The organism is Arthrobacter sp. TJ-266, from assembly GCF_058269115.1.
Genome location: NZ_JBZCNC010000001.1, coordinates 835,246 through 892,916, shown reverse-complemented (window position 1 = coordinate 892,916; position 57,671 = coordinate 835,246). Strand labels below are relative to the sequence as shown.

Below are 57,671 nucleotides of genomic sequence, written 5' to 3'. Positions count from 1 at the left end.
GAACTCCTCCCCGCCCGGTCCCGACCGGTCCGGCGATCAGCCGCCGGCGGCCGCGGAGGAGCGTTCCTCCGCGTCGAGTGCCCTCTGCAGGGCGTCCTGCAGGCGGGTCTGGGCTTCGCCATATGCTGCGAAGTCACCGTCCGCGAGCGCCGCGTTACCTTCCTGGATGGCCGTGTTGGCGTCCTCGAGCGCAGTCCGGAGATCGGCGGCCGGATCGTCCGTCGCGCCACCCGGGGTTTCACCCGCGCCGGGCGCGGGAGTGGGCGCCGGGGTGGGAGTTGCTCCACCCTCGGCCGGCGGTGTCGCAGGATCCTCCGGCGTCTCGCCGACGTTGTCCTCGTCGCCCGTCGTCGCTCCCGAGCTACCGCCGAACACCTGGTCCAGCGCCTCGGCGAGCGTGGGCGCGAAGCCGACCGTCTCCCCGAAACTCACGAGTACACGTCGCAGGACGGGGAAGGACGAACTTCCCGACGACTGCACGTACACCGGCTGCACGTACGCGATACCTCCACCGATCGGCAGGGTCAGCAGATTGCCGTTGATGACCTCGGACGCACCCTGACGCAGGAGGTTCAGCTCCTGCGACACCGTGGTGTCCGAGTTGAAGAGGTTCTGGGCCTGCCCGGGACCGACGACCGAATCGATACCCGAGCTGTCCAGCAGCGTCAGCTGGCCGTACGTCTCGCTCTTGACGCCGTCCTCCCCTGTTCCTGCGTCGCCATTGGCGGCGAGGAAGCCGTACAGGACGTTACGGGGAGTCTGTCCCGGTGGGACGAACGGGATGTAGGGGGTGGTCAAGGAGAACGCCGTCTCCTCCTGACCCTCCTCCTGGCCCGGCATCTGCAGGGTCAGGTAGAAGGGTGGCTGACGGTTCGCCGTGGTCGCAGCGGCCGCGTCCGTGCCCTCGCCCGGATCCGACGGGACGCTCCACGCCTCGCTGTTGTCGAAGAACTCGTTGGTCGCCGTGACGTGGTAGCGCGACAGGAGCTCGCGCTGCACCTTAAAGAGATCCTCGGGGTAGCGCACGTGCGCCATGAGGTCCGCGGACATCTCGCTGTAGGGCTGCAGGGACGAGGGGTACACGTTCTGCCAGGACTTCAGGACCGGGTCCTGGTCGTCCCAGGCGTAGAGGTCCACCGAACCGTCGTACGCGTCGACCGTCGCCTTGACCGCGTTGCGGATGTAGTTGATCCGCTCTGCCGGCAGAGCCGTCGCGAGACCGCCGGCCGTCTGTGAATCCTGCGTCGCGGTGTCCAGCGCCTGCTGCTGCGAGTACGGGAAGTTCGCGCTGGTCGTGTACCCGTCGATGATCCACTTCACGCGACCGTCGACGATCGCCGGGTAGCTGTTGCCGTCGAGGGTGAGGTAGGGCGCGACCTTACGCACGCGCTCCACCGGATCGCGGTCGTACAGGATCTGGGACTCGGCGTTGACCTGGTCGGAGAGCAGCAGGTCGGTCGACTGGAACTTCAGGGCGTAGACCAGGCGGTTGAAGGCGTTCCCGACGTCGGGGCCGCCCTCACCACGGAAGGTCGTCCTCGAGTCGGTGTCCGAGTTCTCGTCCTGGGGACGGTCGATCTCCGCCGGCGCAGTGCCCTCCGGTGCGCCCACCACGGAGTACTCGGGCGAGGTCTCACCGAAGTAGATCCGCGGCTCGTACGTGGACTCGTCGCCGAGCACGCCGGTCGACGGGATGCCCGACTGCAGGAATTCGGGGCGACCATCGGGCTGCACCGTGGAACCGGCCGCCGCGACGACCCCGTAGCCGTGGGTGTAGAACGCGCGCTCGTTGACCCAGCCCTCCGGGACACCGTTGGTATCGAGCTCGCGCACCGCGATCACGGTGTCCTGGATCTCGCCGTCGATCTCGTACCGGTCGACGTTGAGCGTCTCCGGGAACTGGTAGTACTGCCTGAACTGCTGCAGCTGGCTGAAGGCGTCGGACACCAGGTTCGGATCGAGCAGACGGATGTTCGCCGTCGTCTCCCCGTCCTCGTTGAGTGCACCTGCTGCCGGAGTCGCGACCGGCTCGTAATCGCGCACCTGGACGTCGTCGAGCCCGTAGGCCTCCCGTGTCAGGTCGATGTTGCGGTCGATGAAGTCCCGCTCCGCGTTGAGCTGGGAGGGATCCACTTGGAAGCGCTGCACGATCGAGGGGTACACGCCACCCGCGAGCAGAGCGGTGATGATGAGCATCGCGGATCCGATGAGCGGCAGCCGCCACCGGCCGATGAACGCCGATGCGACGAACAGGGCGGCGACGATCACGGCGGCGACGGCCAGGATGGCCTTCGTGGGGATCACGGCGTTGACATCGGTGTAGAGCGCCCCGGCCCACGTGCCCTGGTTGAGCAGGGTGTCGTAGCGATCGAGCCAGTAGTTCACACCCTGCAGCACCAGGAACACCGCGGCCACGACCGCGATCTGGATCCGCGCCGCCTTCGTCGTGAAGAGTCCCTTCTCCTCGAGGCGGATGCCGCCGTAGAGGTAGTGCGTCAGGATCGTCGCGATGGCGCTGATGATGACCACGCTGATGAGGAAACTGGTCACGAAGCTCAGGAACGGCAGCGTGAACATGTAGAACGAGAAGTCCATGCCGAACTCGGGGTCTTCGCGACCGAACGGCTCCTGGTTGAGGAAGAGCAGCACATCCTGCCACTGCGAGGACGCCGCGGTGCCCGCGAAGGCGCCGAGGACCACGGGGATACCGAGCATCAGCAGGCGGCGAATGGGCTCCAGCTGCGCCTGGTACCGGTTCAGGTTGTCCTGGATGGCGCTGTCCGGCGCATAGATGGGGCGGCTGCGGAACGCGATGCGCAGACTCAGGAACACGGCTCCGGCCATGACCAGGAACGCCACGAGGAACAAGGCGATCCTGGCGAGGTTCTGCGTGACGAACACTTCGAGGAAGCCGAGCTGGTTGTACCAGAGCACATCGGCGTACACCTGCGAGAGGTAGACGAAAGCGATCACGATCACCGCCACCACGATGATGGTGGGGATCAGCGGACTACGGCGGCGACGTGCTGCTGCACTCGCCGGGCTCGGGCTGCTGCCGAACGGACGGTCTGGTCCGGATGTCACATCTACCTCATCGTTAGCTGCTGCGGGTCACGACGACGGCTGCTTCCCCTGCTGACCCGAGCCGAACACGACGGAGGCCGACGGGGAGAAGGGCCCATCGTTAGTCATTCTGCCCTGTTCACGTTCGGCCGGACCACTTAGGTTCCCCGCCGGCTGCCGTCGTCGTCCGATCGTCACCCAAACGTGTCCTGCCGGGTCTTGCCTGCGACGCAGGTCACTCGTGCGCACCTCCTCGTCAGCAGGAGGGGAGGGAGTCAGCGCCCTCGCCGGAGCCGAGGGTCCCGACGGCGTCGACCGCCTGGTCGAGCGTCTCGATCCTCACGACGGTGAGGCCATCGGGGATGTTGCCGACCACCTCCTCGCAGTTCTGCGCCGGAGCGAGGAAGAACTCCGCGCCGTTCGCACGCGCGCCGACGAGCTTCTGCGCTATCCCGCCGATGGGGCCGACGATCCCGGCGGAGTCGATGGTGCCCGTGCCGGCGAAGTGCCGGCCGCCGGTGAGGTCGCCCTCCGTCAGCGTGTCGACGATGCCGAGCGCGAACATCATGCCGGCGGAGGGGCCCCCGACGTTGTCGAGCTGGATCGACACGTCGAAGGGGAACTCGAAGGAGGAGGCGAGGAGGATGCCGAGCTGGTAGTCGCCCTCGTCAGACCGACGCGGCGTGACGGAGACCTCCGTCGGTGCGCCGTCGCGGATGAGGGACAGCCGTGCCGGTGCACCGGCGTCGTCGGCCAACGCGGCCCGCAGTGTCTCGACCGTGTCGATCGTGCGCCCGTTGATGCTCCTCAGGACGTCGCCCTCCTCGAGCACTCCCTCGGCGGGGGCGTCGGAGCCGAAACCGGCCACCGTGAGGTCCTCGGTGTAGTCGATGTCCTCGTGCGTCAGCGCGGCTGCGATCGCCGACTCCTGCGAGGAGGTCATCGCGACGCTGTTCTGCTCCTCGAGCTGCGAGGACGTGATGCCCTCGGGGTAGACGAGCTGCTCCGGGAGCACGTTCTCGGTCGGGTTCGCCCAGGCGCGGAAGGTGTCGAAGACGTTGACCTGACCGTTCGGCCCACCGCTCACGAAGACCGTCGTGAGATCCAGCTCGCCCGACGGCGGGAAACTCTCCCTGCCCTCGACCCGGATCAAGGGCTGCCCGTTGACCTCCCCGATCGTATTGAAGGCCGGCCCCGGGGATTCGATCACATAGGGCGAGGGCAGGAGAACCGCAGTGGCGCAGAGGACGACGGCGAGCCCACCCGAGACCGCCATGGCACGGAGGCGTGGATCCCTCGGTCGCGCCTCGGGCCGGGGGGTGGGCGTCTGGGTGTCGACGGGGTGCGTCACGGTGCTTCTTCCTGTTGAGCGCTCACTACGAGGGCGCGCAGACCCTGCGGCGCCCGGAACCTCAGAGTAAACGTTCGGACCGACCGCGATTCGCCCGGTCTTTGCCCTCAGCGAACGATGGACGCGGAAGTCGGACAGCGGTCGGGATGGCCCGGTAGCGTGGTGGACACATTCGGGAGCGGTGGGAACGCCGTCGCACCCGGCCCGCCATGCGACTCCAGGACCGGTGGTACCGATGACCAACCCTCCCACTCCATCGAACGGCGACGACGACACGCCTCAGGACCCGCTGTCCGAGATGCTGTCCAAGATGTTCGGCGGTGGAGCCGGTGGCTTCGACCCGCAGGAGATCGCGAAGGCTGCGGGTCTACCCTCCGACCCGGCCGCCATGGCGATGATGATGCAGCAGGTCCAGGCCATGTTCTCCACCCAGAGCGAGGGGCCGGTGAACTGGCAGATGGCACACGACCAGGCGCGTCGGGTCGCTGCGTCCGACGGTGATCCGTCCGTCACGCCCCTGCAGCGCAGGAGCGTCGACGAGTCCCTGAAGCTGGCCGAGATGTGGCTCGATCCGGTCACCGACTTCCCGAGCACCGGCCAGCTGGGCCGCGCGTGGTCGCGCGCCGAATGGGTCGAGGCGACGATGGTGACGTGGCGGCGCCTGACCGAGCCCGTGGCCACGAGCATCGCCAAGGCGCTCTCCGACGTCATCACCCAGCAACTGCCCGAGGAGATGGCCTCGATGATGGGCATGATGGGTGGCCCCGCGTCGATGCTGCAGAACGTGGGTGGCGCGATGTTCGGCATGCAGCTGGGGCAGGCGGTCGGTGCGCTGTCCAAGGACGTCGTCGGGTCGACCGACATCGGCGTGCCGCTGGCCGACGGTCGGATGGCCCTGCTCCCGGTCAACGTGGCCGCCTTCGGGGAGGGCCTCGACATCCCCGAGCAGGAGGTGCAGCTCTTCCTGGCGGTGCGGGAGGCTGCACACGCCCGTCTCTTCACGCACATCCCCTGGCTCACCGGTCACCTGCTCGGCAGCATCGAGCGTTACGCGCGGGGCATCCACATCGACATGGGGAAGATCGAGGAGGCCGCCCGCGACATCGATCCGACGAACCCCGAAAGCATCCAGGGTGCACTCTCCCAGGGCGTGTTCATGCCCGAGCGGACCCCGGAGCAGGACGCCGCACTGGTGCGGCTCGAGACGACGCTCGCGCTGGTCGAGGGCTGGGTCGACGAGGTCTCCGCGAAGGCGGCCGCGAACCTGCCGTCCGCCGGTGCCCTGCGGGAGATGGTGCGTCGACGGCGTGCCACCGGTGGTCCTGCCGAACATGCGTTCGCGTCGCTCGTGGGCCTCGAACTGCGGCCACGGCGGCTTCGCGACGCGGCGACCCTGTGGGCCCTGCTCGCCGAGGAGCGCGGGATCGACGGACGCGACGCCATCTGGCAGCACCCGGACCTGCTGCCGACGGCGGAGGATCTCGACGATCCTGCGGGCTTCTCGAGCCGTCGTGCGCTGATCGAATCCTCCGGGGCGGACGTCGACGCGGCTCTCGAACGGCTGCTGGCCGGGGACTTCGACCAGCCCGCGAGCGACACCGCTGCTGCCGCTGATGCCGGCGGGTCCCCCGGTACGACCCATGCCGCCGATGCCGCCGACGGCACTGGTTCCGGATCCTCCGGAACGTCGGACTCGCCAGATGCCGCAGATGGCGCGCACACCGCAGACCTGGCCGAGGGCGGGAAGCCTGCGTCCGGGGAGGACGACGCCGACGCGAAGGACGCGTTGAACGACGGCGCAGCAGGTGACTCCGGGGAGGGCACCAGCGAGGAACCGGGGTCCGACGACCGTCGCTGACGGTCGGGGACGTCGCCGGTCGGACATCGGTGACGTCCCTGGTCAGGTATCGGCGTGGTTCCTCAACAGATCGTCGACGACGTCCCGGTCGCCGTAGGAACCTCAGGGTGCGGCTCGTCCGTCGGCGTCAGCCGGTGCGAGGCGAAGGCTGCACCGTCGAGGAACGCCTTCGACGTCGCCGTGTGCGGGTACGCCTCGAGCAAAGCCCAGAAGACCGCATTGTGCGAGGGCTCGATGAGATGACTCATCTCGTGCAGGATCACGTAATCGATCACGTAGTCGGGCATGCCCTGGAGACGATGGGACAGGCGGATGGACCGGTGCGCGGGGGTCGCTGATGCCCATCGGGAGTTCTGATTGGTGACCCAGCCGATCGACGACGGCACACCCCTTCCGCCGAGATAGGTACGGGCAAGGGTTTCGGCACGACGCATGAGGTCCTGCTGAGCGCTGTCCTGGGAGGGCCGCTCGAGATACTTCGCCGACACCCGCTCGACCATGCGGTCCACCCAGTCCCGTTCCTGGCGCGCCGAGAAGTGGCCCGGGATGGAGACGCGGATGACGCCGTCCCGCAGATCCGCGCTGACGGTCCGTTTCCTCCGCGCTGATCTCCTGACCTCGACCGGCAGACGGCGGGGCGCCTCAGGCGGTGTCGACTCCTCAGACACTGTCGGCGATCAACTCGAGCACCGCGTCGCCGTACCGCTCGAGCTTCGCTGATCCCACTCCCGAGACGTCGCCTAGTTCCTCGAGCGTCTCCGGTTTCGCCTCCGCGATGGCGATCAGGGTGGCATCGGTGAAGACGACGAACGCCGGCACGTCCTTCTCCCGGGCTTCGGCCCGCCTCCACTCACGCAGCGCCTCGAACGTGGCTTCCTCGTAGGAGGCGGGACAGTCGGCGCACCGCCCCATCTTCCGCTCGGAGCCGGTGAGGAGCGGGCGCTTGCACACCCTGCACGTGACCGGTCCGGTCGCCTTCCGGCTCGCCTTCGCCCGAGGCTGACGGAAGGTCGCCTGACCCGCGACGGTCGGTCGCAGCGCGTCAAGGAAGCGGGACGGTTTGCGGCTCGCCCGTCCGCCCGGGGAACGGGAGGTGGACCAGGACATGGAGAGGTGGATCCGCGCCCGGGTGATACCCACGTAGAGCAGGCGGCGCTCCTCGTCCACGGCTTCCTGCGTGTCCGCGAACGAGATCGGCATGAGCCCCTCGCTCAGTCCCACCAGGAAGACGGCATCCCACTCGAGCCCCTTCGCGGAGTGCAGCGAGGCGAGCGTGACACCCTGCACCGTCGGTGCGTGCTGCGACGCGGCACGTTCCTCGAGTTCGGCGACGAACATCTGGAGGGTGAAGGCGTCCGCTCCCCTGGTGCGGTTGAGATCGTCGGCGAGGGACACCAGTGCCGCGAGCGACTCCCACTTCTCGCGGGTGGCGCCCGAGTTCTGCGGTGCCACCGAGGTGTACCCGAGTGACGCCAGGACGTCCCGCACCTGCTGCGGCACGTCGTCGTCCCCCGGCGTACGCGCTGCAGCCCTCAACTGGAGGAGCGCGTCGCGAACCTCCCGGCGCTGGAAGAACCGCTCGCCACCGCGCAGCTGGTAACCGATCCCGGCACTGGCCAACGCCTGCTCGTAGGCCTCCGACTGTCCGTTGGTCCTGTAGAGGATGGCGATCTCACTCGCCCTGACCCCCTGATCGAGCAGCACCCCGATCCGGCGCGCGGTATCGGCGGCCTCGGCCTCGTCGTCGGAACACTCCGTGAAGACCGGCTCCGGACCCGGATCCCGCTGCGCGACGAGTTCGAGCGGCGTCGACCAGGTGGTGCCCGGGGAACGGCGGTCCACCTCGGAACTCCGCGCCGCGAGCAGCGAGTTCGCGGCGCGGACGACCTGCGGGGTGGAGCGGTAGTCACGAACCAGCTTCACCACCTGCGCGCCCTTGTAGCGTCGCGTGAAGTCCAGGAGGTGCCGGGAGGTCGCGCCCGTGAAGGAATAGATGGTCTGACTCGCGTCACCCACGACGCACAACTCCGAGCGCTCGCCCAGCCAGAGATCGAGCAGCCGCTGCTGCAGTGGCGAGACGTCCTGGTACTCGTCGACCACGAAGTGGCGGTACTGCGCCCTGACGGTGGCTGCCACCTTCTCGTCCTCCTCCAGGATGGCCACCGTCGTGAGCAGCACGTCCTCGAAATCGATGAGGTTGCGGTCGATCTTCAGGTCCTCGTAGGCGGAGAAGATGCGCGACACCGTGATGAGGTCCATCCCGGCCGGCGCTTCCCGCCCCGCTGCTGCAGCCATGTAGGCGTCGGGTGTCAGCATCGACACCTTGGCCCACTCGAGCTCGGCCGCCACGTCGCGGATCGCGGCACGATCGGTCGTGATGCGAAGGCGACGGGCTGCTTCCGCGATGAGCTGTGCCTTGTGGTCCACCAGAGCGGGCAGCGGACCTCCGACCGCCTGGGGCCAGAAGTACTGGAGCTGCCGGAGCGCCGCGGCGTGGAAGGTGCGAGCCTGCACACCGCCCGCGCCGAGATCACGGAGCCTCGTCCGCATCTCGGCGGCCGCACGTGCGGTGAACGTCACCGCCAGGACCTGCTGCGGCTTGTAGACGCCGGTCTGGACGCCGTAGGCGATCCGGTGGGTGATGGCGCGGGTCTTGCCGGTGCCCGCGCCGGCGAGCACGCACAGGGGCCCGGAGAGGGAGCTCGCGACCATTCGCTGTTCGTCGTCGAGCCCCTCGAGAATGCTGTCCTCGAGCAGTACGCCGGTCACTAGGGGCGAGCCTCCGACGGCTCCTCGTCCAGCGGACCGCCGTACCAGCGCTCGATCAGCGCACGGGCGATGGACACGCCACCGGCCACGGCGATCTTCTCGTCGCGCACCTCCTCGAACAGCTGCGCGCGCGTGAACCACCGCAGGGACCGCATCTCCTCGAGGTCCGGCACGGCGTCCGTGGTGACGGCACGCGCCGTGAACCCGAGCATGAGGGAGGCGGGGAACGGCCAGGGCTGCGAGCCGAGGTACCGGGGTTCGTCGATCTCGATGCCGGACTCCTCACCGACCTCGCGGAGGACGGCGGCCTCGAGCGACTCCCCCGGCTCGACGAAACCGGCGAGCGTCGAGTACCTGTTCTCCGCCCACGCCATCGCCGAGCCGAGGAGGATGCGGTCGTCGTCGTCGATCACGGAGACGATGATCGCGGCGTCGGTACGGGGGTAGTGCTGCGACTCGTCCTGCGGGCACTGGCGTACCCACCCGCCATCACGGACCAGCGTCGGCGTACCGCAGCGCGGGCAGTGCGTGTGCGTCGCGTGCCAGTTCGCGATGGCCGCAGCCTCGACGAAGAGTCCGGCGTCGCGCGCGTCCAGCGACGCGGCGATCTCGCGCAACCCGAGCCACTGGCCGGCGGGCGCAATCGATGCGTCGGCCTCCTGCAGGACTGCGAGGACGACCGAGCGTCCGGCATCGGCTGCGCCCTGGTTGATGCGTCCGAGGTAGACGACGAGTTCCGGGCGCTCGAGGGCCGTGGGAGCGACGAGGGAGAGTCGTGTCCCCGCGACGGGCGCCTTGCCCCCGCTGAGGGCCAGCATGAGCGTCTCCGGCGAGGACCACAGCTCGTCGAGGATGTTCTCGGACGTCCTCCGGTCGCCGTCGCGGTCGGAATCGGCACGGGAGAGCGGGAGCGATCCGAGGGGTGGGAGCACGAGGGTTCGGAGCGCGGAAGTCATGCTCCTACGGTACGTGGCGGGTCTCCCAAAACCCACTCGGGGGCGAGTGGGTGGAGGAGTAGTCCGCCCGGCGGAACGAGTAGTGCATCTGACGACTCGCCGCCTCGGTGTAAGGAGGTGCCCCGCTGGTCGCCCTACGGTGGACCTTGTGAAACGGACACCCATGGAACTTGCTGCCATCGCCAGCGCCGCAGTGCCTGGCCTGGCTCCGACGGGCGTCGCAGGTGCCCCCGACGACGCCGCCGATTTCGACTCCGCCCTGCTGGTGGACGACGCCGGGAAACAGTGGCGCGTCCGGTCCCCCAGGCACCCTGAGGCGAGCATGCGGCTCGAGACCGAGCTGCAGGCCCTGCGTGCCTTCACCCCGGCGGTCAAGGCGGAGCTCCCCTTCCTGATCCCGCACATCGCGGGCAGCGTGCGCCAGGGGGAGCTCAGCACCTTCGTCTACTCCCATCTGACCGGGACCACCAGGACCCTCGAGGCCCTCGCCGCCGGCGGGCGGACCATGGCGCAGGAGATCGGCCGCGTCATCGCCGGGATCCACGACCTGCCGCAGGAGATGGTGCAGCGCGCCGACCTACCCAGTTACGACGCCAACGAGTACCGCCAGCGGAAGCTCAACGAGCTGGACCAGGCCGCCACCACAGGACGTATTCCACCCGTGCTGCTGCGCCGGTGGGAACACGCCCTCGAGGACGTCGCGCTGTGGCGTTTCACCCCGACGGTCGTCCACGGGGATCTGCACGAGGACCATCTGCTCATCGCGGCCGGTCGCGTCTCCGCTGTGACCGGGTGGACCGATCTGAGCATCGGCGACCCAGCGGCGGACTTCGCCTGGCTGGCCGCGGCGGAGCAGCCGTCCTTCGTGGATGCGGTGTACGCGGGCTATGCCGAGGCCAGGGGCGCGGCCGTGGACCCCCACCTCGCCCGGCGCGCGGCCCTCGCGGCCGAGTTCGCTCTCGCGCAGTGGATGGTGCGCGGACTCGCGCTCGACGACGCACGGATGGTCGCGGAGGCGGACGGCATGCTGGCGACCCTGCGCCATGACGTCGAGGTGATCGAGCGCGAACAGCACGAGGCCGCAGAACGGGCCCGGCTCGCCCACGAGGAGCGCCTCGAGTGGGGCGACCACGAAGGCTTCGATCCCGACGACGATCCCTCCTTGAAGCACGACGCCGAGGACGGCGCCGAGGACTCGTGGACGGACGACGTCGGGACGGAGGATGCCGGGACCGACGACGAGGACCAGCGACCCTCCGGTGAGCGCTCGGCGCACGATCGGACGGGGAACGGCAGCCACGTCGTCGACCGAGGATCGAAGTACGGGCACGACGCGCGACGCTCGGCTGTGCTCGCCGCCCGGAAGGACCACGAGCACGGACCGGAAGACGCCGCCGGTCATGCGCAACTCCAGGGTGACGAGCACCGGGACGACGCCACCGACGGACGCTCCGGCTCATCGCTCGCCCATGCGCGCCTCATCGCCGGCCGTCGCGGCGCGTCCGTGATTCCCGACGTCGACGGGGCGTCCTCCCGGACCGCGAATGTGACGATCCTCAGGACCTCCGACCGGACCGCCGACGGACCGGCCGACGACGTGGCGACCTCGGCGCTCCCGATCATCTCCTACGGAAGCTGATCAGCGAGGCCCTCCTGCAGGCTCGCGCCCGCCCTGTGCGCCGTGCCGATGATGCGTTCGAGTTCGTCGGCGTCCGCCAGGTCGTGGGGCCGCACCACGAGGTCGTCGGCGACGTAGAAGAAGGCTGCCCGCACCTTCTCCAGCGGCTCGTTCTTGAGTCGTGACCACGCGAGACGGTAGACGGCCAGCTGGATCGACTTCGCCGCCCTCCGGTCGGGTGCGGGCGGGCGTCCCGTCTTCCAGTCGATCAGGTCCCAACCGCCGTCGGCATCCCGGAACACGGCGTCGATCCGACCCCTGACGACGGTGTCCGCGATCCTGGTCTCGATGGGCACCTCGATCACCGCCGGCTCCCGGAGTGCCCACTGGGACCTCTCGAAGATCTCGGCCATCTCCGTCAGGCCGAGCGTCTCGTCGACGTGCGCGTCGGCACCCCCGGGGTACTCGCCGAGGTCGAGCATGCCTCCCGCCCCGTAGAACTCCTCGATCCACGCGTGGAATGCCGTGCCCTTGCGCGCGGCGGATCCCGGTCGTCGCGGCAGCGGGCGACGCAGCTGCTGCATCACCGCCGCGGAGTCCTCCCGCAACTCGACGAGGGTGGACGCGGAGATGTGTGCCGGCAGGGACAGCGGACGGCGACGACGGTCGCGCTGCTGACGCGCGAGCGCGAGGCGGACCTCCTCGTCCCAGCGTCCGCCGCCGGGCTGCACGTCGAGGCGGGGGGTCTGCAGCTGGTCGACGACGGCGTTCGCGGCGCGTTCCATCGCACCGCGACGCGTCCCGAGCGGGTCCACCGGCCATACGGCGCGTTCCGGAGCGGACACGGCAGGATTGGTCTCGCCCGCGTGCTCGGTCGCGATCCAGTGCGGAGCGTCGTACCCCTCCCGTCCGGCCGCCGCGAGGGTGAGCAGATCCACGAGGTAGGCGGACGGCTCCGACGGTTTCGTCCGGCCGCCGCCCCACGCCGACGAGGTGCAGACCAGGGCATGTTTGGCGCGCGTGAAGGCGACGTAGGCGAGGCGCCGCTCCTCACGTTCGGCGTGGGCGCGCGCCTCATCGGTGAAGACCTCCTCGCTCCCCAGCCACTCACGCTGGTCACGGTGCTCCCAGTCCCACTGGGGCAGCTCCGGTGCGTCCCCCCTGAGGGGCCAGGGAATAGAGGCGTCGCCGCTGCTCCACCGCGAGTCCTTGCCGCTGGGGAACGATCCGTCGTTCATGCCGGGCACGAAGACGACGTCCCATTCCAGACCCTTCGACGCGTGCACGGTGAGGAGCTGCACTGCATCCCTGCTCGCTTCGAGCTGGGTCACCGGCAGTCCGTCCTCCTCCTGGTCGGCCGCTTCGAGCCAGCCGAGGAAAGCCGGCAGATCCACCCGTTCCGCACTCGCCACGAATCCTGCGACCGCCTCGGTGAAGGCGTCGAGGTTGCGTCGGGCCTCGTGGATGCTCTGCCCGGGCCTGGAGGCGACCTCGATGTCCAGCAGCATGGTGCGTTCGACCTCACCGATGAGGGTCCCGAGATCGTCACCGACGAACCCGCGCAGCATGCGGAGCTCGGCACGGAGCGCCAGCAGACGCTGGCGCGCAGCGTCGCTGAGCTCCCGCCCCGAGGCCGACGTCCACCCGGCGGGCGGGAGATGGTCCACGGCCTCGACGAGGCTTCCCGCCTCGGCGCGGTCGGGAACGACGGCGGCCACGGTCGCCTGCCCGTCGACGGTGCCGTCGGAGAGCCGGTGAGCATCGCCCCCGCGGCGGTAGAGCGCTTCCCGAGCATGCGCGAGGTGGCGCGACCACTCGCCGAGCGCCATCAGATCGGCCGGCCCGATACGCCACCTCGCTCCGGCAAGCAGCCGCAGCATCGAATCAGACCTGTCGGGATCGCCGAGGACGCGAAGGGTGGCGAGGAGGTCGACGATCTCCGGGGTACGGAGAAGCCCGCCGAGCCCGACGACCTGCACCGGGATCCCCGCGCGCTCGAGTTCCCTGCGCAGCGGATCGAACTGCTTCCGGCCCCGGCAGAGCACGGCGATGGTCGGCATCAGCGGCGTCCCGTCCGGTTCCGTCTCGAAGCTGCGGCGACGCTGACGGACGACCTCCAGCGCCACGGCCTCGGCCTCGCTGAGGGCACGACGGTCCTCCGGATCCGGCGCGGAGGACCCGGGGGTCCGGACGCGTGCATCGGTGGCGAAGCGCCCGAGGAGGACTTCCCCCAGCGGGGCACCGGGTCGTGCGACGAGTTCCGGTACCTGCTGCACCCCGGCTGTACGCAGCCATGGGGCAGGAGTGTTGAGCGGCGCCGACACCGTATTCGCCGCCTCGAGGATGGAGGTGGAGTTGCGCCAGGCGATGGACAGGTGACTCACCGATGACGGCGTCCGCCCGTCCGCGGTGTACCGCGGGAACGCCGTGCGGAAGGTCGCCAGCTGTCCTGCCGAGGCACCGCGGAATCCGTAGATGGACTGGTGCGGATCACCCACTGCGGTCACCGACCGGCCATCGGCGAACAGGCGCGAGAACAACACCATCTGCGCGTGGGACGTGTCCTGGAACTCGTCGAGCAGCACTACGCGGTACTTCGCACGTTCCGCCTCCCCTGCTTCGGGTACTTCCTGCGCGATGCGCGCCGCCAGGGACACCAGATCCCCGAAGTCGAGGCTTCTCCTGGACAGCTTGGCCTCGGCATACCGCTCCACCAGTTCGGTGACGGTGACGCGCGTCCTGAGCTTGTCCAGGAGCTGACGCACCTTCTGCGTGGACACCTTGTCCGATCCCTCGACGTACGGGCGGGAGACCACGTGCTCGACGTGGCGCCGCAACTCGTCCCGCACCCTGCTCGGTGTGACGAGGTGCTCGGCACATTCGCCTGCCATGTCGAGCACCGACTTCACGAGCGTGCTCTTCGCCGCGGTGAGGTGCTCCCACTCGCCGTCGTAGGCCTCGACGACGGTCGACGCGAGTTGCCAGGCCTGCGCGGTACCGAGCATGACCGAATCGCGTTCCACACCGATCCGGAGACCGTAGTCCTGCACGATCCCGTTGGCGAAGGAGTGGTAGGTCGAAATGGTCGGGTCCAGCCGCTCGTCGGGGCTCTCCGCCCCCCGTACCCCGGACCCGCTTCCTTCCGTGATCCGGCCGGCTGCCGACGCGCCGGCTTCCGCGGCGGCGGTGTAGAACTGGGCAAGCCGCTGACGCACCCGCGACGCGAGCTCGCCCGCCGCTTTCCTCGTGAAGGTGACCCCCAGGATCTGCTCGGGCCGGACCAGCCCGTTCGCGACGAGCCACACCACCCGATCCGCCATCGTCTTCGTCTTCCCCGACCCTGCCCCGGCGATGACCAGCATCGGCTCGAGCGGCGCCTCGATCACTGCGACCTGCTCGTCGGTGGGGTAGAGCACGGGCGCGTCGGCGTCGGTGTGCAACAGTTCCGCCAGGTACCGCGCGGAGAAGGCAGGTGCCGGGTTCGGCCGGCCCTTCGTCGACTCCGCGTGGCTGTCGACGTCCGCGACGGTGCCGATCCGGCTGTCGGTGCCGTCCGTCGCTGCGTGCTGTCGTTCAGTCACTGGGTCACCTGCTTGCCTTCCTCGCACAGCGGGCACACCTCGGGCAGCCTGCAGCCCGTGCCGCCGAACCCGGAACGGCGGGGGTCGTGCACCGTGTCGAACGTAGCCGATGCCATCAGCGCCGCCGCTTCCTCGATCATGCTCCTGGCCCACCCGTCCGTCGGCTCCAGCGCAGGCTGCTCCTGCACGGCGAGGCCCTTGGACTTCGTCCCCAGGTGCACGAGCGCCGCCCCTCCGGGCTCCCTCCGGACCGGCGCCTCGATCGTCGTGGGGTCGCTGTCGCCGGGCCCCTCGCCGTCGGACGGCGTGTCAGCAGGGCCGCCGTCGTCCGCGGCACCAGAATCTGTTCCGTCGTCGAACCGCGCTCCCTCCGCCACCGCGGTCTGATAGGCCGCGAGTTGAGGATGCTGCTCGATCTCCGCCGCCGGAGGGGCGCTCCGGCCCGTCTTCAGATCAACGACCACGAACCGTCCGTCGGCGTCGAGCTCGAGCCGGTCGATCTGACCACGGAGCCTCACGATGCGCTCCTTGTCCGCGACCGCCATCCCGAGGTCGACACTGAAGTCCACCTCGGTCGCCGCCAGGCTGCGACCCGCGGACCTCATCGACAGCACATAGGCGGCGAGCTTCCGCACCATGACCTCCGCCCGCCGGAACTCAGCACGTCCCTCCCACGAGTCCTGGATACCGAGTTGGGGCCATCGGCGCTCGAGCTCGCGGACGTACTCGGTCCCGCTGGCGTCCGGGAGGTCCTGGGCGATCTGATGCACGAGCGTCCCGAGCGAGCGGGCGAAGTCGGTTGTCCGTTCACCACCGGCCGCAGACACGAACCAGCTCAGAGGCGACCGCAGGACGGACTCCACCTTCGAGGGCGAGACGGGGATGGGCTGGTCCGGAGGGACGACAGGCGCGTCACTGCTCGGTCCGAGAACGCCCCACCACTGATCGGGATGTGCCCCGGGAACCGGCGGCTCCTGCGCGGCGAGATGGGCGAGATGGCCGACCGCCTCCCGCGCGAGCGGGTTGGTGTCCGGGCCGTCCTGGGCGTACTTGCGCAACTCGGCGACGAGGGCGCGCAGGGTGACGGGACGGAGCACCTCCGTCCTGGCACGCTCGCCGACGCCGGGCGGAAGGGGGTCCACGAGGTCGAGGAACGGTGACGGCTGTTCCTCCTGCGAGGACACGGCGGACACGACGAGCTCCCGTGTGGCGCGGGAGACCGCGAGGGAGAACGTCCGCAGCTCGTCGAAGCGGATGTCCTGCGTCAGCGACACCGGGTCGCGGGTCGATCGGAAGGACTCCCCGTGGTCCAGCAGGGCGCGGAGCTCCCCCGAACCGAGCATCTCGCCGCGCAGGCGGAGGTTCGGCCAGACGCCGTCCTGCACCCCGGGGACGATGACGACCTGCCAGTGCCGGCCTGCAGCGCTGGCGGGCGTGAGAACGGAGACCGAGGGCTGGCGATCAGCGCGCCGGGCGAGGGTGTCCATGGGGATGTCCTGGCTCAGGACGTACTCGAGGAACAGCGCGGGTTCCGCACCGGGCACCTGCTCGACGAAGCGTTCCGCCGTGTGGAAGAGAGCCATCATCGCGTCGAGGTCGCGATCAGCCCTCGCCGACGACGGCCCTTCGGACAGTGCTGTGTCCGACCATTGCTTCGACAGCCCCGACGCGGACCACAGTGCCCACAGGACGGTCTCGGGGTCGGTCCCGGGTTGCTCCGCCGCTACTCTTCCGGCGTCGATCATGCGGCGGAGCCTCCGGACCGGGGCGCCCTCCGTACCCAGCATCGGCGCCTCGTCGGTCGTCCCGAAGAGGGCGGCGAGGAGCTCGTCGCTCGATCGCATGCCACCCTGCAGCAGTTCCGCACGGCGCAGGACCTGCCGCAGCCTGCGCAGGTCGAGGCTGCTCGCACCACCGATCCGCGAGGCGAGCAGGGACACGCAGAGTTCCGCGTCGAGGTCCGCACGACCGATGACCACGGCGAAGAGGTCGAGGAGAGGGCGGACAGCCGGCTCCTCGCGGATCGCGGTCTCCGCGGCAGGCACGTTGACCGCGACGCCCTGGGAGGTCAGGAAACGCTGTACCGCCGCCACCTGCGCTCCGTTGCGCACGACGACCGCGATGTCGTCGAGGGGCACCTCCCTGAAGAGGTGGGCCTCGAGGACGCGCTGGACGATGAATCGCTGCTCGTGGAACGAACTGTCGAGGAGGTGCGCTGACACGTGGAGGCGAGATCCGTCGGCCGCGGCCTGGTCCGCGCCGTCGTCGGAAGCGGACCCGACGGGACGCCCGGGACGCACGAAGCCCTCGGGATCTGCGGGATCCACAGGACGCACGGAGCGGTAGGACGTATCGACCGCCGTCGTCGCGATCCTGGCGGCGACCCTGCTCCATGCGTCGAAGAGCGGTCCGGCCAGGGTTTGTGACGAGGGCAGGGTGACCGTCGTGAGGTCCTCGGGGAAGAGTGCCGACAACCGTCCCGTCAGTTCGGGGCGCGCTCCGCGGAAGCCCTGCGCCACCGTGTCGGGGCAGGAGGTGACGACGACGTCGTTGCCCGCACCGAGGAGCCCGAGGAGGGCGTGCACCGCCGGATTGGCTTCCTGGTAGTCGTCCACGAGGATCAGCTGGAGCCTCCTCCGCTCCTGGTCCAGGAGGTCGGCGTCATCCTCGAGGAGATGCCGTGCGGCCGTGAGGATTCCGGCGGGATCGAACGCCTCGGGCATCCGGAGATCGAGCACGTCCCTGTACTCGCGGTAGAGCGCGGCCGCAGCCACCCACTCCGGGTGGTCGAAGCGCTCACCCCAGGCGGCCAGGTCATCGGGACGCACACCGTACTCGCTGACGCGGTCGAAGAGATCGCGGATCTCCTGGCGGAAGCCGCGCGTGGGCAGTGCCAGCGACAGCCCTGCGGGCCACTCAAGCCGGGGCATGCCGTCCGTCAGGTGGCCGGTCAGGAGTTCCCTGATGATCAGGTCCTGTTCGGCGCCCGAGAGCAGCCGCGGCGGCCGGGTGATCGACGGCGTGCGCCCCTCGGCCTTGGCCCGCCGGATCAGGTCGAAGGCGTAGGAGGCCCAGGTGCGTGCAGGAGCGGTGCTGATGCTGCGCTGGAGCTTGTCGGTCACGTCGTCGCGCAGCCGCGTCGCCGCAGCGCGCGTGGGGCCGAGGAGGAGCAGCCCTTCGGGTTGGACCGTCCCGGCCGTGATGCGCCGCACCGCGAGATCAGTCAGCAGTGAGCTCTTTCCGCTCCCCGGCGCACCCAGGACCAGGACCGGTCCGGTCACCGCCTCGAGCGAGGCGAGGACGGCGTCGTGGTCACCGGCAGGTCCGGACCAGGGATCACGAGGCACCGATCGAGGGGTGCCGGCGGTGTCCGGAAGGGTGGTGGTCATGGAACAAGCCCATCACACCCCACGGACATTCGACCGCTGCGGCTCGCCCTCGTCGCCCTCGGCCGGCGGCCGCCCTCCTGGTCCGCCCGCGAGCCCTTCGATGAGCTCGACGATCGGTTCGTACTCCACCGCCGACGGCTCCCAGCGGGCGCGTCGCAGGTCGACGCGATAGTCGTCCGGCCCGGGGTCCTCCGCCCCGACGCGGAGCGCCGTCCCCTCCTGCTCGTAGTGGAGCCGCGCACGCGCCGCGAGTCCCTGCGGTGGGTGTCCGCCGGCCCTCACGACCCGCCACCAGGGGACGGCGCGGGTGCTGTGGGACAGCGCTCGTCCCACCTGCCGTGGGCCGCCGCACTCGAGCAGTTCGGCGATGTCCCCGTAGGTGAGCACCCGTGAGACCGGGATGCTCTCGGTGACGGCGAGCACCGCGGCGGCGAACGCGACGGGATCGACGCGCGACGCGCCGGCGGGATCCACGTGGCCACCGACACCGGACGTGTCCCGTCGGCTCTCCTTCGGGCTGATCCTCGGCTGCACGCCTGCCATGCTAGCCCTGCCCCGGAGGGCCTGCGGACGCCGTGCGCCGGTCCCACGGTGCGGCTGCGCCATTTGGTCGGACTGGGCCAGTAGCTTGTCCCCATGAACAGCTGGCACGAGCGCCCACGGGCCGCCTTCGATCTCGAGACCACGGGGCGCGACCCGCTCGACGCACGCATCGTCACGGCGACGATCGTGGTCGTGGACGCTGCGGGCGAGGTCGTCGAGCAGCACGAGTGGCTGGCCGATCCCGGCGTCGAGATCCCCGACGGCGCTGCCGCGATCCACGGGATCACCACGGAGCAGGCCCGGGCTTCCGGGCGACCGGCCCCGCTGGTGGTGCGGGAGATCGCCTTGGTGCTCACGCGCCTCTTCGACGCCGGTGTGCCCGTACTCGCCTACAACGCCCGGTACGACTTCACGGTGCTCGCCGAGGAGGGCCGCCGCCACGCGGTGGCGACGCCCGATCCGTCGCCGGTGATCGACCCGTACATCATGGACAAGCAGGCTGACAGGTACCGCAAGGGCAAACGCACGCTCACGGCCCTCTGCGACCACTACGGCATCGCGTTCGAGAACGCCCATACCTCCGCCGCGGACGTGCTGGCGACGCTTCGCGTGGGTCAGGTCCTGGCCGAGAGGTACGCCTTCCTCCAGCGACCGGCGGAGCCCCTGCACCAGGCACTCGTAGTGTGGGCGGACAAGCAGGCTGCAAACTTCGAGGAGTACCTGCGGCGCACCGATCCCGACGCCGTGATCGAGCGGCCGTGGCCGATCCTCGGGCGTGGTGGTGTAGCCGGCGCAACGGCGACGCCAACTGTCGCGGCTCCGATCCCCGCGCAGATCACAGCTATGGTTCCCGAGCTGATCCCCGGGCGGATCGCAGGACTCATCCCCGCGCTGGTTCCCGCGCCGCTCCCGGCGCGGATGCCGGAGCCGGCACTCGTGGAGGCCGAGGCACACGTGGCGCCGCCGCTCCCCAAGGAGCTCGCCGAGGTGGCGTGACGCCCAAGGCCACTGGCACGGGCGCAGAGGCCGAGGCCCAGTGGATCGCGCGCGGAGCCGACATCGAGCACGGCGCACGGCCGGCCGAGCACCGGGTGGTCAGTCGATCGGCACGGCCTCCGCGGCGGCTCTCGCCGCAGCAGGCAACGCGGCGTGGATGCGCTCCATGGCGGCGTCGTCGTGGGCGGCGGAGAGGAACCACGCCTCGTAGACGGACGGCGGGAGGTAGACACCGGAGTCGAGCATGGAGTGGAAGAAGGGCCCGTAGCGGAACCCCTCCTGGCCCTGGGCATCCGCATAGTTCCACACACCGTGCTCGGCGGTACCGAACGCGACGCTGAACAGGTTACCGGCGCGCTGAATCGAGTGGTCCACCCCGGCCCTCGACAGTTCCGCGGACAGGGCGTCGCTCACCTCGAGGGAGCGCGCGTCGACGTGGCGATAGACGTCGGCGGTCGCGGCGGTCAGGGTGGCGACACCGGCGGCCATGGCGATCGGGTTCCCCGAGAGGGTACCCGCCTGGTAGACGGGCCCGATCGGCGCGAGGTAGTTCATGACGTCGGCCCGCCCGCCCAGAGCCGCTGCCGGGATACCGCCGCCGATCACCTTGCCGAAGGTCAGGAGGTCGGGCGTCCACGGGTACTCTGCGTCGTCGGCCCCACCCGTGAGCTTCCAGTAGCCGCCCGCGTGGGTCCGGAACCCGGTCATGACCTCGTCCACGATGAACAGGGCACCGTGCTCGGACGTGATGCGGCTGAGGAACGCATTGAAACCGGGAGCCGGTGTCACCACGCCCATGTTGGCCGGCGCCGCCTCGGTGATGACGGCGGCGATGTGCTCGCCGTGGGCGCGGAAGGCCTCCTCGACGGCCTCGACGTCGTTGTAGGGCAGAACGAGTGTCTCCGCCGTCGTCGCCTCGGTGACGCCTGCCGAGCCCGGCAGCGCGAGCGTGGCGACGCCCGAACCCGCGGACGCGAGAAGGCTGTCCACGTGACCGTGGTAGCACCCCGCGAACTTGACGATCAGGTTGCGGGACGTGAAGCCGCGGGCGAGCCGCACGGCGGTCATCGTCGCCTCGGTACCGGTCGAGACCATGCGCAGGAGCTCGACGGCGGGCACGCGGTCCTTCACGAGCTGGGCGAGGTCCGCCTCGGCGGGTGTGGAGGCCCCGAAGGTGAGTCCGTGGTCCACCGCACGGTGGACCGCGGCGATGACGTCGGGGTGGGAGTGCCCGAGGAGCGCCGGGCCCCAGGAGCAGACGAGGTCGACGTACTGCTTCCCGTCCGCGTCGGTGACGTAGGCGCCGTGGGCATCGACGAGGAAGCGCGGGGTGCCACCCACCGAGCCGAAGGCCCGGACAGGCGAGTTCACACCGCCGGGCATGAGGGCGCGGGCGCGCTCGTACAGGGTGTCCGACGTGGACGGGGATGTGGTCATGGGAGGGGTTCCTTAGTTCTTCTCGTCGAGCCAGAGTGCCAGCTCGGAGGCCCAGTAGGTGAGGATGATCTGCGCACCGGCGCGCTTGATGCCGAGGACGGACTCCTCGATGGCGCGGCGGCGGTCGATCCAGCCGTTGGCCGCGGCGGCCTCGATCATCGCGTACTCACCGGAGATCTGGTAGGCGGCAACGGGGACGGGCGACATCGCGGCGACGTCGGCGAGGACGTCGAGGTAGCTCATGGCCGGCTTGACCATCACCATGTCCGCTCCCTCCTCGATGTCGAGCTCGACCTCGAGGAGGGCCTCGCGCCGGTTGGCGGCGTCCATCTGGTAGGTCCGGCGGTCGCCGGTGAGCTGGGAGTCGACGGCCTCGCGGAAGGGGCCGTAGAACGCGGACGCGTACTTCGCGGCGTAGGCGAGCACCACGGTGTCCTGGTGGCCGGCCTCGTCGAGTGCCTGGCGGATGACGGCGACCTGGCCGTCCATCATCCCGGAGGGGCCGAGCACATGAGCACCGGCCCTCGCCTGCTCGACGGCCATCTGCGCGTAGAGCGCGAGGGTCGCGTCGTTGTCCACCGAGCCGTCGTCCGCGAGCACGCCGCAGTGGCCGTGGTCCGTGAACTCGTCCAGGCAGACGTCGCTCATGACCACGAGCGCATCGCCGACCTCCGCCCGCACGTCGGCGATCGCCCTGTTGAGCACGCCGTCGGGGTCGATGCCCGCACTGCCGGTCGCGTCGCGGCGCTCAGGGATGCCGAACAGCATGATGCCGCCCACGCCCCGCTCCACGGCCTCGGCCGCAGCCCGACGGAGCGAGTCGGTGGTGTGCTGAACGACCCCGGGCATGGACAGGATGGGCGAGGGCTCGGTGAGGCCCTCCCGGATGAAGGCCGGCAGGATCAGCTCGGACGGATGCACGCGGTACTCGGCGACCACGCGCCGCAGCGCGGGGGTCGAGCGCAATCGGCGCGGACGGTGCTGGGGGAAACTCACGGCTGATCTCCGATCGGTGGTGTCAACATCGGTGAGGTGGTCGGCGAGGTGGACAGTGGGGTGAGCAGTGAGGCGAGCGGTAACGCAGCCACCGCTCGTCCCACGCAGGACGGGAGGCCGTCGAACGCCTCCCGGACGGCGTCGACGATCGCGCCTGGGGTCGGCGCGGCCGCCGTCGCGACCGGGGACCATCCCGCTTCCAGGATCGCCGCGGCGGTCGTCCGGCCGATGGCCACCGGATGGAACGTCACGTCCCCGCCGCCCAGCGTGTCACGGAACTGCTGCACGGTGCTCGGCGCGGTGAAGACGACGGCGGGCTGGACACCTGCGGAGGCCGACGCCATGAGGTCCCGCGGTGAGACGAGCGGCGGGGTTTCCCCGTCCTCGACGACGCCGGGCACGCTCCTGCGCGGATCGGCCGGGTAGGGGACGGTGCGGTAGGCCTCGACGCGGTCGACGGTCCAGCCGAGATCGGCGAGCCCCGACCGCAGGTCCTCCGGCGCAAGGTCCGCCTGCGGGAGGGCGATGCGACCGTTCCCCGGGCCGAGCGCCTGCAGCAGCCCTGCCGAGGACGCGTCCTCGGGCACCAGGTCGGCACGGATCCCCGCCTCCGCGAGCACGCGCGCGGTCGTGGCCCCCACGGCGGCGACGCTCGCTCCGCCCGCCGCGATCGCCTCGCGGAAGCCGGGCCCGCTCCCCCGCGCGACGACGTCGAGCGACCTCACCGTGTTCCCGCTCGTCACCACGAGCCACCGGTACTCGCCGGCTGCGAGATCCGCGATCATCCTCCGAGCAGCCTCCTGGTCCGACGGCAGCTCGGTCGCGGTGAGCGGCATGGCATACGCCGTCATCCCGGCGGCCTCGAGCGCCGCCGCGATCCGCACCGCCCGCTCCGGAGGACGGAGGACGACGACGCTCCTGCGCGCCAGGGGATCGACCACGCGGCTCAGCTGTTCAGGGGCGCGATGTCGGCGGCGCCGGCAGCGACCAGTTCCTCGGCGAGCTCCAGCCCGAGCTGGGCGGCCGCGACGGCGTCGGTCGCCGGCGCCGATCGCGTGAGCCGGAGAACCGCCCGACCATCCAGGCTGCAGACCGCTGCCTCGAGCGCCAACTCCTCCCCCCGCAGGTGCGCGAGCGCACCGATCGGGGCGGCGCAGCCCGCTTCGAGCTGCAGCAGGACGGCCCGCTCCGCCGTGACGGCGAGGCGGGTCGGGAGGTGGTCGTAGGCGGCGAGTGCCTCGCGCAGGCCTGCCGTTGCGTCGGCCTCCCTGCACTCCACCGCGAGCGCGCCCTGTCCGGGCGCGGGCAGCATCACGTCGGAGTCGATCAATTCGCTGATCGCCTCCTCGCGCCCCAGCCTCCTGAGACCCGCTGCGGCGAGGACGACGGCGTCGAGGTCACCGGGTGCGCCGATGACGAGCCCCGCCACCCGGCCCAACCGCGTGTCCACGTTGCCCCGGATGTCGACGACCTCGATCCCTGGGCGTGCAGCCCTCAGCTGGGCAGCGCGGCGCGGCGACCCCGTTCCCACCCGCGCGCCGTCCGGGAGCGTGGCGAGCGTCAGTCCGTCGCGGGCGCACAGGGCGTCGCGCACGTCCTCTCGCTCCGGCACGGCGGCGACCGTGAGTCCCGGCGCCGGGAGCGTCGGCAGGTCCTTGAGGGAGTGCACGGCGATGTCGCACCGCTCGTCGAGCAGGGCGTCCCGGAGGGCGGCGACGAAGACTCCCGTGCCGCCGATCTGCGAGAGCGAGCCCCGCGAGACGTCCCCTTCGGTCCTCACCCTGACGAGGTCGTAGGGCAGCCCCGAGAGCTCCGCGATCCGCTCCGCGACCGTGGTGGTCTGCGTCATCGCCAGGGCGCTGCCCCGCGTGCCGACGCGGACGGCGGTGGTGCCGACGTCCATCACATACCGGGGTTGGGAAGAGGCGTCCCCACGGTGGAGTCCACCGCGGCGATGGTCGGCTTCTCGCCGCGCCGGTTGGCGCAGCAGTTGGGCCGGCAGACGTCGAACCACGGGCCGAGTGCCGTGGCGGAGGGCCGCTCTGCGATGTTGTTGTCGATGGTGCGCTCGAGCACGAGGTCGATCAGGCCCTCGACGAACTTCACGTGCGTGCCCGGGGTGGGCACGCGGTCCGCCACGATGCCGAGTTCCCCGCAGGTCTCCAGGGCCTCCGTGTCGAGGTCCCACGCCACCTCCATGTGGTCGGAGACGAATCCCAGCGGGACGATCACGACGCCGCGCGTACCGGACTCGTAGCGGTCACGGAGGGCATCGCTGATGTCGGGCTCCAGCCAGGGGATGTGCGGGGCGCCGGAGCGGGACTGGTAGACCAGCGACCACTCGACCCCTGCGGCCTCGGGGATGCGGTCGAGGACCGCCTGCGCCGTGGCGAGGTGCTGCGCCACGTAGGCGCCTTCCTCGTAGGCAGGGCCACCCTCGCCGTTGCGGGGTCCCGCGGCTTCGGCGTCGCCCATGGGGATGGAGTGGGTGGAGAACATGATGTGGACGGGGGCATCCGGCGTACCCTGCTCGGCGAGGCCCGCGCGGACCTTCGCGAGGCCCTCGGTGACGCCCTCGACGAACGGCTCCACGAAGCCCGGGTGGTCGAAGTACTGGCGGACCTTGTCCACCTCGAGCCGACCCTCCAGGCCGGTCTTCACGAGCGCCATGCCGAGGTCCTCGCGGTACTGGCGGCAGCTCGAGTAGCAGGAGTAGGCGCTGGTGGTGACGGCGAGGACCTTGCGGTGCCCGGCGTCGTACGCCTCCTGCAGCGTGTCGGCGATGAAGGGCTCCCAGTTCCGGTTGCCCCAGAACACCGGCAGGTCGATGCCGCGCCGGCGGAGTTCCGCCTCCATCGCGGCGCGCAGGGCGCGGTTCTGGCTGTTGATGGGGCTCACGCCGCCGAAGGCACGGTAGTGGTGCGAGACCTCCTCGAGGCGCTCGTCCGGGATACCGCGTCCGCGCGTGACGTTGCGCAGGAACGGGATGACGTCGTCCTGCCCCTCCGGTCCGCCGAAGGACGCCAGCACGATGGCGTCGTACGCCTTCGGGGCCATGCGTCCGCGCTCGTCCACTCCGTCAAGGGGGTTGAATGCCTGCGTCGTCACTGGAGCACCTCTGCAATCTCGTCGTGGGTGATTCGTCGGCCGGTGTAGAACGGGACTTCCTCGCGGACGTGCCGGCGTGCTTCCGTCTCGCGGAGATAGCGCATGAGGTCCACAAGGTCCACGAGCTCCGGCGCCTCGAGGGCGAGGATCCACTCGTAGTCGTTCAGGGCGAACGAGGACACCGTGTTGGAGATGACCTGGGGGTACTTCCGACCCTTCATGCCGTGGTCGATCAGCATGTCGCGGCGCTCGTCCGTCGGCAGGATGTACCACTCGTAGGACCGCACGAACGGGTAGACGCAGACCCACTCCGCCGGTGCGACCCCGCGGGAGAAGGCCGGGCTGTGGGACTTCGTGAACTCGGCGTCGCGGTGCACGCCCATGGCCGACCACACGATGGTGGTCTCGGCGAAGAGGTCGGTGCGCCGAAGCTTACGTACGGCCGCCTGGAGGTCCTCCGGCTTCGGTCCGTGGAGCCAGACCATGACGTCGGCGTCGGCCCGCATGGCCGAGACGTCGTAGAAGCCGCGGAGCACCACGCCGTCCTGCTGGAAGGACCCGATGACCTCCTCGAGGGGGTGTGCCCCGGAGTCGGTGGTCGCCGAACCACGCTTGAACACCGTCCAGAGCGTGTAGAAGAGTTCCTCGGCGGGAGCGCTCTGAGCTGCCGGGTCCTGGGGGGCGTGGGCGTCGTTGCTGCCGGTCGGCTGAGTCATGGTCCTAGTCTGCCTCCTGGCCCGGGGCGTTTCGAATCCCAAGTCTTCTACAGCAGGTAGAAGAGATGAACGTCACACTACGCTCCGACCGCCGGATCGTCCAGGGCGTCGGCGAGGGCATGGGCACGCTTCCGGGCGTCGTCCACGACGGCGACGAGACCGGTGCCCGCGAGCCATCCGCCCGTCACCGCGAGCGTCGATGAGGAACCGGCCACGATGGCCCGGATCCGGGCCACGCGGTCCCGGTGACCGACGGACGCGTGGGGTAGCGCCCCGGCCCAGCGCACCACGTCGTGGTCGAGGAGCGAGGCCTCGTCGATCGGCACGCCGAGCAGCGCCGTCGCGTCCGCGAGTGCGTGGCGCAGGAGGACGACGTCCGGCGTCCCCAGTCCGACGTCGGAGGGGCCGTCACCCACGCGTCCGTAGGAGAGGCGCAGCACGTGCGTGCCCGGAGCGGCGTCGTCGCGCAGCCACGCCCACTTCGCGGTGGCGTGCGTGAGCGCCTTGGCGGCCACGCCGGCGACGCCGCGTGCCACCAGCACGCCGGTCCCGCGCGGCGCGGCGTCGAGTCCCGGCGCGTGCACCACGAGCGTGACGAGCGCGACGCCGGGAACGGGCGAGGGCCGCTCCCCCGCCAGGTCGGGGATCACGGGAGCGAGGAGATCGACGGCGGCACCCCCCTCCACCGCGACCAGCACGCCGTCGGCCGGGACGCGGTGCGTGCCGGCCGCATCCTCCGTGACGACGGTCCACCCGCGGGGTGCCGTCCCGACGCCGGTGACCCGCTCGTCCGTCCGCAGGTCGGCGCCACCCGATCTCAGATCCGCCACCAGGGCGTCCCGCAGCTGGTGGATCCCACCGATCAGGCCTCCGACCGCTGCTCCGGCAGGCGCGGCGGACCGCAGGGCTCCGGCCGCGGCGCCGAGCGAACCGAGCCGCGCCATCGTGGCCCGCAGTCCGGGCGCCACGGAGTCCGCGTCGAGGTCGTCGGGGTTCGCCGAGAACACCCCGCCCGCGACGGGGGCCACGAGCAGCGCGAGGACGGCCTCGCCCATGCGTGAGCGCACGAGATCACCGAGGCTCACCGCTGCACGCGTTGCCAGGCTGCCGAGCGGTTCCGTGGCGTCCTTCGCCGCCTCGCGCGCTGCTGCCTCACCGATGACGGCGACGATCGCGGGGGCCGCGGGGTCGGCCGGGATCCCGAGGATCCCCGAGTTCGGCAGCGGCTGGGCGCTGCGGCGGAGGTCCTCGCCCGGCAGTTGCACCCACGCGCCGGACGCATCGGGCGTGACGATCCGCGAACCCAACCCGAGGTCCTCGGCGAGCGACGGAACGGTCGCCGAGCGCGTGGAGAACGACTCCGCGCCGCTGTCCAGGCGCAGGCCCCCGAGCACGCGGCCGTCGACCGTCCCGCCGAAGCGGTGCGTGCGCTCGAGCACCGTGACGTCGATGCCCCGCGCGAGGAGGGTCCTCGCGGCGACGAGTCCGGCCATGCCGCCGCCGACCACGACGACGCGGCGCCGCGGGCCTTCCGCGGACTCGTCCGCCGCTCCGTCCGCTGCCTCGACTGCTGTCCCGTCCGCGAGCGACCGCGAGCCGACCATGACTACGGCGCCACCGAGTGGACGAGCTCGACGACGCGCGTGAGCACCTGCGGGTCGGTGTCCGGCGGTACGCCGTGCCCGAGGTTCACGACGTGGCCGGGAGCGGCCGCACCGGCCCTCAGGACCTCCCGCACGTGCGCCTCGAGCACGGGCCACGGGGCGGGCAGCAGAGCCGGGTCGATGTTGCCCTGGAGCGGTACGGTGCCACCGAGCCGGCGGTTCGCCTCGTCGAGCGGCAGCCGGTAGTCAACACCGATCACGTCCACGCCGACGTCGTGCATGGCCACGAGCAGCTCGGACGTGCCCGTCCCGAAGTGCACCAGCGGTGCACCGAGGCCGCGCACGTGGTCGAGGGCGCGGCCCGACGCCGGGGCGACGTGGCGCTCGTAGTCGGCGAGCCCGAGCGAGCCGGCCCAGGAGTCGAACAGCTGTGCCGCACTGGCTCCTGCCTCGAGTTGCGCCCGGAGGAACATCCCGGAGGCGTCGGCGGCCCACTCGGTGAGTGCGCGCCACGTCTCGGGGTCGGCGTGCATCATGGTCCGCGGGCCGAGGTGGTCGCGGGACGGCCGGCCCTCCACCATGTAGGCGGCCAAGGTGAAGGGGGCGCCCGCGAAACCGATGAGGGGCGTGCTCCCGAGTTCCGCGACGGTCAGCGCGACCGCGGCCCGGATGGGATCGAGAGCGGCATCCGTGAGGACGGGGAGGGCGGTGACGTCGGCCGCCGAGCGGACGGGCGTCCCGAGCACCGGGCCCACCCCGGGCACGATGTCGACGTCAACCCCTGCGAGCTTGAGCGGGATCACGATGTCGGAGAAGAAGATGGCGGCGTCGACGTCGTGCCGGCGGACCGGCTGCAGGGTGATCTCGGAGGCCATCGCGGGGTCGAGGCACGATTCGAGCATGCCCGTACCCTCCCGGAGCGAGCGGTACTCGGGCAGCGAACGGCCCGCCTGCCGCATGAACCAGACAGGACGCCGGTGCGGGGTCCGTCCCCGGTACGCTGCGATGAGCGCCGAATCGGTGGTGCGTCCGTCGACGAGTGGGTGCGTTGCTCCGAGCTCCATGGGGCCGATTCTGCCGAACATCCGGGCGGAACGATAACCGGGTCGGCGTCGCGGGGCCAGGGGTGGTGAAGATCACCGAGCGCAGGAACCACCCACGATGGGTGGAAAGCCGCAGGATCACGCGGTTCCGCGCCGGAAGACGCCGCGTGGACCCTCGCGGTAAGGACTGCCTGACCGGCGGCTGCGACACGATCTCGGTATGATTGACGTGTTGTGGTACTCCTTTCTCTCGTAGCGACGCACTCGAACGTGGACCTGGAAACTGTCGCCCGACTCAGTGTCGGGGCCCCCCAGGTCCCTTCCGCCGCGCTCGCCGGTGGCCAGGCCGTGGCGGGCGCCGTGGTCCTCGCGACGTGCAACCGCTTCGAGATCTACGCCGAGGCTCCGTCCGAGGAGGACGTCGAAGCCGCGCGGTCCGCGATCGTCTCCACCATCAGCCAGTACTCGGGCATCTCCGAGCAGTCGGTATCCGCCTCCTTCGAGACCCACACGGGCCAGGACGTCGCCGAGCACCTCTTCGCCGTGGGCGCCGGGCTCGACTCCGCCGTCATCGGTGAGCGGGAGATCGCCGGGCAGGTGCGTCGCGCCCTCATCGACGCGCAGGCGTCAGGTGCCGCCAGCGGGGGTCTCGTCCGTCTGTTCCAGGCCGCCTCGAAGACCGCCAAGGACGTCGGGGCGCAGACGGCCCTCGGGAGCCGCGGGCGCTCCATCGTCTCCGTGGCCCTCGAACTGGCCGGTGACCTCTCCGGCGACGCCGACTGGTCGGGCCGGAGCCTCGTGATCTTCGGGACCGGCGCCTACGCGGGCGCCACCATGGCGGCGCTCAAGGAGCGCGGCTGCACCGACATCTCCGTCTTCTCGTCCTCGGGACGCGCCGAGGCCTTCGTCGCCACCCGCGGCGGTACGGCCCTCGCGTCCGCAGATCTGCCGGGCGCCATGCGCCGTGCGGACGTCGTCATCGGGTGCAGCGGTAGCGACGCCCGGATCGACGCCGACGACATCCGCCGGGTCCGTCAGGGCACCGACCGGCCGCTGGTCATCATCGATCTCGCCCTCAGTCACGACTTCGATCCCGAGGTCGGCACGCTCGACGACGTCGAACTCATCACGCTGGAGTCCGTCCGGGCCGCGGCTCCGGAGGAGCAGGCCGACGCTCTCACGCAGGCGAGCGAGCTCGTGCGGTCGGCAGCCCGGACCTTCGAGGAGCAGCAGGCCACGCGTGCCATGAACGCGGCGATCGTCGCCCTGAGGCAGCACACGCAGACCGTGCTGGACGCCGAGATGGAACGCGTGCGCGCGCAGCACGGCTGTACCGCGGCTGCCGAGGAAGTGGAGTTCGCTCTCCGCCGCATGGTGCGGCAGCTCCTGCACGTCCCCACGGTGCGTGCCCGCGAGCTCGCGGCCGAGGGTCGTCAGGACGAGTACACCGCCGCTCTGGAAGCGCTCTACGGCATCGATGTGGCGCCCGTGGCCGACGGACCTGCCGTTCCCCGCCCATCATCCGCGGCTTCCGCCGAGCCAGTCGACGGCACCGTCGACAGGCCGTCCACCGCCGTCGTGCCCGTGCCGCGCGAGCACCGTCACGGCGCCGGCGGCGTGTGCCCGGTGGACCACGACCGGCCCTCACGCAGCGCCTGACCGCAGCGCCCGAATCCGACGCTTGACGCCCCTCGCACCGGGCCCGCACCACGTCGCCCGACGGGCACCCCTCTAGTACGTGGCTTTGTCCGGCTCGATCCTGTCGACCCACGCGAGGATTCCGCCCTCCACCGAGCGCACGTCGGAGTGACCGCGTGCGAGGAGTACACGGGCGACGTCGGCGGACCGCATCCCCGACTTGCAGTGCACGAGGATCGTCCGATCGGCGTCGACCACGATCTCCCCGGTGATGACGGCGTCCTTGGGCGCCAGTGAGGCGCCGTCGATGCTCACGATGGCGTACTCCTCGGGGGACCGGACGTCGAGCAGATCGAAGTCCACCCGACCGTCCGCACGCTCCGCCAGGAGCACGGCGAGCTCCTCGACGGACACCAGAGGCACCGACGGCTCCGCACCGACGGCCCCTCCGACTCCGTCGGCTCCCGCTCCGGCACCCGGCGCACCGGTTCGTGAGGGCAGACCGCAGAACGCCTCGTAGTCGGCCAGGTCCGTGATGCGCGCTGCGGTGGGATCGGGCCGGACCCGCACCTCGCGCCAGGTCATTGCGAGGGCGTCGAAGACCAGCACCCGCCCCAGCAGAGTGGTGCCCGTACCGGTGATCAACTTGATGGCCTCGTTGACCATCACGGAGCCGATCTGAGCGCACAGCACACCCAGGACGCCGCCCTCGGCACAGGAGGGCACGGCCCCCGGTGGCGGCGCCTCCGGGTAGAGGTCCCTGTAGGTGGGTCCGCGGTCCTGCCAGAACACGCTCACCTGCCCGTCGAAACGGAGGATCGAACCCCACACGTAGGGCTTGCCGAGGATCGCCGCGGCGTCGTTCACGAGGTAGCGGGTGACGAAGTTGTCGGTCCCGTCCAGCACGAGGTCGTACCCGGCGAACACCTGCAGCGCGTTGTCGCGGGTCAGTCGCTCCTCGTGCAGGATTACCCGGACGAGCGGATTGACCTCCCGGATGCTGTCGCGGGCCGAGGCGGCCTTCGACCGTCCGATGTCGGACACCCCGTGGATCACCTGCCGCTGCAGGTTGGACAGTTCGACGTCGTCGTCGTCGATGATCCCGAGCGTGCCCACCCCCGCCGCTGCGAGGTAGAGGAGCGCGGGCGAGCCGAGGCCTCCTGCCCCGATCACCAGCACCCTGGCGTTCTTCAGGCGCAGCTGAGCCTCGATCCCGAAGCCCGGGATGATGAGGTGGCGGGAGTAGCGCTCGGTCTCCTCCCGGGTCAGCGTGCCGAGTGCCTCGACCAGCGGTGGCAGTCCGGCGGGCGTCCCCGCCGCACTCCCGACGGCGGCCGGCACGGACGATACCGACGGCGTTGTGGGCGCGGACTGCGCGGGCGACGGCTTGAGCTGCGAAGCGATCATACCCAAGGGTATTCCCGCCACCGGCCCACTGCTTCCGGGACGTCCTCAGGGACGGCAGGGGGACGCGCCAGGCGGAGAGCCGCGAGCACGATCGCCCTACCCCGTACCACCGCGGATAGACTGACGGGCACGACGGCGCGACCACGCCACACATCGCGCCGCCCCTCCCCCGGCGCATGCCGCCCATCCCCGAAGCGAGGACCGAGCCCCTGTGAGTGCCGAACCGACCACCGCCGGACGGGCGCCGCGGATGCCGCGCGACGAGCGGCGTCGTCAGCTCCTCGCGGCAGCGCAGGAGGTGTTCGTGAGCAACGGGTACCACGGGGCGGCCATGGACGACATCGCGGAAGCCGCGGGGGTGAGCAAGCCGGTGCTGTACCAGCACTTCCCGGGCAAGCAGGACCTCTACCTCGCGCTGCTGGACAGTCACCTCGCGGAACTCACCGACCTCCTCGTCGACGCCATCCGGTCCACCGATGACAACAAGATGAGGGTGCACGCGACCATGCGCGCCTACTTCCAGTTCATCGCCCAGGACAGCCGGGCACACCGGCTGGTCTTCGAATCGGACATCAGCAACGAACCCGAGGTCAGCAGGCGCCTCGAGGCGTTCAATGCACACTTCGCCGGCGCGATCGCCGGGGTCATCGCCGAGGACACCCAGCTGTCCAGCGTCGAGGCCACCCTCCTCGGCCGCGGGCTCGCCGGAATGGCGCAGATCAGCGCCCGCTACTGGCTGGAGACGGACGGCAGCCTCGACATCGATGCCGCGTCCGAACTCATCTACCGTTTAGCTTGGCGCGGAATCAGCCGCTTCCCCAAGGAGATCTAGAGTAGATTCCGGAGGGAATCCAGAGGATCACAACAGGAGGCACGCGCCATGGAAGTCAAGATCGGTATTCAGAACGTCAACCGGGAGATCACCCTCGACTCCTCCGAGACCGCCGATGCCATCGCGGACCTCGTGGCCACGGCCATGAGCGGCGGAACCGAGCTGCGGCTCAGGGATTCCAAGGGCCGCCAGGTCATCGTCCCGACGTCGGTTCTCGGCTACGTGGAGATCGGCGCCGAGGAATCGCGCCGCGTCGGGTTCGGCGCACTCTGACCGCTCTGCCCCGCGGGACGGCCGCGGCCTGACCGTTCCTCCGGGAGCGCCGGGAGCATCGGCACCAGCACGTCTACTGCAGAAGACCTACGGATCCTGTCCGTAGGTCTTCTGCGTGAACGACACCTTCGCCGGCCCGGGTGCGACGTCGGACCCGGGCTTTGGTTGAGGTGCGGGCCGAACGTCCGGGCTGTCCGGCCGAGGCCGAGGAGCCCCGGATCCGGGGTCTATGCCGTCAGACCGAGCGCACTCATGCGGCGCGAGTGGTTACGCGTCAGCTGGGAGAACATGGCCGTGGTCTGCTGCGTGTGATCGGCCTCGTCGGCGAAGAGGAGACCGGCCAGGTACTGGCGCTCGATGCCGACGCGCTGGGCCTGCGTGAGTGCCTCACCCACGAGACGCCGGCCCCACAGGGCGAGCCGGGAGGCGAGCCGGGGGTCGTCCGCGAGCGCCTCCTTGAGACGCCGGTGGAGGTGGGCGGCCCCGTCACCCGAATCGATCGCACTGATGAGCTCGCGTGTACGAGGATCCAGCCGATCGGCGAGCGCCCGGTAGAAATCGCCCGAGAATCCGTCGATCACGTAGGCCTTCATCAGCGACTCGTACCAGTCACCGGGTCGGGTGCGCTCATGGAAGGCATCGACCGAGGCCTGGAACGGACTCATGGCGTCCTCGATGGTCATACCCAGATCGGCCACGAAGGCCTCGACCAGTTCGAAGTGTTCGAACTCCTGCACCGCGAGCCTGCCGAGGCTCGCCCGGTCCGCGAGACTCGGCGAGAAGCGGGCGTCGGAGGAGAGGCGTTCGAACCCGGACAGCTCGCCGTAGGCGATAACGCCGAGCAGGTCCGTGACGAAGCGCGCGTAGAGGGGCTCCTCCAGCGGGTCGCCGGCGGACTCCCCGGGGAGCGCCTCCGCTGGGATGGCGGACACCGGAGGGAAATGTGCGGGTGGCGTTGTCTGTGTACCTGCGCTCGAAGGGTGGGCGTCGGGCGACGACGACTGCGTCGAGGTGGGAGCCGTGCTGTCCGAGGAGCGGTTGTTCATTCTGCCAAGAGTACGCAATGGCCGGGCGGCGATCCCGATGAGGACGCATCCGTGTGCCGGAACGAGTAGCGGACATCCCTTCATGCGGGGCCCCTGCCACTACTCGTGCCGCTCGCGCCGATGTCTGTGACGTGCATTACCGTAAGGCCTGTGCCAGCACAGCATATGGATCTCCGGGACCGGGACTCCCAGCAGCGCCTCACGGAGTCGCTGCGGGCGTTGCGCGAGGAACTCGAGGTCCGGGAGGGGTTCGCCCCGGACGTCCTCGCGGAAGCTGAGACCGCGGTGGCCCGGCACGAACTGCCTGACGTCGACCTCCGGCATCTCCCCTTCCTCACCATCGACCCGCCCGGTTCCACGGATCTCGACCAGGCCGTCCACCTCGCACGCACCGGCGCCGACCGTGCGAACGAGACGGACGCCCTGCAGAGCGCGGACGCCGGTCATCGCACGGATGGAGCGGCAGGCTCCGACGGCACTGCCCGTCCGCCGTCGCCCGCCTACGAGGTCTGGTACGCGATCGCGGACGTGCCGCTCTTCGTTGAGCCGGGCGGCGCGGTGGACGCCGAGGCGAGGCTGCGCGGACAGACGCTGTACGCGCCGGACGGTCGCATCTCGCTGCATCCGGAACTCATCTCCGAGGGCGCGGCGAGTCTTCTGCCCGATCTCGACCGCCCCGCCTTCGTATGGCACTTCGAGCTGGACGCGAACGCCGTGGTGCTGTCGGTCACCGTCAGCAGGGCGACGGTCCGGAGCCGCCGCCAGCTCACCTACGCCGAGGTCCAGGCCGCGATCGACGCCGGCACGGCGGACGACCAGCTGGTGCTGCTGCGGGAGGTCGGCCTGCGCCGCATCCAGCTCGAACTCGACCGCGGCGGCGCGAGCCTCAACCTGCCGCGCCAGGAGATCACGCACGACGGCGAGAGCTACGACATCGTCACGGAGCCGGCTCTCCCCTGCGAGGACTGGAACGCGCAGATCTCGCTGATGACCGGCATGGCTGCGGCGCGCATGATGATCGACGGCCGGATCGGGATCCTCCGCACCATGCCCGAGCCCGACGACGGCGCGCTCGGCAAGTTCCGGCGTCAGTCCGAGGCACTGGAGCATCCGTGGCCGTCCGACCTGCCCTACGGCGCCTTCCTGCGCACCCTGGACGTCGGCGATCCGAAGCAGCTCGCCCTCATGCACGCCGCTGCCTCCCTCTTCCGCGGGGCCGGCTACACGGCGTTCGACGGCACCGTGCCGGAGGATGTCGGACAGTCCGCGATCGCTGCGCCCTACGCCCACACCACCGCTCCCCTGCGCCGCCTCGTGGACCGCTTCGTCCTCGTGACATGTGCTGCTCTGTGCGCGGGCGAGGAGGTCCCCGCCTGGGTCCGGAGCGCGCTGCCCCAGCTCAACTCCCTCATGGCGTCGTCGAACCAGACGGCGTCGCGCCTCGACTCCGGGGCCATGGACGCCGTGCAGGCTGCCCTGCTGAGCAACCGCATCGGTGAGGCCTTCTCCGCCGTCGTCCTCCAGGGCTCGCCACCCGCCGTCGACGACGCCCCGGGCAAGCGGGCACCGCGGCTGTCCGGGACGGTGCAGGTCACCGAGCCACCGCTGGAAGCGAAGTGCTACGGAGAGCTCGTGGCCGGCGAACGCGTCACCGTCGTACTGCTGGAGGCGGACATCGCCCGGCGACGCCTGCGCTTCGAGGTGAAACCCGCGGACACCTCGAACAGCGCCGCGCACGGGTCCGATGGCAGTTCGCGAGTGCAGGCAGGGTAGGCTTGACGGTAGTAATGGATGCCCGGTCGTTATCATCTGGATGACCCGCAGAACCTCCTCGATCACGAGAACCCCGCAGCCGCGATCTCCTCGCAGCACGCACGCAGTCGCAAGCCCGCGATCGGCTTCCACTGGCCGCCCTGTGCCCGCCGATACGCTCCGCCCCGGTCGAATCATCCGGTGCGTCGAGCCTCGGCGGCCACAGAGCCTGAATGAAAGAACGTGCAGAACGTGCAGAACCACATCACGGACACCTCCGCCATGACGGACGCCCACCACCTCGTCGCCGACAACTCCGAAGACGCCATCGACGTCGAGGAGACCCTCGTCACCACCGAGGAACCGCACGCGGTCGTCGCGGAGACGTTCGCGGACTTCAACGTCCGCCCCGACATCGTCGAGTCCCTCGCCGACGCCGGCATCATCCACCCCTTCCCCATCCAGGCCATGACTCTCTCGATCGCGCTCGGGGGCCACGACATCATCGGGCAGGCCAAGACCGGCACGGGAAAGACCCTCGGTTTCGGCATCCCGGCGATCCAGCGTGTCGTCGGCCCCGATGACGCCGGCTACCAGAAGCTGCCCGTCCCGGGCGCCCCGCAGGCCCTCGTGATCGTCCCGACACGCGAACTCGCAGTGCAGGTCGCGAGCGACCTCACGACGGCGGCCAAGAAGCGCAATGCCCGCATCGTCACCATCTACGGCGGACGGGCCTACGAGCCCCAGATCGAGGCGATCAAGAAGGGTGTCGAGATCGTCGTGGGGACCCCCGGTCGCCTGATCGACCTCTACAAGCAGAAGCTGCTGGTGCTGAAGAACGTCAAGATCGTGGTGCTCGACGAAGCGGACGAGATGCTGGACCTCGGGTTCCTGCCCGACGTCGAGACGCTCATCGCCGCGACACCGCCGGTCCGCCAGACGCTGCTGTTCTCCGCGACCATGCCCGGCCCCGTCATCGCGATGGCCCGCCGCTACATGACGCAGCCCACGCACATCCGCGCCGCGGATCCCGAGGACGAGGGCATCACCAAGAAGGACATCCGGCAGGTCATCTACCGGGCACACAACCTCGACAAGGCCGAGGTCGTCGCGCGCATCCTCCAGTCGCGCGGCCGTGGCCGGGCCATCATCTTCTGCAAGACGAAGCGCACCGCTGCGAAGCTGTCCGAGGAACTGATCGATCGCGGATTCGCGGCCGGCGCGATCCACGGCGACCTCGGCCAGGGCGCGCGCGAGCAGGCCCTGCGGGCCTTCCGCGGCGACAAGATCGACGTCCTGGTCGCCACCGAGGTGGCTGCCCGCGGCATCGACGTCGAGGACATCACGCACGTCATCAACTACCAGTGCCCCGAGGACGAGAAGGCCTACCTGCACCGCGTGGGCCGCACAGGCCGCGCCGGCAAGAAGGGCACCGCGGTCACCTTCGTCGACTGGGACGACGTGCCTCGCTGGGGCCTCATCAACAAGGCGCTCGGCCTCGACACCCCCGAGCCCGTCGAGACCTACTCGTCCTCGCCCCACCTCTACACGGACCTCGACATCCCCGAGGGCACCAAGGGCCGCCTCCCCCGCAAGGACCGCAAGCTGGCCGGCATCAACGCCGAGGTCCTCGAGGACCTCGGGGAGACCGGCAAGCGCGGCGGCGGTGCACGGACCGACGGCGGCAGGAACGACGGCGGCCGCAGCGACGGCGGTCGAGGCCGCTCGGGCAGTGGACAGCGCAGCTCGAGCGCCGGCCCCGATCAGGGCGACGGCTCGCGCGACGGGACTGCGGGCGGCTCGCGCGCTCCCCGCAGTCGCGGTCGCGGCGGCAACCGGAGCAGCACGTCCGAGGCACCTGCCGTGACGTCCGAGCCCACTGATGGCCCGCGTCGTGGCACGGGGCCCGAGTCCGACGCCCCTGCAGGCGATCGGCCGCGCAGGAGCCGCACGCGGCGGCGGAACGGCGAGGTCGTCGCCAAGCCTGCCGGTGGCGCCGAGGACTGACGCCCGGTGACCGATCGACCGGCGCGCGCAAGACCGCCGGCGCCGTCGGACGTGTCATCGGCGCCCGCGCCGTCGTCGGACACGACGTCGGCTTGGAGCCCTGACGGGCCGAACCTCGTTGTCCACGCGGACAACGAGGCCTACCTCCCCACACTGCCCGACGGCGCCTTCTCCATGATCTACGTGGATCCGCCCTTCAACACCGGCCGTGCGCAACGGCGCCAGCAGACGTCGATGGTGCGGGCGGCCGACGGCACCGGTGACCGCGTGGGCTTCAAGGGCTTGTCCTACACGACGGTCAAGGGTGTGCTCGCGAGCTACGACGACGCCTTCGAGGACTACTGGGACTTCCTCGCCCCGCGCCTCGCCGAGGCCTGGCGCCTCCTGGCCGCCGACGGCACCCTCTACGTGCACCTCGACTACCGCGAGGTGCACTACGCGAAGGTCATGCTGGACGCCCTCTTCGGCCGGGAGTGCTTCCTCAACGAGATCATCTGGGCCTACGACTACGGCGCGCGCACGCGGCGGAAGTGGCCTGCGAAGCACGACAACATCCTCGTCTACGTGAAGGACCCGGCGGGCTACCACTTCGACTCCGCCGCGGTGGACCGGGAACCGTACATGGCCCCCGGGCTCGTCACCGCCGAGAAGGCCGCCCTCGGGAAGCTTCCCACCGACGTCTGGTGGCACACCATCGTCTCCCCCACCGGCCGGGAGAAGACGGGGTACCCGACGCAGAAACCCGAGGGACTCGTGCGACGCGCCGTCGCTGCGAGCAGCCGTCAGGGTGACTGGGTGCTCGACTTCTTCGCGGGTTCGGGCACCCTGGGCGCTGTTGCGGGGAAGCTCGACCGCCGGTTCGTCTGCGTCGATGCGAACCCGCACGCCGTCGACGTCATGCGCGCGCGCCTCGAACCCTGGCTCTAGGGCCGGAGACGCAGGAAGGGCCGGAAGGGCGCTTTCAGTGAGGTCAGCAGACGGCGGCCGAGCCCGTCGCCCGTTCCCTGATGAGGTCGAGCGTCTGCTCGGTCGTGACATTCTCGCCGAGCAGGTTGGGTTTTCCGGTGCCGTGGTAGTCGCTGGAGCCGGTGACGAGCAGGCCGTTCTCCCGGGCGATCCGCCGCAGTTCCACGCGGGCGCTCTCGGGGTTGTCCCGGTGCTCCACCTCGAGACCGAGCAATCCGGCGTCGATCATCTCGTTGATCACCGCGCCGCCCACCACGGCTCCGCGGTTGAACGCGGAGGGGTGAGCGAAGACCGGCACGCCGCCCGCCTCGCGAATGAGCGCGACCGCCTGGGCGGGGTGCGGCGCGTAGTGGCTCACCCAGTAGGGGGAGCGGGCCGTCAGGACGCGTTCGAAGGCCTCCGAGCGCGTGGCCACAATACCGAGGGCGATCATCGCGTCGGCAATGTGAGGACGGCCGACCGTCGCCCCCTCGGTGACGTGCTCCTGCACGAGTTCCCAGGTGATCGGATAGTCGGCCGCCATGAGTTCCACCATGCGTCGGGCTCTCGTGAGGCGCGCGTCCCGCGATTTCGCGGTCTCCGCAGCCAGCCCGGCGTGCAGCGGGTCGTGGAGGTAGGAGAGCACGTGCACGCTGATACCGGTGTCCGTCCGACAGGACACCTCCATGCCGGGGATGAACGTGATCCCGTGCGTGAGAGCCGCTTCCGACGCCCGGTCCCAGCCTGCCGTCGAGTCGTGGTCGGTGAGCGCGACGGCGTCCAGCCCGGCGGCAGCCGCCGACGCCACGAGGACGTCCGGGTCCTCCGTGCCGTCGGAGACGTTGGAGTGCGTGTGCAGGTCGATTCTCACCGGACCAATCTACGCGGCGCCGCGGGTCCTCCCGAACGCGGGCTGTGCTCCCCCGGGCCGGGCGGTGGGCCTCGGCCACCCCGGGCCGGCGGGGAGCACAACGGTCGACGACGACGGGGAGCCGGCCCTCGACCGGGCGCTCGGGCTTTCGACCACCACGGTCTCGGTGAGACGATGACGAGATGAACACCGACGACCTGAGCACCGCGAGCCAGACCCCGAGCACCGATGCCGAGGGACAACCCCTCGCCGAGCGCAACGAGAACCGCTCCCAGAGACCTGATTCCGACGCCTTCAAAGCCTTCATGGCGGGCAGTTGGGCTCCCGCTGCCGCCGACCTGCCCGACGAGGCGCCCGTGGCGACGCATGCTGCGCGACGTCGTCGGGCGGTGTCGGAACGGTTCCCCGGGGAGCGGCTCGTGATCCCGGCCGGTCCGTTCAAGGTCCGCTCGAACGACACCGACTACCGCTACCGCCCGCACTCCGGGTTCGCGCACCTGACCGGGCTGGGCCTCGACCACGAGCCCGACGCCGTCCTGGTCCTCGAACCCGTGGATCCCGGGACGGGCGACGACGGCGGCAACCACACCGCCACGCTGTACTTCCGGGAACTGGCCGGACGCGACAGCGCCGAGTTCTACGCGAATGCGCGCTACGGCGAGTTCTGGATCGGTCAGCGGCTCTCCATGGCACAGCTCAAGGCGCAGCTCGCGCTCGAGACGGCGGACCTCGCCGAGCTGGAGGTGGCCATCACCAAGAACGCCGGTGTGGCCGAGATCGGTGGCATGAGCATCCGTCTGCTGCGGGAGGTGGACCAGAACGCCGACGCGCTCGTCGACACCTCACGCATCAACACCGGCGTCGACCTCGAGAAGGCGGACGCACTGGACGCCGTCCTGGCCGAGGTGCTGTCGGAACTGCGTCTGATCAAGGACGCCTGGGAGATCGAGCAGATGGAGGCCGCGGTCGCCGCCACCGTCAACGGCTTCCACGACGTGGTCCGCGCCCTGCCGCGCGCCCTCACCCATCCGCGAGGGGAACGCGTGGTGGAGGGGGCGTTCTTCGCACGGGCGCGTGAGGAGGGCAACGACCTCGGGTACGACACCATCGCCGCTTCGGGCAACAACGCCACGACGCTCCACTGGATCCGGAACACCGGGCAGGTGCGAGCGGGCGACCTCCTGCTGCTCGACGCCGGCGTGGAGGCGGAGACGCTGTACACCGCCGACGTCACACGGACCCTGCCCGTCAACGGCACCTTCACCGACGTGCAGCGCCGGGTCTACCAGGCCGTGCTCGACGCCGCGGACGCCGGGTTCGCCGCAGCGCAGCCGGGACGCAAGTTCCGCGATGTCCACCGGGCCGCGGTGACGGTCCTCGCGGAGAACCTGGACCGCTGGGGCCTGCTGCCCGTGACCCTCGAGGAAGCCCTCGCCGACGACGGCCAGCACCACCGGCGCTGGATGCCCCACGGCACCAGCCACCACCTCGGAATGGACGTGCACGACTGCGCCCAGGCGAAGCGGGAGCTGTACCTCGACGGCGTACTGACGGAGGGCATGGTCTTCACCATCGAGCCTGGACTGTACTTCAAGGCCGAGGATCTCGCCGTTCCCGAGGAGTACCGCGGCATCGGCGTCCGCATCGAGGACGACATCCTCATGACCGCCGACGGGCCCGTCAACCTCAGTGCGGCGCTCCCCCGCGACCCCGCGGACGTCGAGTCCTGGATCGCCGGGATCTGGGGAACCGGCGACTGACGACGCCCGTCCTGGTCAGGAGGACCTCGGAATAGTCCGAACACATGAGGAAGGCCGGGACCATCGGGTCCCGGCCTTCCTCGTGTCTGCGTCGAGAACCTGCCCCTGGATCGCCGCCTGCCTTCTCTCTCGCGGCGCTCCGCCGAGCGGCCGTGTACCGGTCAGCGCCGCTGCGGACGGCCGATCACGCGGTCAGCGTGTGCCGTCGGCGGCGGAGGAACCGTGCCCGGTCCCGCCGGCCTGCCCGTCCTGGGCCGGTGCGGTCCCGCCCTCGCTGCCCTGCGCCGGCGCGGGTGCGGAGCCCGCCGCGGGATCGTCCACGCGGACGCCGTACTGCGGCCGGCCGTCGGGCAGATCAGGGAACTGACCCCGCCTCGGCCCGGTGGTACCCGGCCCTGCGGTCTGCGACTCGGGCGAGCCGGGCTGCTGCTGGCCCGTGCCCTGAGGCTGGCCCTGACCCTGAGCCTGACCCTGACCCTGACCCGGCGCCTGCTGCCCCGCGTAGGGGTCGTTCCAGGACGCCGGCCGGTCGGGCGCGCCCTGCGGCGGCTGGGCCGGCGCCTGGCCCCAGGCACCGGGGTTGGATCCGGGATGCTGCGCCTGACCGTTCATCGGGAGCTTCTGCAGCATGCGGCGGGCTTCTCCCGCGAGCGACGGATCGACGAGCACGTCGTAGCTCGTGGCCACCACCTGGCTGGTCGAGGTGAAGTCACGCTTGCCGCGCTGGAAGGCGTAGGTGAGGACACCGAAGAGCAGCCAGAAGATCGCGCCGAGCGCGATGGAGGACGGGACGGTGCTGATCATCTCGCTGCCCGCGAAGAGTCCGAGGATGATGCCAACGAACAACCCGAACCAGGCACCCGACGCCGCGCTCGCGAGCGCCACGCGCGGGTAGCTGAGCCGCCCGGTGACCCGTTCGACCGTCTTCAGGTCGTTGCCGATGATGGCCACCTTCTGCACCGCGAACTTGTTGTCGGCCAGGTAGTCCACGGCCTTCTGCGCGTCGAGGTAGCTCGTGTAGCGGCCGATCGTCTCCCCCGTGGGGAGGATGCGGTCCGGAGTACGGGAGCTGGTGGTTCCGAGCGGTGGTGTCGACATGACCCCATTCTTGCTCACGCCCGTGCTGGAGGGGAGGCTTATCGCCGGTGGTGAACTGCTGATCACCTGGACGTCGGCCGGACGGACGCTGAATGCGTGCGGCTCCTCCCCGCGTCACGTGCGTGCTGGTGGAGGGTCACCGAGGCGTACCGCGGGCGGTCTCCGCCACGGGCCCGGGTGCGATACGGGGTGTGCTTGCCGCTGCGGATAGCCTAGAGCTGTGACTACCAACCCGACCCGCGTCTTCGTCGCGCGGTTGCTGGGCCTCGACGTGTTCGATCCGCTCGGTGACCGTCTCGGCCGTCTCCGTGACGCCGTGGTACTGGACCGCGGTCCGGCCAAACCGCCGCAGGTCGTCGGCCTCGTGGTCGAGGTTCCCGGCAAGAAGCGCGTGTTCGTCCCGATGACGCGCATCACCTCGATGGACCCGTCCCAGATCATCTGCACCGGTCTCGTCAACCTCCGCCGCTTCGAGCAGCGCGGCGCCGAGATGCTCGTCGTCGCTGAGCTCTTCGACCGCCGGCTGACCCTGCGGGACGGCAGCGGCAACGCCGTCGTCGAGGACATCGCGATGGAGCGGAACCGGGCCGGTGACTGGCACGTGTCCCAGCTCTTCGTGCGCAGGGGCGGCTCGGTGTCGCCCCTGCGCGGCCTCCGCCGGGGCGGCGAGCGCCTCATCATCGACTGGCTCGACGCCTTCCACGGCACCAACGACGAGCCGCAGGGCGCCACCCAGTTCGTGGCCCAGCACGACGACCTCAAGGCCGCCGACTTCGCCGACGCGCTGCACGAGATGAACGACAAGCGGCGCATCGAGGTGGCCGGCGAACTGCAGGACGACCGCCTCGCCGACGTGCTGCAGGAACTGCCCGACGACGACCAGGTCCAGATCCTCACGTCCCTCTCGCGGGAGCGGGCGGCGGACGTGCTCGAGGAGATGGACCCCGACGACGCGGCCGACCTCCTGAACGAGCTGCCCGAGGCGCAGAAGGAGGAACTGCTCCAGCTCATGGAGCCCGACGACGCCGAGGACGTCCGCCGGCTCCTGGAGTACGAGGAGGACACAGCGGGCTCCCTCATGACCACCGTGCCCGTGATCCTGCCTCCGGAGGCGACGGTCGCCGAGGCCCTCGCCCATGTCCGACGCGAGGAGCTGACACCGGCCCTCGCCTCCTCGATCTTCGTCTGCCGCCCGCCACTCGAGACGCCGACGGGCCGCTACCTCGGCGTCGTACACATTCAGCAGCTCCTCCGCTACCCGCCGCCGGAACCGCTCGGCAACATCATCGACACGGACCTCGAGGCCGTCGGCGACCAGGCGAACGTCAGCGAGGTGTCCCGCATCCTCGCGACGTACAACCTGAACTCCCTGCCGGTGGTGAACACCGACGGCAGGCTCGTGGGTGCTGTGACCGTCGACGACGTCCTGGACCACCTCCTGCCCGACGATTGGCGGGCCCAGGACGACACAGCCGTACCGAAACGAGGTGGCCGCCGTGGTTGAGAAGATCCGATCCAACTCCCGGGGTCTCGACACCCCGCGCGAGGCGCGCAAGCGCTTCCTCCCGCGCCTGCGACCGAACCCGGACCGGTTCGGCAGTGGCACGGAGAACATCGCCCGCTTCATGGGTACTCCTCAGTTCCTCTTCTACATGACGGTGTTCGTCGCGGTGTGGCTGACATGGAACACCGTGGCGCCGGAGGACCTGCGCTTCGACAGTGCGGCCCTGGGATTCACGGCACTGACCCTGATGCTCTCCCTCCAGGCGTCGTATGCCGCACCCCTCCTGCTGCTCGCGCAGAACCGCCAGGACGACCGCGACCGCGTCTCCATGCGGGAGGACCGCCACCGCGCGGAGCGGAACCTCTCCGACACCGAGTACCTGACGCGTGAGATCGCGGATCTCCGGATCGCGCTCCGCGAGGTCGCCACCCGGGACTACGTACGGTCGGAGCTCCGTTCGATCCTCGAGGAGCTGCTCGAGACGGCCGACGGCCAGGAGCTCACCCTGCAGAAACGCAAGCCCCGCAAGCCGTCCGACGGCACGACGTCGCTGCCGAAGGTCCAGGCCGGGAGGAAGCCCTCCAGGTGAACGGATCCCCCCAGGAGGAGGCCGTCCGCGCCGCGCTCGACACCGTGATCGACCCCGAGCTGCGCCGCCCGGTCACGGAACTCGGCATGGTCGACACCGTGACCATCGACGGCTCGACGGTGCGGCTGAGAGTACTGCTCACCATCGCCGGCTGCCCGCTCCGTGACACGATCACGCGCGACGCCGAGGCCGCGCTCGCGGCGGTGCCGGGCGTCGAGGCGGTCGAGGTGGAGCTCGGTGTCATGGACCAGGCGCAGCGCGACGCACTCAAGGAACGCCTGAAGGGCGCCGGGGGCCGGCGCGGCATCCCGTTCGCAGATCCCGCCTCCCTCACCCGTGTCTATGCGGTGGCCAGCGGCAAGGGCGGGGTCGGGAAATCGAGCGTCACGGTGAACCTCGCCGTCGCGCTCGCCGCGCGCGGGCTGCGTGTGGGGATCATCGACGCCGACGTCCACGGCTTCTCCGTACCCGCCCTCATGGGGATCACCCAGCAGCCCACGCGGGTTGACGAGCTCATCCTGCCGCCGGTCGCGCACGGTGTGAAGGTCATCTCCATCGGCATGTTCGTGGAGGGGAACCAGCCCGTCTCCTGGCGCGGTCCCATGCTGCACCGAGCGCTCGAACAGTTCCTCACCGACGTCTACTTCGGGGATCTGGACGTGCTGCTGCTCGACCTCCCCCCGGGTACCGGTGACATCGCGATCTCCGTGGCGCAGCTTCTTCCCGCCTCCGAACTGCTCGTCGTCACCACGCCGCAGAGCGCCGCGGCGGACGTCGCCGAGCGCGCCGGCGCGATGGCGCTGCAGACAGGCCAGCGCGTCGCGGGGGTCATCGAGAACATGTCCTGGCTCGAACTGCCCGACGGCGGCAGGCTCGACCTCTTCGGCGAGGGCGGCGGCCAGATCGTGGCCTCACGCCTGACCTCCACCCTGGGGACGGAGGTGCCCCTCCTCGGCAGCATTCCCCTCGACGTCGCCCTGCGTGAGGGCGGGGACGCCGGTGTGCCGGTGGTGCTGCGTGAGGATACGTCGCGGTCGCAACGTGAACTGACGGCGATCGCGGACCTGCTCGCGCATCGGCCGCGGGGGCTCGAAGGTCTGCGGCTACCCGTCACACTGCGCTAGCACCGGGCGACGGAGGTCAGCGTACCGGGCCGCGGGGTGGCACGGCGGACCTGTCAGGTCGCGGGGTGGCACGGCGGACCTGTCAGGTCGCCTCGGAGTCGTAGGGTGCGCTCTGGCCTGCGGCCAACTGGGGACCGACCGGGACGGACACGGTCTGCCGCGTGGCCGCCGCTACCGCGGGAACCGCGGCGACGGCCCGCGGCGCACCCTGGCTGACGGGCTTGAAGGCGTCCTCGATGTCATCGAGCAGCGCCTCCTTGATGATCCGGCGTGGGTCGTACTGACGCGGGTCGAGCTTCCGCCAGTCCACCTCGTCGAGTTCGGGGCCCACTTCTTCACGGAGCTGCTCCCGCGCTCCCGACGCCATCCGGCGGAGGCCCTTGACGAGTCGCGCGAGCTGCGAGGCGTACTCCGGGAGCCGCTCGGGGCCAAGCACCACGACGGCGATGAGCGCCAGAACCACCAGTTCGAGGCCGTTGATTCCAAGCACGTGAAAAGACTACCTTCCCGGCTTCCGCCGAACACACCGGATGCGCGCCCACCGGCCCTCCATGGACCGGGGACGCCGAACCTTCACGTCCCGGTCACTCCGCCGTCACCTGGAGGCGTCCGGGTCGGTGATCATGGACAACCCGCGGACGATGCGGCTCATCATGGAGTCGTCCTCGGGCTGCGGCGCCAGGGAGAGCTGCGCATGCTCCGTCGTCACGAGCTGGTTGAGCGTCCCGGGCATGGCAGCCGCCGGGAGGGTCGAGATCACCGTGTAGGTGACCGACGGCGAGTCCAGGACGACCTGCCAGGGCGTCCCCGACCGCACCCAGACATCCCGATCCGTCCCACCGATGTGCTCGAAACCGGCCGCCGTGACGGTCCGGCCGGTGACGGCGTCCACGGGCGGCCCGTCAGCGGCACCGGACTCGCCCACCTTCCGCTGCTCGTACACGGTGACCGTCTCGCCGTCGTTCTCCAGCACCAGTTCGAGGGTGGGCCTGCCCGCCACCGTGATTCCCTCCGCGCTGGTCAGGGTGAAGCCGAGCGATTCGAGTTCGGGGCAGTACCACCCGCCGGCACGGAGGGTGTCGAGTTGCTCGGTGTCGAGCAGTGCGGGTGTCTCGGGTGCCACCGATTCCCAGCCCGCCCGCAGTGCGGTGGTACCGGATGCCGCCTCCACGGGCGTCGGCGAGGCCTGGGAACCGACGACGTAGGCGCTCGAGAGCAGGACCGTCACCACCACCGCGGATCCTCCTGCGGCTCCGACGAGCGAGCGACGCCGACGGGCGGCATCATGCGTGTGCCCGTGACGGGACGAGGCATCCATGGATCGGTGCACGCGGACGCTCTCCTGTCCGTCGTGGAACCGGGTATCAGCATCCGACCCCTGACCTGTGGCGGGCTCACTCGTCGAGAGGTCGGCCGCTCCGGTGGATGATCCTGCCCGCTCCCCGGGGGGCGGCGGAATGTTCGGCTGCGAGGCCTGGATAGGACGCCGCTCCCCGGCGAGGGGTGCGGAGAAGTCCTGTGCGAGGAGCCGCATGCGGAGTCCCGGGTGCGGTGCAGGCTTCTGAAGCCCGAGCAGGGCACTCTTCAGGGCACGCAGGCGTGCGACGGTCTCCCGACAGGACGTACAGCGGGCCACGTGGTGCTCCACGCTGACCCTGCGCCGATCGGAGAGCTCGCCGTCCACGAGATCCTGCAGTGAACGATGCGGATGGAGCATGCCGTCTAGCCCAGACCAGCGATCCGTGGGACCCCCAGTGCGGCGCCGTTGCCCCCGGACCGGCGCGGGTCGCGGTGGGCGAGCTTCTCGCGGAGCATGGTGCGGCCGCGATGGATGCGTGAGCGGACGGTGCCGAGCTTCACGTCCAGGACGCGCGCCACCTCGTCGTAGGCGAGCCCTTCGAGATCGCAGAGGACCACGGCTGCACGGAAGTCCGGCGGCAGCTCCTCGAGGGCGGCCTGCACGTCGATGTCGAGATTGTTGAACTCGAAGCTACGTTCCGGCCCGTGGTGCTTGCTGGGGAGCCTGCTCTCGGCTTCGTCCGTCAGCCCGTCGAAGCGGATGCGGGTCTTGCGCCGCGCCTGGTCGAGGAAGAGGTTGGTGGTGATGCGGTGCAGCCAGCCGTCCAGCGTGCCCGGCTTGAAGTTAGCCAGCGACCTGAACACGCGGACGAAGACCTCCTGCGTGAGGTCCTCGGCGTCGAAGCGGTTACCCGTGAGCCGGTAGGCCAGCCGGTAGACCTTGGGTGAGTAGGTGGTGACCACTTCCTCCCACGAGGGCGCCACCCAGGGGTTTCCGTGTTCGTCGAGCACAACCGGATCACCCTCGGAGCCAGGCTCCGTGACAGCCTGAGCCGCCTTCACACTGGACATCTCTAACCCCTTCTTGCCGCAGGTCCCCGTCCTCACCGAGCCATGGTGCGGAACCGTGGCCGGTCGGTACGACGCATTCGGGACCACTCCGATGAGGGATGCCCGAGCAAAAAGTCTTTCTCACCAAGCTGGGAGTCGGCTGGCAGGTGAGGTGGGAGTGCTCTGCGCGGACGCGCCCTTGACATCGGTCGAGCCTGCCGCTCGGGTGCGCGCGAACGGCTGCAGGCCCCTCCCCGTTGCACAGTAGGGTTGGGTACGGGCTGTCGCCCCTCCCGACCACCTTGCCGCGCCCGCCGGCGCACCACAGAACGGAAGTCCATGGCCGCCGACAAACACAACAGCTGGTCCTACACGGAGGGGCTGCCCGTCGAGGACGACATCCTCCTCCGCGCACGGGACCGCTCGCACGAGCTCGGCGTCACCCCGGTGACCCCCGCCGTCGGCGCCGCGCTGACCGTCCTCGCAGCGGCGTCGAAGGCGACGACGGCGGTCGAGGTCGGTGCGGGAGCCGGCGTCTCGGGCGTCTGTCTGCTCCGCGGCCTCGCCGGTAACGCGGTCCTCACGACCATCGACTCCGACGTCGACCACCTCCGCGCAGCGCGCGAGGCGTTCCTCGAGGCGGGCATCCCGTCCAACAGGACCCGCACCATCTCCGGACGCGCGGGCGACGTGCTGCCGAGGCTGACGGACGGCGCCTACGACCTCGTGTTCATCGACGCCGACAAGCAGGGTCTGCCGACCTACGTGGAGCAGGCCACACGACTGCTGAAGGCGGGCGGCATCCTCATCGTGAACGATGCCCTGGATCAGGATCGCGTGGCGGAACCTGCCGTCCGCGACGCGACGACCACCACGCTGCGGAAGGTGGGCAAGGCGGTCCGCGAGGACGAGACGCTCGTCTCGGCCCTGTTGCCCACGGGGACAGGGTTGCTCCTGGCGGTCAAGCAACGCGCGTGACCACCCTCCGGTGCAGCGGCGCCGGCACCCGATCGGTTCCGGCGGACGCTCCTGGTGGGACCGACGCGGTCAGCACGGGCGGGCGCTCCCTCACTGCCTCCCAGCACATGTGACGGCAGGAGGGCGCCGCGCGACGGCACAGGAAGTCGTCCCTCCGACCACACGGTGGACGCGGACGGCCGGAAGGAGCGTTCAGGAAGCTGCGGTCAGCCGGTGACGGTGAGGAGACAGTCCTTCAGCTTGCCGGCTTCCTCGGCATTGAGCTCCACGACGAGCCGTCCACCGCCGTCGATCGGCACCCTCATGATGAGACTGCGCCCCTCCTTGGTGACTTCCATCGGTCCATCGCCGGTACGCGGTTTCATGGCAGCCATGGGGGTGTCCCTTTCAACAGGGCGCGACCGCGGTCAGCGGTAGCGCGACAGTAACCGGTGCGCCGGGCCGGTCCACAGGAGTGTCCCGGCGGCGCACGTCATCCCCTTCATTATTCAGTACAAGCCCCTGACCTGCTAATTCGCGTGCGGCGTGGATCACACCGCGGCCGGTCACGGCGGGTAGTCGCCGTCCTGACCCGTGGGGGTCCAGACCCACAGCCACTCGACCCAGACGGCCTGCAGCACCACGGAGACCGGCAGTACGAGCCAGAGCAGGCGCCCACCTCTGACACCCGCGACGGCCAGTGCCAGTGGGAAGAGCGGCAGCAGGATCCGCCACGTGCTCGACTGCGGATCCCAGAACGCCGCGAGGTACAGCAGGTAGGCCGCGCACCAGGCGCGCGGCACCGGCCCCAGCGCCTGCACCGGCGGCGCGAGCATCAGCCCCACCACGCCGAGGAGCAGGAGCACGACGGCGAAGGCGCCCGCCACCGGTCCGAGCAGTTCCATCGCCCCGTGGACCCAGGGCACGAACGGCACGAGGGGTTCGCCGCGCCAGGCCGTCTCCGTCGCGACGTACGCATCCATCCGACCGGTGACGAGCCAGGCGATCGCGGGCCAGGCGACGGCGGAGACCGACGACACGACGCCCAGGAGGAAGAGCGGCAGCACGCGACGTGCCGCCCGCTCCCGCACGCCCGGATCGCTCCCCCGCCGCGCGGACCAGACAGCCATCAGAAACAGGATGCCCACCATGACCGCGAAGGGCACCCCGGCGGGACGCGACAGGCACATGAGGACGACGACGGGCATGGCGGCGATGTAGCGGTGGGTCGCGACGAGCAGGAGCGCCGATGCGAGGAGCAGCAGATGGAGGGACTCGGCGTAGGGCACCTGCAGGATCACGGCCACCGGCCCGAAGGAGACCACGGCGACGCCGAGCAGGGCCGCCCGGTGCCCGGTCCGCACCCTGAACAGCCGGTAGATCACCAGCGTGGCGGCGGCCGCGGCGACCAGCGCGACGACGGGTGCGAGAACGCCCCACCCGAGCCCGGTGACGAGGTCCAGGAGCCGCACGATCCCCGGGAAGAGCGGGTAGAACGCCCACTGGTTGTGACGGACGACCCCGGCGTCGTCGGTCGGCAGCTCGGCCGGGTAGCCCTCCCGGAAGATCCGCTCGTACCAGCCGCTGTCCCAGAAGTTGACGAACGTACCGTAGCCGGGCGCGGGGCCGGACCAAGGGCTCGCCCCCTGCCGCGCGGCGGCCGCGAGGAGGACCGCCGTGGAGACGATCCGACCGGCCACGAAGACGAGGAGCACCTGCACGGACCAGTGGCGGAGACGGCTGCCGTGCCGTGGGGTGGTGTTCGTCAGGGAGCTGCTCACGCCTGGTCCTCCCGTCCTGGCGGCGCCGCCCCGGCGCCGGCACGCCGCTCCGCCTCGACCTCGGAGTGGACCCAGCAGTCGCGGAGGTGGTCGTTCACGAACCCGGTGGCCTGCAGCATCGCGTAGGCCGTCGTTGGGCCCACGAAGCGCAGGCCCGCCGCCTTGAGGTCGCGGGCCAGGGCGACGCTGCCCGGCGTCGTCGCCGGGACGTCCTCCAGCGACACCGGCGCCTGTGCGTCCACGGCGCGGTACGGCTCCAGCAGGGAGGCGAGGGAGACGCCGGCGGGCAGGGCGAGGAGGGCCCGGGCGTTGGCCACGGTCGCGGTGATCTTCAGCCGGTTGCGGATGATCCGCGGTTCCAGCATCAGCCGCTCGACGTCGTCGGGGGTGAAGGAGGCCACCGCGGCCGGGTCGAACCCGGCGAAGACCTCGCGGAACGCCTCCCGCTTCCTGAGGACCGTGATCCAGCTCAGGCCGGACTGGAAGGCCTCCAGGCTCAGCCGTTCGAAGAGCGCCGCCTCGCCGCGGACGGGCCGGCCCCACTCCTCGTCGTGGTAGCGCTGGTAGTCGGGACTGGAGGAGGCCCAGCCGCACCGGGTCCGGCCGTCCCCCGCTTCAGCGGTGTCCGTCACGTGTGGCCTGTCCCGCGAGCCGCGCCGGTGGCCGCCTCGCCCCGCAGCTCGGCGATCACGGCGTCGCGCTCGTTCAGGGCATCGGCGAGGCGGTCGAGCACCTCGTCCACCTGATCCATCCGGTACCCCCGGAGGCCCAGCCCGAATCGCAGGGCATCGACGTCGCTCCCGCGTGGGTTCTCCGGCAGCAGGACCGGAGGCAGGGACGCGACGGGAGGCGCCATGCCGTCATCGGCGGCCGGGAACCTGCCGCCGCCCACCGGCAGTGCCCGGCCCGAGGCCAGGAGGGCTGTTCCGCCCACCAGCAGGATCGCGAGGATGAGCAGGAAGATAGTCACACGGCAATGGTGCCAGAGAGAGCGCGTCGTGATCAGGACCGCGGTGCCTCAGAAGCCGGGTGCCCGCCCGGCCTCCGCCGCGACGATGCGCACGGCCTCCTCCGCCGTGTCGACGAGCTGCAGCAGGGCGAGGTCCTTCTCCGCGATGGTGCCCTCGGCGAGGAGCGTCCCCTCGATCCAGTCGATGAGGGGGCGCCAGTAGGCGACCCCGACGAGCACGATCGGGAAGGACGTGACCTTGCGGGTCTGGACGAGCGTCATCGCCTCGAAGAGCTCGTCGAGTGTCCCGAAGCCGCCGGGGAGCACCACGAATCCGCTCGCGTATTTCACGAACATGGTCTTGCGGGCGAAGAAGTAGCGGAAGTTGATCCCGAGGTCCACCCACTCGTTCATGCCCTGCTCGAAGGGGAGCTCGATCCCCAGGCCCACTGATGTGCCGCCCGCCTCGCAGGCTCCCTTGTTGGCCGCTTCCATGGCACCCGGGCCACCGCCCGTGATGACCGCGTACCCCGCGCCGACCAGCAGCCGGCCCACCTCCTCGCCCACGGCGTAGAAGGGCGAGTCCCGAGGTGTGCGGGCCGAGCCGAAGACACTGATCGCCGGTCCGAGGTCCGCGAGGGTACCGAAGCCCTCGACGAACTCGCTCTGGATACGCAGCACACGCCAGGGGTCGGTCCTCGTGAACCCGCCGGAGTCGTCCGCGTCGAGCAGCATGTTGTCCGACTGCGGGCCCGAGGCCTGACCGCGTCGCAGCTCGACCGAACCCTTGCGCCGCGTGGGCTTCTGCGCGGGCGGCGGGGAGTCGGGGGCCGGGGGCGTCTGGGAAGGGCACATCTGCTCAGGTTATCGGGCTCCGGACGCCATGAACGGGAGGTTTCTCTTGAATTACAATCGCCGCCGGGACGCCCTCGTGCATTGCCGAGGGGGAATAGTTCGCTACATTTCTCCCATGACACGTGACACACGACCGGCAACCCCCGCGTCCTCGGTAAGCCCGCTCGTCTCCCTCACGAACGTCAACAAGCACTTCGGCGACCTCCACGTCCTCCGCGACATCAACCTCAAGGTTGCGCGCGGTGAGGTGGTCGTGGTCATCGGGCCGTCCGGCTCGGGCAAGTCGACGCTGTGCAGGGCCATCAACCGCCTGGAGACGATCGACGACGGCGAGATCACCATCGACGGCAAGGTGCTGCCCGCCGAGGGCAAGGCTCTGGCCAAGCTCCGGGCCGACGTCGGCATGGTGTTCCAGTCCTTCAACCTGTTCGCCCACAAGTCGATCCTCGAGAACGTGACCCTCGGCCCCACGAAGGTCAAGGGGATGAAGGCCGGGGAGGCGAAGGATCTCGCGATGTCGCTGCTCAAGCGCGTCGGGGTGGACAACCAGGCGCAGAAGCTCCCGGCTCAGCTCTCCGGCGGCCAGCAGCAGCGGGTCGCGATCGCGCGGGCCCTCGCGATGCAGCCCAAGGTCATGCTCTTCGACGAGCCGACCTCCGCCCTGGATCCCGAGATGATCAACGAGGTCCTCGACGCCATGGTGTCGCTCGCCAAGGAGGGCATGACCATGATCGTCGTGACGCACGAGATGGGCTTCGCCCGCCGTGCCGCCGACCGCGTGATCTTCATGGCCGACGGGCAGATCATGGAGGAGGCGACTCCGGAGGAGTTCTTCACCAACCCGCAGAGCGATCGCGCCAAGGACTTCCTCGGCAAGATCCTCTCCCACTGACAGCTCCCGACCAGGCCGGGCACACCGGCCGTCGCAGCCTTTTATCGTCCATCCACACCTCGTACGTCACAGAGCCTCCCGGGGCCGCAACACTAGGAGATCCAATGCAGAGAACCCGATACGCAGCAGCCGCGGTGGCCGCCGTGGCCGCACTCACGCTGTCCGCCTGTGGCGGCGGAGACGCTCCTGAGGGCGAAGCGAGCGGCGAGGCCGGCGGCGAGCAGATCCGCATCGGTATCAAGTTCGACCAGCCCGGTCTCGGCTTCGACGAGGGAGGCTCCTACTCGGGCTTCGACGTCGACGTGGCGAAGTACGTCGCGAACGAGCTCGGGTACGGCGAGGACCAGATCGAATGGGTCGAGGCACCCTCGGCGAACCGCGAGAACCTCCTCACCAACGACCAGGTGGACATGATCTTCGCGACCTACTCCATCACGGACACCCGCAAGGAGACCGTGGCGTTCGCCGGACCGTACTTCGTGGCCGGCCAGGACCTCCTGGTGCGCGCGGACGACGACTCCATCAACGGGCCCGACGACCTCGAGGGCAAGAACCTCTGCTCCGTCACCGGCTCCACGTCCGCGCAGAAGATCAAGGACCAGTACGCCGGCGTGAACCTGGTGGAGCAGCCGAGCTACGCGGAGTGCGTGACGCTGATGGCGAGTGGCAGCATCGACGCCGCCACGACCGACGACATCATCCTGGCCGGCCTCGCCGCGCAGGAGTCCAACGCCGGACAGTTCCGTGTGGTCGGGGCGCCGTTCTCCGAGGAGAACTACGGAGTGGGCCTTCCCCAGGACAACACCGACTGCGAGGCCATCAACGAGGCGATCACCAAGATGATCGAGGAAGGCGCCTGGGAGGAAGCCATCACCCGCAACACCGAGGGTGCCGACTACACGTTCAACGCCGAGCTGAACCCCCCGACGCCCGAAGCCTGCGCCTGATCACCTGACTCATCGGTGGGGTCGCCCTGACGGGCGGCCCCACCGATGCCATGCAACGACACTCCCCGAAAGGAGGTGATCCGTGGAGAACTACCTGTCCCTGTTCGAGACGTACGACGTCCCGGCCGCGTTCTGGGTCAACATCCAGCTCACGTTCTGGGCTGCGATCTGGTCGCTCGTCCTCGGAACGGTCCTCGCGCTGTTCCGCATCTCCCCCATCGCCAGCCTGCAGTTCGTCGGCGCGTCCTACGTCAACATCTTCAGGAACACACCGCTGACCATCATCATCGCCTTCGGTGTGCTCGGGATGTTCGGTCAGCTCCAGGTGGTGCTGTCCGAGGACTTCGACCTCAACTTCTTCCGGCTGGCCGTCCTCGGCCTGTCCGTCTACCACGCGGCCTTCGTGTGCGAGGCGATCCGCAGCGGCGTGAACACCGTGCCGCTCGGCCAGGCCGAGGCAGCCCGCGCGATCGGCCTGAGCTTCCTCCCCGCGGCCCGGCTGGTCATCCTCCCGCAGGCCTTCCGCGGCGCGATCGCACCGCTCGGCAACGTCCTGATCGCTCTCATCAAGAACTCGACGGTCGCTGCGGCCGGGTCGGTGGCAACCGAGTCGTCCAGCCTCATGAAGACGATGATCGAGTTCGACAGCGATCTCGTGATCCCGATCTTCCTGACGTTCGCCCTCGGCTTCGTCATCATCGTCATACCCGTCGGCCTCCTCACCACCTGGGCCTCGAGAAAACTGGCGGTGGCTCGATGAGCGCGCAGCAGGTCCTCTTCGACGCCCCGGGCCCGAAGGCCAGGCGTTCCATCCTCATCGGCAACATCATCGGCGTCCTGCTCATCGCGGGGCTCCTCGCCTGGCTGCTGACCGTCCTCGCGGGAAAGGGTCAACTGGCCCCGGAGAAGTGGTCCCCGTTCCTCGAAGGGCGTTCGTGGGAGTTCTTCATCCTCCCCGGCCTCATCGAGGGGACCCTGCGTGCCGCGGCCATCGCCGTCGTCGCGTCCGTGGTCTTCGGGCTGGTGTTCGGCATGGCGCGCCTCGCGCACTTCACTCCGCTGCGGCTCGTCGCCGGGACCATCGTGGAGTTCCTCCGCGCCATCCCCGTGCTGCTCATGATGATCTTCCTCTGGCTCGCGTTCGGGCAGATCGACGCCATCACGGATCCGGCGTTCACCGCCGTCGTCGTCGCCCTGACCCTCTACAACGGATCGGTGATCGCCGAACTCATCCGGTCCGGTGTGCACGGACTGCCGAAGGGCCAGCGCGAGGCCGGCATGGCGATCGGCATGACGCCGATGCAGTCCCTGCGCAGCATCGAGGTGCCGCAGGCGCTCATCGCGATGCTGCCGGCACTCATCAGCCAGTTCATCGTGATCCTCAAGGACTCCGCGCTCGGCTACATCATCGGGTACTCCGAGCTCCTTCAGGGCGCCCGGCGGCTCGGCGTCGGCGAGGGCAACCTGCTGCAGGCGCTGCTGGTGGCCGCGGTGATCTTCATCCTCATCAACTTCGCGCTCTCGACCCTCGCCACGCGGCTCTCCCGGCTGCTCAGCTTCAGGGTCAGGGGCACCACCAAGACGGCGGCGAAGAACGTGGTACCCATGGACGCCTCGGCGACCTGACGGGTTCACTCCACTGGCGTGTACCAGGAAGGGCCCGGCACCTGTGCCGGGCCCTTCCTCGTCAGCACGTCCTGTGAGCGGTTCAGCAGGTGCCGGGACCGGTCAGGACAACCAGGTGGTCAGCGCGCCCAGGCAGGCACGGACGGCGTCCGCGTGGACGTGCTCGTCGTCCGTGTGCGCGAGGAGGGCATCCCCGGGGCCGAAGTTGACGGCCGGGACGCCGAGCGCGCTGAACCGCGCGACGTCCGTCCAGCCGTACTTGGGTTTCGGCGCCGCACCGACGGCCGCGACGAAGGCGGCCGCCGCCGGGTGGTTCAGTCCGGGTCGGGCACCGGCGGCCACATCGGTCAGCTCGACGGCGAAACCGTCGAGGAGCGCCCGCACGTACTCCTCCGCCTGCGCGGGGCTCTTGTCCGGCGCGAAGCGGTAGTTGACCTCGATGACGGTGCTGTCCGGGATCACGTTGCCCGCGGTGCCGCCGGAGATCCGGACGGCATTGAGGCTCTCCCGGTAGTCGAGGCCGTCCACGTGCACCGTCGCCGGCTCGTGGTCACGCAGGCGCACGAGGATCTCCGCCGCACCGTGGATGGCGTTGTCCCCCCGCCACGCCCGTGCGGAGTGCGCAGCCTTGCCCGTGACCCGTACGTCGAAGCGCGCGGTTCCGTTGCATCCGCCTTCGACCGTGCCGTCCGTCGGTTCGAGCAACACGGCGAAATCAGCGCGGAGCCACTCCGGGTGGCTCTCCGCCACGCGCCCGAGCCCGCTGAGCGAGGCCTCGACCTCCTCGTGGTCGTAGAAGATGAAGGTGATGTCCCTCGTGGGCTCCGTCAGGGCGGCCGCCAGTGCGAGCTGCACCGCGACGCCGCCCTTCATGTCCGTCGCTCCCCTGCCGTAGAGCACGTCCCCCTCCCAGGCGGACGGCACGGTTCCCCGGGAACCCGGCGCGGTGGGGAGGGGCACGGTGTCGAGGTGGCCGGCGAGGATCACCCGCTCGGCACGGCCGAGCCGCGTCCGCGCCATCACGCAGTCGCCGTCGCGCACCACCTCCAGGTGACCCTGTCGGCGGAGGGTGCGCTCGACGGCGTCCGCGATGGCCGCCTCGTTCCCCGAGACGCTCTGCAGGTCGAGCAGCTGCGCGGTGAGCAGCGCCACGTCGGTCGTCGGATCGAGGTCCGTGGAGGGTGTCCGGATCATGCTGCAACACTAACGCTCGGTAGAATGCACCCCATGACTTCTCCTGCGCCCAGCTCCCCCGCGCCCGGCGACACCCGTACCGCAGGAGGTCTCGGCCTCGCGACCGTCACCGCGGACGGCGTCGTGCTCGACACCTGGTTCCCGTCGCCCCATCTCGGCTCCCGTGACCAGGATGACGACGGCGCCGATGCCCTCCGCGACACGCTCGAGGCGCTCGCAGCCGCCGGGGTCGACAACGCCCGGAAGG

47 protein-coding genes and 1 pseudogene (1 of these 48 running past the window's edge) are annotated in these 57,671 nt (G+C 70.2%); 19 read left to right on the top strand and 29 right to left on the bottom strand.

Features of this window, described 5'->3' with window-relative positions; genetic code table 11:
- Positions 1-36: 36 nt before the first annotated feature.
- Entirely contained in the window at positions 37-3,084 is a 3,048-nt protein-coding gene (locus AC4D12_RS04480; protein ID WP_490948690.1) for a UPF0182 family membrane protein, read from the bottom strand.
- A gap of 235 nt (positions 3,085-3,319) precedes the next feature.
- Positions 3,320-4,414 (bottom strand): YlbL family protein, encoded by a 1,095-nt coding sequence (locus AC4D12_RS04475; protein ID WP_490948689.1) that lies wholly within the window; start codon positions 4,412-4,414, stop codon positions 3,320-3,322.
- A 235-nt stretch (positions 4,415-4,649) separates the two neighbouring features.
- Between AC4D12_RS04475 and AC4D12_RS04470 the strand changes: the two genes are divergently transcribed.
- A complete protein-coding gene (locus AC4D12_RS04470) occupies positions 4,650-6,272 on the top strand; it encodes a zinc-dependent metalloprotease (RefSeq protein WP_490948688.1) in 1,623 nt (540 codons plus the stop codon).
- A gap of 62 nt (positions 6,273-6,334) precedes the next feature.
- Here the strand turns inward: AC4D12_RS04470 and AC4D12_RS04465 are convergent, their stop codons facing one another.
- The 3 genes from AC4D12_RS04465 to nudC are packed head-to-tail and all read right to left on the bottom strand — an operon-like array spanning position 6,335 to position 9,997.
- A complete protein-coding gene (locus AC4D12_RS04465; protein WP_490948687.1) occupies positions 6,335-6,940 on the bottom strand; it encodes a M48 metallopeptidase family protein in 606 nt (201 codons plus the stop codon).
- Positions 6,933-9,041, bottom strand: coding sequence for an ATP-dependent helicase (locus AC4D12_RS04460; RefSeq protein ID WP_490948686.1), 2,109 nt, complete (start codon positions 9,039-9,041; stop codon positions 6,933-6,935). Before AC4D12_RS04460 ends, AC4D12_RS04465 begins: the two co-directional genes overlap by 8 nt.
- A complete protein-coding gene (nudC, locus tag AC4D12_RS04455) occupies positions 9,041-9,997 on the bottom strand; it encodes an NAD(+) diphosphatase (protein WP_490948685.1) in 957 nt (318 codons plus the stop codon). Before nudC ends, AC4D12_RS04460 begins: the two co-directional genes overlap by 1 nt.
- Before the next feature lie 163 nt (positions 9,998-10,160).
- On the opposite strand from nudC, the gene AC4D12_RS04450 reads away from it, so the two are divergent.
- Positions 10,161-11,636 (top strand): phosphotransferase, encoded by a 1,476-nt coding sequence (locus AC4D12_RS04450; RefSeq protein WP_490948684.1) that lies wholly within the window; start codon positions 10,161-10,163, stop codon positions 11,634-11,636.
- On the opposite strand, the gene AC4D12_RS04445 is transcribed toward AC4D12_RS04450, so the two are convergent.
- From AC4D12_RS04445 to AC4D12_RS04435, 3 genes are read right to left on the bottom strand one after another with little or no spacing between them, the layout of a single operon-like run.
- Positions 11,624-15,151 (bottom strand): ATP-dependent DNA helicase, encoded by a 3,528-nt coding sequence (locus tag AC4D12_RS04445; protein ID WP_490948783.1) that lies wholly within the window; start codon positions 15,149-15,151, stop codon positions 11,624-11,626. The genes AC4D12_RS04450 and AC4D12_RS04445 overlap by 13 nt on opposite strands.
- 41 nt (positions 15,152-15,192) lie before the next feature.
- Entirely contained in the window at positions 15,193-18,585 is a 3,393-nt protein-coding gene (locus tag AC4D12_RS04440) for an ATP-dependent helicase (protein ID WP_490948683.1), read from the bottom strand.
- A gap of 12 nt (positions 18,586-18,597) precedes the next feature.
- Positions 18,598-19,128, bottom strand: a complete 531-nt coding sequence (locus tag AC4D12_RS04435) for an MGMT family protein (protein ID WP_490948682.1) — start codon at positions 19,126-19,128, stop codon at positions 18,598-18,600.
- Positions 19,129-19,221: 93 nt separating this feature from the next.
- On the opposite strand from AC4D12_RS04435, the pseudogene AC4D12_RS04430 reads away from it, so the two are divergent.
- Positions 19,222-19,899, top strand: a pseudogene (locus tag AC4D12_RS04430) (3'-5' exonuclease); the annotation flags it as partial.
- 324 nt (positions 19,900-20,223) lie between these two features.
- Here AC4D12_RS04430 and hemL read toward each other — a convergent pair.
- The 8 genes from hemL to hemE form a co-directional block, all read right to left on the bottom strand.
- Positions 20,224-21,561, bottom strand: coding sequence for a glutamate-1-semialdehyde 2,1-aminomutase (gene hemL, locus AC4D12_RS04425; RefSeq protein ID WP_490948681.1), 1,338 nt, complete (start codon positions 21,559-21,561; stop codon positions 20,224-20,226).
- Positions 21,562-21,573: 12 nt separating this feature from the next.
- Entirely contained in the window at positions 21,574-22,557 is a 984-nt protein-coding gene (gene hemB, locus AC4D12_RS04420) for a porphobilinogen synthase (protein ID WP_490948680.1), read from the bottom strand.
- Entirely contained in the window at positions 22,554-23,498 is a 945-nt protein-coding gene (locus AC4D12_RS04415; RefSeq protein ID WP_490948679.1) for a uroporphyrinogen-III synthase, read from the bottom strand. The genes hemB and AC4D12_RS04415 overlap by 4 nt, the downstream gene beginning before the upstream one ends.
- A 5-nt stretch (positions 23,499-23,503) precedes the next feature.
- Positions 23,504-24,460: a hydroxymethylbilane synthase gene (hemC, locus tag AC4D12_RS04410; RefSeq protein WP_490948678.1), complete on the bottom strand. Its 957-nt coding sequence runs from the start codon at positions 24,458-24,460 to the stop codon at positions 23,504-23,506.
- Positions 24,460-25,614, bottom strand: a complete 1,155-nt coding sequence (locus tag AC4D12_RS04405; RefSeq protein ID WP_490948782.1) for a ferrochelatase — start codon at positions 25,612-25,614, stop codon at positions 24,460-24,462. Before AC4D12_RS04405 ends, hemC begins: the two co-directional genes overlap by 1 nt.
- A gap of 47 nt (positions 25,615-25,661) precedes the next feature.
- The gene (gene hemQ, locus AC4D12_RS04400; RefSeq protein ID WP_490948677.1) at positions 25,662-26,381 is read right to left on the bottom strand and encodes a hydrogen peroxide-dependent heme synthase; all 720 of its coding nucleotides are present in this window, start codon (positions 26,379-26,381) and stop codon (positions 25,662-25,664) included.
- A gap of 77 nt (positions 26,382-26,458) precedes the next feature.
- On the bottom strand, positions 26,459-27,985 hold the full coding sequence (locus tag AC4D12_RS04395) for a protoporphyrinogen/coproporphyrinogen oxidase (protein ID WP_490948676.1): 1,527 nt from the start codon (positions 27,983-27,985) through the stop codon (positions 26,459-26,461).
- 2 nt (positions 27,986-27,987) lie between these two features.
- On the bottom strand, positions 27,988-29,049 hold the full coding sequence (gene hemE, locus AC4D12_RS04390) for a uroporphyrinogen decarboxylase (RefSeq protein ID WP_490948675.1): 1,062 nt from the start codon (positions 29,047-29,049) through the stop codon (positions 27,988-27,990).
- Between the two features lie 213 nt (positions 29,050-29,262).
- Here hemE and AC4D12_RS04385 point away from each other — a divergent pair, with 213 nt between their 5' ends.
- On the top strand, positions 29,263-30,687 hold the full coding sequence (locus AC4D12_RS04385) for a glutamyl-tRNA reductase (RefSeq protein WP_490948674.1): 1,425 nt from the start codon (positions 29,263-29,265) through the stop codon (positions 30,685-30,687).
- A gap of 72 nt (positions 30,688-30,759) precedes the next feature.
- Here the strand turns inward: AC4D12_RS04385 and moeB are convergent, their stop codons facing one another.
- Positions 30,760-32,007: a molybdopterin-synthase adenylyltransferase MoeB gene (gene moeB / locus AC4D12_RS04380; RefSeq protein WP_490948781.1), complete on the bottom strand. Its 1,248-nt coding sequence runs from the start codon at positions 32,005-32,007 to the stop codon at positions 30,760-30,762.
- Between the two features lie 316 nt (positions 32,008-32,323).
- On the opposite strand from moeB, the gene AC4D12_RS04375 reads away from it, so the two are divergent.
- Positions 32,324-32,905, top strand: coding sequence for a TetR/AcrR family transcriptional regulator (locus AC4D12_RS04375; RefSeq protein ID WP_490948780.1), 582 nt, complete (start codon positions 32,324-32,326; stop codon positions 32,903-32,905).
- A gap of 48 nt (positions 32,906-32,953) precedes the next feature.
- Positions 32,954-33,178 (top strand): DUF3107 domain-containing protein, encoded by a 225-nt coding sequence (locus tag AC4D12_RS04370; protein ID WP_490948673.1) that lies wholly within the window; start codon positions 32,954-32,956, stop codon positions 33,176-33,178.
- A 227-nt stretch (positions 33,179-33,405) separates the two neighbouring features.
- Here AC4D12_RS04370 and AC4D12_RS04365 read toward each other — a convergent pair whose 3' ends face one another.
- Positions 33,406-34,110 carry a ferritin-like fold-containing protein gene (locus AC4D12_RS04365; RefSeq protein ID WP_490948672.1) on the bottom strand — a complete coding sequence of 235 codons (705 nt, stop codon included), beginning with the start codon at positions 34,108-34,110 and terminating at the stop codon, positions 33,406-33,408.
- 264 nt (positions 34,111-34,374) lie between these two features.
- On the opposite strand from AC4D12_RS04365, the gene AC4D12_RS04360 reads away from it, so the two are divergent.
- From AC4D12_RS04360 to AC4D12_RS04350, 3 genes are all read left to right on the top strand, one after another.
- Positions 34,375-35,997: an RNB domain-containing ribonuclease gene (locus AC4D12_RS04360; protein WP_490948671.1), complete on the top strand. Its 1,623-nt coding sequence runs from the start codon at positions 34,375-34,377 to the stop codon at positions 35,995-35,997.
- 261 nt (positions 35,998-36,258) lie between these two features.
- Positions 36,259-37,983: a DEAD/DEAH box helicase gene (locus tag AC4D12_RS04355; RefSeq protein ID WP_490948779.1), complete on the top strand. Its 1,725-nt coding sequence runs from the start codon at positions 36,259-36,261 to the stop codon at positions 37,981-37,983.
- 51 nt (positions 37,984-38,034) lie between these two features.
- On the top strand, positions 38,035-38,910 hold the full coding sequence (locus tag AC4D12_RS04350) for a DNA-methyltransferase (RefSeq protein ID WP_490948778.1): 876 nt from the start codon (positions 38,035-38,037) through the stop codon (positions 38,908-38,910).
- Between the two features lie 43 nt (positions 38,911-38,953).
- Here AC4D12_RS04350 and AC4D12_RS04345 read toward each other — a convergent pair whose 3' ends face one another.
- Positions 38,954-39,799, bottom strand: a complete 846-nt coding sequence (locus AC4D12_RS04345; RefSeq protein WP_490948670.1) for a PHP domain-containing protein — start codon at positions 39,797-39,799, stop codon at positions 38,954-38,956.
- A gap of 182 nt (positions 39,800-39,981) precedes the next feature.
- On the opposite strand from AC4D12_RS04345, the gene AC4D12_RS04340 reads away from it, so the two are divergent.
- A complete protein-coding gene (locus AC4D12_RS04340; RefSeq protein WP_490948669.1) occupies positions 39,982-41,559 on the top strand; it encodes an aminopeptidase P family protein in 1,578 nt (525 codons plus the stop codon).
- A gap of 192 nt (positions 41,560-41,751) precedes the next feature.
- On the opposite strand, the gene AC4D12_RS04335 is transcribed toward AC4D12_RS04340, so the two are convergent.
- On the bottom strand, positions 41,752-42,657 hold the full coding sequence (locus tag AC4D12_RS04335) for a YflT domain-containing protein (RefSeq protein WP_490948668.1): 906 nt from the start codon (positions 42,655-42,657) through the stop codon (positions 41,752-41,754).
- 220 nt (positions 42,658-42,877) lie between these two features.
- Here AC4D12_RS04335 and AC4D12_RS04330 point away from each other — a divergent pair, with 220 nt between their 5' ends.
- The 3 genes from AC4D12_RS04330 to AC4D12_RS04320 are packed head-to-tail and all read left to right on the top strand — an operon-like array spanning position 42,878 to position 45,874.
- Positions 42,878-44,161, top strand: a complete 1,284-nt coding sequence (locus AC4D12_RS04330) for a magnesium transporter MgtE N-terminal domain-containing protein (protein WP_490948667.1) — start codon at positions 42,878-42,880, stop codon at positions 44,159-44,161.
- Positions 44,154-44,750, top strand: a complete 597-nt coding sequence (locus AC4D12_RS04325) for a DUF1003 domain-containing protein (RefSeq protein ID WP_490948666.1) — start codon at positions 44,154-44,156, stop codon at positions 44,748-44,750. Before AC4D12_RS04330 ends, AC4D12_RS04325 begins: the two co-directional genes overlap by 8 nt.
- On the top strand, positions 44,747-45,874 hold the full coding sequence (locus AC4D12_RS04320) for an Mrp/NBP35 family ATP-binding protein (protein WP_490948665.1): 1,128 nt from the start codon (positions 44,747-44,749) through the stop codon (positions 45,872-45,874). Before AC4D12_RS04325 ends, AC4D12_RS04320 begins: the two co-directional genes overlap by 4 nt.
- 82 nt (positions 45,875-45,956) lie before the next feature.
- Here the strand turns inward: AC4D12_RS04320 and AC4D12_RS04315 are convergent, their stop codons facing one another.
- From AC4D12_RS04315 to sigE, 3 genes are all read right to left on the bottom strand, one after another.
- Positions 45,957-46,364: a sec-independent translocase gene (locus tag AC4D12_RS04315; protein WP_490948664.1), complete on the bottom strand. Its 408-nt coding sequence runs from the start codon at positions 46,362-46,364 to the stop codon at positions 45,957-45,959.
- A 105-nt stretch (positions 46,365-46,469) separates the two neighbouring features.
- Complete coding sequence (locus AC4D12_RS04310) at positions 46,470-47,591, bottom strand: anti-sigma factor family protein (RefSeq protein WP_490948663.1); 1,122 nt, start codon at positions 47,589-47,591, stop codon at positions 46,470-46,472.
- 5 nt (positions 47,592-47,596) lie between these two features.
- Positions 47,597-48,244, bottom strand: coding sequence for an RNA polymerase sigma factor SigE (sigE, locus tag AC4D12_RS04305; RefSeq protein ID WP_490948662.1), 648 nt, complete (start codon positions 48,242-48,244; stop codon positions 47,597-47,599).
- Positions 48,245-48,562: 318 nt separating this feature from the next.
- Between sigE and AC4D12_RS04300 the strand changes: the two genes are divergently transcribed.
- Positions 48,563-49,201 (top strand): O-methyltransferase, encoded by a 639-nt coding sequence (locus AC4D12_RS04300; RefSeq protein ID WP_490948661.1) that lies wholly within the window; start codon positions 48,563-48,565, stop codon positions 49,199-49,201.
- A 206-nt stretch (positions 49,202-49,407) separates the two neighbouring features.
- On the opposite strand, the gene AC4D12_RS04295 is transcribed toward AC4D12_RS04300, so the two are convergent.
- The 5 genes from AC4D12_RS04295 to AC4D12_RS04275 form a co-directional block, all read right to left on the bottom strand.
- On the bottom strand, positions 49,408-49,575 hold the full coding sequence (locus tag AC4D12_RS04295) for a DUF3117 domain-containing protein (RefSeq protein ID WP_081737717.1): 168 nt from the start codon (positions 49,573-49,575) through the stop codon (positions 49,408-49,410).
- A gap of 171 nt (positions 49,576-49,746) precedes the next feature.
- Positions 49,747-50,961, bottom strand: coding sequence for a hypothetical protein (locus tag AC4D12_RS04290; RefSeq protein WP_490948660.1), 1,215 nt, complete (start codon positions 50,959-50,961; stop codon positions 49,747-49,749).
- On the bottom strand, positions 50,958-51,593 hold the full coding sequence (locus AC4D12_RS04285; protein WP_490948659.1) for a DNA-3-methyladenine glycosylase I: 636 nt from the start codon (positions 51,591-51,593) through the stop codon (positions 50,958-50,960). Before AC4D12_RS04285 ends, AC4D12_RS04290 begins: the two co-directional genes overlap by 4 nt.
- Entirely contained in the window at positions 51,590-51,931 is a 342-nt protein-coding gene (locus AC4D12_RS04280) for a DivIVA domain-containing protein (protein ID WP_490948658.1), read from the bottom strand. Before AC4D12_RS04280 ends, AC4D12_RS04285 begins: the two co-directional genes overlap by 4 nt.
- Before the next feature lie 48 nt (positions 51,932-51,979).
- Positions 51,980-52,765, bottom strand: a complete 786-nt coding sequence (locus AC4D12_RS04275; RefSeq protein ID WP_490948657.1) for an LOG family protein — start codon at positions 52,763-52,765, stop codon at positions 51,980-51,982.
- A gap of 115 nt (positions 52,766-52,880) precedes the next feature.
- Between AC4D12_RS04275 and AC4D12_RS04270 the strand changes: the two genes are divergently transcribed.
- From AC4D12_RS04270 to AC4D12_RS04255, 4 genes are all read left to right on the top strand, one after another.
- A complete protein-coding gene (locus AC4D12_RS04270; RefSeq protein ID WP_490948656.1) occupies positions 52,881-53,657 on the top strand; it encodes an amino acid ABC transporter ATP-binding protein in 777 nt (258 codons plus the stop codon).
- Between the two features lie 104 nt (positions 53,658-53,761).
- On the top strand, positions 53,762-54,604 hold the full coding sequence (locus AC4D12_RS04265; protein ID WP_490948655.1) for a glutamate ABC transporter substrate-binding protein: 843 nt from the start codon (positions 53,762-53,764) through the stop codon (positions 54,602-54,604).
- Between the two features lie 82 nt (positions 54,605-54,686).
- Positions 54,687-55,364, top strand: coding sequence for an amino acid ABC transporter permease (locus tag AC4D12_RS04260; protein ID WP_490948654.1), 678 nt, complete (start codon positions 54,687-54,689; stop codon positions 55,362-55,364).
- Complete coding sequence (locus tag AC4D12_RS04255; RefSeq protein WP_490948653.1) at positions 55,361-56,230, top strand: amino acid ABC transporter permease; 870 nt, start codon at positions 55,361-55,363, stop codon at positions 56,228-56,230. Before AC4D12_RS04260 ends, AC4D12_RS04255 begins: the two co-directional genes overlap by 4 nt.
- Before the next feature lie 102 nt (positions 56,231-56,332).
- Here AC4D12_RS04255 and dapE read toward each other — a convergent pair whose 3' ends face one another.
- Positions 56,333-57,424, bottom strand: coding sequence for a succinyl-diaminopimelate desuccinylase (gene dapE, locus AC4D12_RS04250; protein ID WP_490948652.1), 1,092 nt, complete (start codon positions 57,422-57,424; stop codon positions 56,333-56,335).
- A gap of 33 nt (positions 57,425-57,457) precedes the next feature.
- Here dapE and dapD point away from each other — a divergent pair, with 33 nt between their 5' ends.
- Positions 57,458-57,671 carry the 5' portion of a 2,3,4,5-tetrahydropyridine-2,6-dicarboxylate N-succinyltransferase gene (gene dapD, locus AC4D12_RS04245; protein ID WP_490948651.1) on the top strand. Its footprint extends 764 nt past the window's final position, so only the first 214 of its 978 coding nucleotides appear in the window; the start codon lies at positions 57,458-57,460; the stop codon falls past the right edge of the window.

Bases quoted from the DNA above. Each gene is read 5' to 3' on its own strand.
- AC4D12_RS04255 (WP_490948653.1), top strand. From the start codon at position 55,361: ATGAGCGCGCAGCAGGTCCTCTTCGACGCCCCGGGCCCGAAGGCCAGG.
- AC4D12_RS04370 (WP_490948673.1), top strand. From the start codon at position 32,954: ATGGAAGTCAAGATCGGTATTCAGAACGTCAACCGGGAGATCACCCTC.
- AC4D12_RS04265 (WP_490948655.1), top strand. From the start codon at position 53,762: ATGCAGAGAACCCGATACGCAGCAGCCGCGGTGGCCGCCGTGGCCGCA.
- AC4D12_RS04470 (WP_490948688.1), top strand. From the start codon at position 4,650: ATGACCAACCCTCCCACTCCATCGAACGGCGACGACGACACGCCTCAG.
- nudC (WP_490948685.1), bottom strand. From the start codon at position 9,997: ATGACTTCCGCGCTCCGAACCCTCGTGCTCCCACCCCTCGGATCGCTC.
- AC4D12_RS04440 (WP_490948683.1), bottom strand. From the start codon at position 18,585: ATGACCACCACCCTTCCGGACACCGCCGGCACCCCTCGATCGGTGCCT.
- AC4D12_RS04275 (WP_490948657.1), bottom strand. From the start codon at position 52,765: ATGTGCCCTTCCCAGACGCCCCCGGCCCCCGACTCCCCGCCGCCCGCG.
- AC4D12_RS04300 (WP_490948661.1), top strand. From the start codon at position 48,563: ATGGCCGCCGACAAACACAACAGCTGGTCCTACACGGAGGGGCTGCCC.
- hemL (WP_490948681.1), bottom strand. From the start codon at position 21,561: ATGACCACATCCCCGTCCACGTCGGACACCCTGTACGAGCGCGCCCGC.
- AC4D12_RS04405 (WP_490948782.1), bottom strand. From the start codon at position 25,614: ATGGCCCCGAAGGCGTACGACGCCATCGTGCTGGCGTCCTTCGGCGGA.
- hemE (WP_490948675.1), bottom strand. From the start codon at position 29,049: ATGGAGCTCGGAGCAACGCACCCACTCGTCGACGGACGCACCACCGAT.
- AC4D12_RS04295 (WP_081737717.1), bottom strand. From the start codon at position 49,575: ATGGCTGCCATGAAACCGCGTACCGGCGATGGACCGATGGAAGTCACC.
- AC4D12_RS04335 (WP_490948668.1), bottom strand. From the start codon at position 42,657: ATGTCGACACCACCGCTCGGAACCACCAGCTCCCGTACTCCGGACCGC.
- AC4D12_RS04435 (WP_490948682.1), bottom strand. From the start codon at position 19,128: ATGGCAGGCGTGCAGCCGAGGATCAGCCCGAAGGAGAGCCGACGGGAC.
- dapE (WP_490948652.1), bottom strand. From the start codon at position 57,424: ATGATCCGGACACCCTCCACGGACCTCGATCCGACGACCGACGTGGCG.
- AC4D12_RS04355 (WP_490948779.1), top strand. From the start codon at position 36,259: ATGACGGACGCCCACCACCTCGTCGCCGACAACTCCGAAGACGCCATC.
- AC4D12_RS04375 (WP_490948780.1), top strand. From the start codon at position 32,324: ATGCCGCGCGACGAGCGGCGTCGTCAGCTCCTCGCGGCAGCGCAGGAG.
- sigE (WP_490948662.1), bottom strand. From the start codon at position 48,244: ATGTCCAGTGTGAAGGCGGCTCAGGCTGTCACGGAGCCTGGCTCCGAG.
- hemC (WP_490948678.1), bottom strand. From the start codon at position 24,460: ATGGACGTCGGCACCACCGCCGTCCGCGTCGGCACGCGGGGCAGCGCC.
- AC4D12_RS04340 (WP_490948669.1), top strand. From the start codon at position 39,982: ATGAACACCGACGACCTGAGCACCGCGAGCCAGACCCCGAGCACCGAT.
- hemQ (WP_490948677.1), bottom strand. From the start codon at position 26,381: ATGACTCAGCCGACCGGCAGCAACGACGCCCACGCCCCCCAGGACCCG.
- AC4D12_RS04270 (WP_490948656.1), top strand. From the start codon at position 52,881: ATGACACGTGACACACGACCGGCAACCCCCGCGTCCTCGGTAAGCCCG.
- AC4D12_RS04310 (WP_490948663.1), bottom strand. From the start codon at position 47,591: ATGCTCCATCCGCATCGTTCACTGCAGGATCTCGTGGACGGCGAGCTC.
- AC4D12_RS04450 (WP_490948684.1), top strand. From the start codon at position 10,161: ATGGAACTTGCTGCCATCGCCAGCGCCGCAGTGCCTGGCCTGGCTCCG.
- AC4D12_RS04395 (WP_490948676.1), bottom strand. From the start codon at position 27,985: ATGGTCGGCTCGCGGTCGCTCGCGGACGGGACAGCAGTCGAGGCAGCG.